42 protein-coding genes, 2 tRNA genes and 1 pseudogene (1 of these 45 running past the window's edge) are annotated in these 57,671 nt (G+C 69.3%); 31 read left to right on the top strand and 14 right to left on the bottom strand.

Features of this window, described 5'->3' with window-relative positions; genetic code table 11:
• The 11 genes from KBY81_RS05520 to prfA all read left to right on the top strand — a co-directional run.
• On the top strand, nt 1–531 hold the 3' portion of the coding sequence (locus KBY81_RS05520; RefSeq protein ID WP_106221663.1) for an adenylate kinase. It extends 21 nt beyond the left edge of the window; only the last 531 of its 552 coding nucleotides appear in the window; its start codon lies off the left edge, out of view; it ends in the stop codon at nt 529–531.
• 43 nt (nt 532–574) lie between these two features.
• The gene (gene rpmJ, locus KBY81_RS05515) at nt 575–688 is read left to right on the top strand and encodes a 50S ribosomal protein L36 (protein ID WP_006173336.1); all 114 of its coding nucleotides are present in this window, start codon (nt 575–577) and stop codon (nt 686–688) included.
• A gap of 66 nt (nt 689–754) precedes the next feature.
• Entirely contained in the window at nt 755–1,120 is a 366-nt protein-coding gene (gene rpsM / locus KBY81_RS05510) for a 30S ribosomal protein S13 (protein WP_015109420.1), read from the top strand.
• A gap of 183 nt (nt 1,121–1,303) precedes the next feature.
• On the top strand, nt 1,304–1,696 hold the full coding sequence (rpsK, locus tag KBY81_RS05505; RefSeq protein ID WP_015109421.1) for a 30S ribosomal protein S11: 393 nt from the start codon (nt 1,304–1,306) through the stop codon (nt 1,694–1,696).
• 82 nt (nt 1,697–1,778) lie between these two features.
• Complete coding sequence (locus KBY81_RS05500; protein WP_094586008.1) at nt 1,779–2,717, top strand: DNA-directed RNA polymerase subunit alpha; 939 nt, start codon at nt 1,779–1,781, stop codon at nt 2,715–2,717.
• Between the two features lie 46 nt (nt 2,718–2,763).
• Nucleotides 2,764–3,114, top strand: coding sequence for a 50S ribosomal protein L17 (rplQ, locus tag KBY81_RS05495; RefSeq protein WP_015109423.1), 351 nt, complete (start codon nt 2,764–2,766; stop codon nt 3,112–3,114).
• A 10-nt stretch (nt 3,115–3,124) separates the two neighbouring features.
• A complete protein-coding gene (gene truA, locus KBY81_RS05490) occupies nt 3,125–3,970 on the top strand; it encodes a tRNA pseudouridine(38-40) synthase TruA (protein ID WP_254975884.1) in 846 nt (281 codons plus the stop codon).
• A gap of 146 nt (nt 3,971–4,116) precedes the next feature.
• Nucleotides 4,117–4,569, top strand: a complete 453-nt coding sequence (gene rplM, locus KBY81_RS05485; RefSeq protein WP_015109425.1) for a 50S ribosomal protein L13 — start codon at nt 4,117–4,119, stop codon at nt 4,567–4,569.
• A complete protein-coding gene (gene rpsI / locus KBY81_RS05480) occupies nt 4,566–4,973 on the top strand; it encodes a 30S ribosomal protein S9 (protein WP_015109426.1) in 408 nt (135 codons plus the stop codon). The genes rplM and rpsI overlap by 4 nt, the downstream gene beginning before the upstream one ends.
• An 8-nt stretch (nt 4,974–4,981) precedes the next feature.
• Nucleotides 4,982–5,278 (top strand): 50S ribosomal protein L31, encoded by a 297-nt coding sequence (gene rpmE, locus KBY81_RS05475; protein WP_254972478.1) that lies wholly within the window; start codon nt 4,982–4,984, stop codon nt 5,276–5,278.
• 111 nt (nt 5,279–5,389) lie between these two features.
• A complete protein-coding gene (gene prfA / locus KBY81_RS05470; RefSeq protein WP_106221659.1) occupies nt 5,390–6,505 on the top strand; it encodes a peptide chain release factor 1 in 1,116 nt (371 codons plus the stop codon).
• A 61-nt stretch (nt 6,506–6,566) separates the two neighbouring features.
• On the opposite strand, the gene KBY81_RS05465 is transcribed toward prfA, so the two are convergent.
• Nucleotides 6,567–7,067 (bottom strand): HNH endonuclease, encoded by a 501-nt coding sequence (locus KBY81_RS05465; protein ID WP_106221656.1) that lies wholly within the window; start codon nt 7,065–7,067, stop codon nt 6,567–6,569.
• A gap of 74 nt (nt 7,068–7,141) precedes the next feature.
• Here KBY81_RS05465 and alr point away from each other — a divergent pair, with 74 nt between their 5' ends.
• Both alr and KBY81_RS05455 read left to right on the top strand, forming a co-directional pair.
• Nucleotides 7,142–8,365 (top strand): alanine racemase, encoded by a 1,224-nt coding sequence (gene alr, locus KBY81_RS05460; protein WP_106221654.1) that lies wholly within the window; start codon nt 7,142–7,144, stop codon nt 8,363–8,365.
• Nucleotides 8,366–8,383: 18 nt separating this feature from the next.
• Nucleotides 8,384–8,472, top strand: a tRNA-Ser gene (locus tag KBY81_RS05455).
• 86 nt (nt 8,473–8,558) lie between these two features.
• On the opposite strand, the gene KBY81_RS05450 is transcribed toward KBY81_RS05455, so the two are convergent.
• Both KBY81_RS05450 and KBY81_RS05445 read right to left on the bottom strand, forming a co-directional pair.
• A complete protein-coding gene (locus KBY81_RS05450) occupies nt 8,559–9,209 on the bottom strand; it encodes a GAP family protein (RefSeq protein ID WP_254975880.1) in 651 nt (216 codons plus the stop codon).
• A gap of 5 nt (nt 9,210–9,214) precedes the next feature.
• Nucleotides 9,215–10,135, bottom strand: coding sequence for a serine hydrolase (locus KBY81_RS05445; RefSeq protein WP_254975879.1), 921 nt, complete (start codon nt 10,133–10,135; stop codon nt 9,215–9,217).
• 18 nt (nt 10,136–10,153) lie between these two features.
• On the opposite strand from KBY81_RS05445, the gene KBY81_RS05440 reads away from it, so the two are divergent.
• The 4 genes from KBY81_RS05440 (at nt 10,154) to KBY81_RS05425 (ending at nt 12,692) form a co-directional block, all read left to right on the top strand.
• Nucleotides 10,154–10,888 (top strand): C40 family peptidase, encoded by a 735-nt coding sequence (locus KBY81_RS05440; RefSeq protein WP_254975878.1) that lies wholly within the window; start codon nt 10,154–10,156, stop codon nt 10,886–10,888.
• A gap of 73 nt (nt 10,889–10,961) precedes the next feature.
• Nucleotides 10,962–11,930, top strand: a complete 969-nt coding sequence (locus tag KBY81_RS05435) for a glycosyltransferase family 2 protein (RefSeq protein ID WP_254975877.1) — start codon at nt 10,962–10,964, stop codon at nt 11,928–11,930.
• An 83-nt stretch (nt 11,931–12,013) separates the two neighbouring features.
• On the top strand, nt 12,014–12,130 hold the full coding sequence (locus KBY81_RS05430) for a photosystem I reaction center subunit VIII (protein WP_015109434.1): 117 nt from the start codon (nt 12,014–12,016) through the stop codon (nt 12,128–12,130).
• A gap of 70 nt (nt 12,131–12,200) precedes the next feature.
• Nucleotides 12,201–12,692, top strand: a complete 492-nt coding sequence (locus tag KBY81_RS05425) for a photosystem I reaction center subunit XI (protein WP_106221645.1) — start codon at nt 12,201–12,203, stop codon at nt 12,690–12,692.
• Nucleotides 12,693–12,835: 143 nt separating this feature from the next.
• Here KBY81_RS05425 and KBY81_RS05420 read toward each other — a convergent pair whose 3' ends face one another.
• The 6 genes from KBY81_RS05420 to psaA form a co-directional block, all read right to left on the bottom strand.
• Complete coding sequence (locus KBY81_RS05420) at nt 12,836–13,960, bottom strand: hypothetical protein (RefSeq protein ID WP_254975876.1); 1,125 nt, start codon at nt 13,958–13,960, stop codon at nt 12,836–12,838.
• 235 nt (nt 13,961–14,195) lie between these two features.
• A complete protein-coding gene (locus KBY81_RS05415; RefSeq protein WP_254975875.1) occupies nt 14,196–21,167 on the bottom strand; it encodes an ExeM/NucH family extracellular endonuclease in 6,972 nt (2,323 codons plus the stop codon).
• Between the two features lie 111 nt (nt 21,168–21,278).
• Nucleotides 21,279–24,668, bottom strand: coding sequence for an alkaline phosphatase (locus KBY81_RS05410; protein WP_254975874.1), 3,390 nt, complete (start codon nt 24,666–24,668; stop codon nt 21,279–21,281).
• A gap of 401 nt (nt 24,669–25,069) precedes the next feature.
• On the bottom strand, nt 25,070–31,183 hold the full coding sequence (locus KBY81_RS05405) for a choice-of-anchor I domain-containing protein (protein WP_254975873.1): 6,114 nt from the start codon (nt 31,181–31,183) through the stop codon (nt 25,070–25,072).
• A gap of 315 nt (nt 31,184–31,498) precedes the next feature.
• Entirely contained in the window at nt 31,499–33,721 is a 2,223-nt protein-coding gene (gene psaB, locus KBY81_RS05400) for a photosystem I core protein PsaB (RefSeq protein ID WP_106221634.1), read from the bottom strand.
• A 20-nt stretch (nt 33,722–33,741) separates the two neighbouring features.
• Entirely contained in the window at nt 33,742–36,045 is a 2,304-nt protein-coding gene (psaA, locus tag KBY81_RS05395) for a photosystem I core protein PsaA (protein WP_254975872.1), read from the bottom strand.
• 423 nt (nt 36,046–36,468) lie between these two features.
• On the opposite strand from psaA, the gene KBY81_RS05390 reads away from it, so the two are divergent.
• Together KBY81_RS05390 and cobJ are read left to right on the top strand one after the other, a co-directional pair.
• Nucleotides 36,469–37,788 (top strand): hypothetical protein, encoded by a 1,320-nt coding sequence (locus tag KBY81_RS05390; protein WP_254975871.1) that lies wholly within the window; start codon nt 36,469–36,471, stop codon nt 37,786–37,788.
• A gap of 56 nt (nt 37,789–37,844) precedes the next feature.
• Nucleotides 37,845–39,638: a precorrin-3B C(17)-methyltransferase gene (cobJ, locus tag KBY81_RS05385; protein ID WP_254975883.1), complete on the top strand. Its 1,794-nt coding sequence runs from the start codon at nt 37,845–37,847 to the stop codon at nt 39,636–39,638.
• A gap of 18 nt (nt 39,639–39,656) precedes the next feature.
• Here cobJ and KBY81_RS05380 read toward each other — a convergent pair.
• Nucleotides 39,657–39,730: transfer RNA gene (locus tag KBY81_RS05380), tRNA-Pro, on the bottom strand.
• 91 nt (nt 39,731–39,821) lie between these two features.
• Here KBY81_RS05380 and lipA point away from each other — a divergent pair.
• On the top strand, nt 39,822–40,718 hold the full coding sequence (gene lipA, locus KBY81_RS05375; RefSeq protein WP_315858478.1) for a lipoyl synthase: 897 nt from the start codon (nt 39,822–39,824) through the stop codon (nt 40,716–40,718).
• Between the two features lie 53 nt (nt 40,719–40,771).
• Entirely contained in the window at nt 40,772–41,113 is a 342-nt protein-coding gene (locus KBY81_RS05370) for a hypothetical protein (protein WP_106221626.1), read from the top strand.
• A gap of 27 nt (nt 41,114–41,140) precedes the next feature.
• Here KBY81_RS05370 and gltB read toward each other — a convergent pair whose 3' ends face one another.
• Entirely contained in the window at nt 41,141–45,745 is a 4,605-nt protein-coding gene (gene gltB / locus KBY81_RS05365; RefSeq protein ID WP_254975869.1) for a glutamate synthase large subunit, read from the bottom strand.
• A gap of 210 nt (nt 45,746–45,955) precedes the next feature.
• Between gltB and KBY81_RS05360 the strand changes: the two genes are divergently transcribed.
• The 9 genes from KBY81_RS05360 to KBY81_RS05320 all read left to right on the top strand — a co-directional run bounded on the left by KBY81_RS05360 (nt 45,956) and on the right by KBY81_RS05320 (nt 54,943).
• Complete coding sequence (locus tag KBY81_RS05360) at nt 45,956–47,809, top strand: phosphodiester glycosidase family protein (RefSeq protein WP_254975868.1); 1,854 nt, start codon at nt 45,956–45,958, stop codon at nt 47,807–47,809.
• A 53-nt stretch (nt 47,810–47,862) separates the two neighbouring features.
• Complete coding sequence (locus KBY81_RS05355; protein WP_106221620.1) at nt 47,863–48,198, top strand: AIR synthase; 336 nt, start codon at nt 47,863–47,865, stop codon at nt 48,196–48,198.
• Nucleotides 48,199–48,294: 96 nt separating this feature from the next.
• Nucleotides 48,295–48,669, top strand: coding sequence for a 30S ribosomal protein S12 (rpsL, locus tag KBY81_RS05350; protein ID WP_015109448.1), 375 nt, complete (start codon nt 48,295–48,297; stop codon nt 48,667–48,669).
• Nucleotides 48,670–48,733: 64 nt separating this feature from the next.
• Entirely contained in the window at nt 48,734–49,204 is a 471-nt protein-coding gene (gene rpsG / locus KBY81_RS05345; RefSeq protein ID WP_015109449.1) for a 30S ribosomal protein S7, read from the top strand.
• A 112-nt stretch (nt 49,205–49,316) separates the two neighbouring features.
• Nucleotides 49,317–51,392 carry an elongation factor G gene (gene fusA / locus KBY81_RS05340; RefSeq protein WP_015109450.1) on the top strand — a complete coding sequence of 692 codons (2,076 nt, stop codon included), beginning with the start codon at nt 49,317–49,319 and terminating at the stop codon, nt 51,390–51,392.
• A 42-nt stretch (nt 51,393–51,434) separates the two neighbouring features.
• Complete coding sequence (tuf, locus tag KBY81_RS05335) at nt 51,435–52,664, top strand: elongation factor Tu (RefSeq protein ID WP_106221619.1); 1,230 nt, start codon at nt 51,435–51,437, stop codon at nt 52,662–52,664.
• Between the two features lie 142 nt (nt 52,665–52,806).
• Entirely contained in the window at nt 52,807–53,127 is a 321-nt protein-coding gene (gene rpsJ / locus KBY81_RS05330; RefSeq protein ID WP_015109452.1) for a 30S ribosomal protein S10, read from the top strand.
• Nucleotides 53,128–53,266: 139 nt separating this feature from the next.
• Entirely contained in the window at nt 53,267–53,935 is a 669-nt protein-coding gene (locus KBY81_RS05325) for an LON peptidase substrate-binding domain-containing protein (RefSeq protein ID WP_015109453.1), read from the top strand.
• 3 nt (nt 53,936–53,938) lie between these two features.
• Nucleotides 53,939–54,943, top strand: a complete 1,005-nt coding sequence (locus tag KBY81_RS05320) for a methyltransferase domain-containing protein (RefSeq protein ID WP_254975867.1) — start codon at nt 53,939–53,941, stop codon at nt 54,941–54,943.
• Between the two features lies 1 nt (nt 54,944).
• On the opposite strand, the gene pheA is transcribed toward KBY81_RS05320, so the two are convergent.
• Nucleotides 54,945–55,790 carry a prephenate dehydratase gene (pheA, locus tag KBY81_RS05315; RefSeq protein ID WP_254972507.1) on the bottom strand — a complete coding sequence of 282 codons (846 nt, stop codon included), beginning with the start codon at nt 55,788–55,790 and terminating at the stop codon, nt 54,945–54,947.
• Nucleotides 55,791–55,846: 56 nt separating this feature from the next.
• Here pheA and KBY81_RS05310 point away from each other — a divergent pair, with 56 nt between their 5' ends.
• Nucleotides 55,847–56,359 carry a DUF1997 domain-containing protein gene (locus KBY81_RS05310; RefSeq protein WP_254975866.1) on the top strand — a complete coding sequence of 171 codons (513 nt, stop codon included), beginning with the start codon at nt 55,847–55,849 and terminating at the stop codon, nt 56,357–56,359.
• Here KBY81_RS05310 and KBY81_RS05305 read toward each other — a convergent pair.
• Both KBY81_RS05305 and KBY81_RS05300 read right to left on the bottom strand, forming a co-directional pair.
• Nucleotides 56,298–56,894, bottom strand: coding sequence for a ribonuclease HII (locus KBY81_RS05305; RefSeq protein WP_254975882.1), 597 nt, complete (start codon nt 56,892–56,894; stop codon nt 56,298–56,300). The genes KBY81_RS05310 and KBY81_RS05305 overlap by 62 nt on opposite strands.
• Before the next feature lie 100 nt (nt 56,895–56,994).
• Nucleotides 56,995–57,671: pseudogene (locus tag KBY81_RS05300) on the bottom strand (ribonuclease E); the annotation flags it as partial.

Below are 57,671 nucleotides of genomic sequence, written 5' to 3'. Positions count from 1 at the left end.
CTCGGTCCCCCCGGCGCCGGCAAGGGCACCCAGGCCGAACTCCTGGCCGAACGCCACCAGCTGCTGCATCTCTCCACCGGTGAACTGCTGCGGGCGGAAGTCAAGGCGGGCACGGCCCTGGGTCAGGAGGCGGAGGCGGTGATGGCCCGCGGCGAGCTGGTGAGCGATGCCCTGGTGCTGGCCATCGTGCGCAGCCGCCTGGAGGGGCACACGGGCGGCTGGCTGCTCGACGGCTTCCCGCGCAACCTCGCCCAGGCCGAGGCCCTCGACGGCCTGCTGGCGGAGCTCGACCAGCGCATCGAGCGGGTGCTGCTGCTGGAGCTGGAGGACGGCGTGCTGATCCAGCGCCTGCTCTCCCGGGGCAGGGCCGACGACAACGAAGCCGTGATCCGCAACCGCCTGGTGGTGTACCAGGAGCAGACCGCGCCCCTGATCGACCACTACCGCCAGCTCGGCCTGCTCTGCAGTGTCGAGGCCTCCGGCACGGTGGAGGAGATCGCGGGCAGGATCGTAGCCAGCTTGACGGACTGATGTGATAAGGTAGCTGTTTGCAAATTAGGAGAGCACAACGCCCATGAAGGTGCGTGCCTCAGTCAAGAAGATGTGCGACAAGTGCCGGGTGATCCGTCGCCACGGCCGGGTCATGGTGATCTGCACCAACCCGAAGCACAAGCAGCGTCAGGGTTGACCCCTCACGCCTTCACGGCGGCCGCCGTCGGCCGCCACCCCCTTTGCCCTCTGATCGTTTCCTGACGTGGCTCGGATCGCCGGTGTCGATATCCCTCGTGACAAGAGGGTTGAGATCTCACTCACTTATGTGTACGGGATCGGGCTCACCAGGGCCCGCAAGATTCTCGCCAAATCGGGGGTCAACCCCGACATCCGGGTGAAGGACCTCAGCGACGGCGACGTGCAGAAGCTGCGCGGCGCCGCCGACTCCTTCGTCCTCGAGGGCGACCTGCGGCGCGAAGAGGGCATGGCCCTCAAGCGCCTCCAGGACATCGGCTGCCTGCGGGGTCGCCGCCACCGCATGGGCCTGCCCGTGCGCGGCCAGCGCACCCGCACCAACGCCCGCACCCGTCGCGGCGCCCGCAAGACCGTCGCCGGCAAGAAGAAGTGAGCTCCGGGCCTGCGGGCCCGTCCTCCCTTCCCTGCCTGCACCGCCCTGCGGCCCAGGGCTTCCCGCGGCAGCCCACGCCCCCAGCCTCCCGGCCCCAGCCCCGCCGCCCTCCCCTTGCGGAGGTCGTCACCGGGGCTCCCCCCAGTCCTCCGATCACCTCCCCGCCACCGCGGGGTCACCGCCATGGCCAAGCCCACCAAGAAGACCGGCCCCAAGAAGGCCAAGCGCAACGTCCCCAACGGCGTGGCGCACATCCAGAGCACCTTCAACAACACGATCGTCTCGATCACCGACACCGCCGGTGAAGTGGTGAGCTGGTCGTCGGCGGGCGCCAGCGGCTTCAAGGGAGCCCGCAAGGGCACCCCCTTCGCCGCCCAGACCGCCGCCGAGGCCGCCGCCCGCCGTGCCCTCGAGCAGGGCATGCGTCAGATCGAAGTGCTGGTGCGCGGTCCCGGCTCCGGCCGGGAAACCGCCATCCGCGCCCTCCAGGTGGCCGGTCTCGAGATCACCCTGATCCGCGACGTCACCCCCCTGCCCCACAACGGCTGCCGCCGGGCCAAGCGCCGCCGGGTCTGAGCCCCCGGAGATCCTCCGGCCTCCGTCCCGCCTTCCCCGGGCCGCCATCGCGGCCACCGTTCCCTTTTCACCTCCTCAGACCGTGTTGCACTACCAGATCGATCGGGTCGAGCACCAGGTCGCCGACGACCGTTCCCAGACGGGCGTCTTCCTGATCGGCCCCCTGGACCGGGGTCAGGCGACCACCCTCGGCAACGCCCTGCGGCGCGTGCTGATCGGTGGTCTCGAGGGAAGCGCCATCACGGCGGTGCGTCTCTCCGGCGTGAACCACGAGTACGCCACGGTGCCCGGGGTGCGCGAGGACGTGCTCGACATCCTGCTGAACTGCAAGTCGGTGCCGGTCAACAGCCGCAGCCGCGACCTGGAGATCGGCCGTCTGATGGTCAACGGCCCGGCCAGGGTCACCGCCTCGGATCTGCAGTTCTCCCCCCAGGTGCAGGTGATCGACGGCGACCGGGAGATCGCCACCGTGGCCGAGGGCCACAGCCTGGAGATGGAGGTGCACGTCGAGCGCGGCGTCGGCTACCGGCCGGTGGATCGCCACAACGAGGACACCTCCGCCATCGATCTGCTGCAGATCGATGCGGTGTTCATGCCCGTCCGCCGGGTCAACTACACCGTCGATGAGACGGCGGTCGGCGAGGGCGGTTCGGCCCACGAGCGCCTGCGCATCGAGATCGAGACCAACGGCAGCGTCACCCCCGACGACGCCATGGCCCAGGCCGCCAACCAGCTGATCAGCCTGTTCCAGCCCCTGGCCACCCTCACCATGACCGAGGAGCCCGGCCTGGAGCCCGAGCCTTCGGCCGAGGCTCAGATTCCCCTGGAAGAGCTGAACCTCTCGGTGCGCGCCTACAACTGCCTCAAGCGCGCCCAGGTCAACTCCGTCTCCGACCTCATGGGCTTCAGCTACGAAGACCTGCTGGAGATCAAGAACTTCGGTTCCAAGTCCGCCGACGAGGTGATCGAGGCTCTCGAGAGGATCGGCATCTCCCTGCCCCAGAGCCGCACCAGCGGCTGATCGGCGGTTTTCCCTTCCCCGTTTCGCCACCCGCCCCGTCCCCACCATGCGACACCAGTGCCGAGTCCCCCTGCTGGGACGCCCCGCCGACCAACGCAAGGCCATGCTGCGTGGTCTCACCACCCAGCTCATCCGCGAAGGCCGCGTCACCACCACCAAGGCCCGTGCCAAGGCCCTGCGTGATGAAGCCGAGCGCATGATCACCCTGGCCAAGGACGGCACCCTCGCCGCCCGTCGCCGCGCCATCGGCTATATCTACGACAAGCAGCTGGTGCACGCCCTGTTCGACAAGGCCCAGGACCGCTACGGCGACCGCCAGGGTGGCTACACCCGCATCATCCGCACGGTGCGCCGCCGGGGCGACAACGCCGAGATGGCCATCATCGAGCTGGTCTGAGCGAGCGGGTCTGAAACGGATCGCCCTCTCGCTCCAGTACGACGGAGCCGCCTACCACGGCTGGCAACGGCAGGCCGATCACTGCAGCGTCCAGGAAACCCTGGAGGCCGCCATCGAGGCCCTCGACCCGCAGCGCCCCGTGCGGGCGGTGGCGGCGGGTCGCACTGACACCGGGGTCCATGCCGCCGCCCAGGTGGTGCACTTCGATGCCGCCGGCCCCATCCCCGTGACCCGCTGGGCCAAGGCCCTCAACGGCCGCCTGCCGCCGACGGTCCGGGTGCGGGCCGCCGCCGAGGTGCCGGGCGACTGGCATGCCTGCTTCAGCGCCACCTACCGGCGCTATCGCTACACGATCTTCAACGCCCGCACCCCCAACCTCTTCCTGGCCCCCTGGAGCTGGCACCGCTACCAGTGGCGCCTGGATGAGGCCCTGATGGCCCGTTGCCTGGCGGCCCTGCTGGGGGAGCATGATTTTTCCGCCTTCCAGCGGGCGGGCAGCCGCCGCGCCCACGCCCGTACCACCCTGCAGGAGGTGCGGGTGGAGCGTTGCGGCGATCTGCTGGTCACCGAGGTGCAGGCCAGCGGCTTCCTCTACGGCATGGTGCGCCTGCTGATGGGCCAGCTGGTGGCGGTGGGGGAAGGCCGCCTCGGGGCCGAAGAGTTCCTGCACCGCTGGCGCAGCGGCGCCCGCCACGCCGTGAAGGAGGCCGCCCCGCCCCAGGGCCTCTGCCTGCTGCGGGTGGGCTACCCGGAGCCGGTGTTCCCTGAGGCCGCCTGGTATGATTGTCAACCGCGGTTTCTGTTGGAATCGCGCGATCCTCCCGCCGATCCCTTCGGCGACGATCCGATCGGTTGAGTGCCCTGCAGGGAGCCCCGTCCGGTGGCCCCAGGCAGCTGGTGGCTCTCCGAATTCGCCGGATCCGGCGACACGGTAGGGTCGAATCTTCCTGTCCCGACCCATCCGGCTGCGATGGGCTCACCCCAAACCGGCCCGCCGGCGCGATGAACAAGACAACCCCACCCTCCATCGATTCGCTCGAGCGCCAGTGGTATCTGGTCGACGCAGCGGACCAGACCCTCGGCCGTCTCGCCAGTGAAGTGGCGCAGGTGCTGCGCGGCAAGAACAAGCCCACCTTCACGCCCCACCTCGACACGGGTGACTTCGTGGTGGTGATCAACGCCGACAAGGTGCGCGTCAGCGGCAACAAGGCCACCCAGAAGATCTACCGGCGCCACTCCGGCCGTCCCGGCGGCATGAAGACCGAAACCTTCGAGCACCTGCAGGCCCGCCTGCCGGAGCGCATCATCGAGAAGGCCATCAAGGGCATGCTCCCCCACAACGCCCTGGGCCGCCAGCTGTTCCGCAAGCTGAAGGTCTACAAGGGTGCCGAGCATCCCCATGCCGCCCAGCAGCCCCAGCCCCTCGCCCTCGATCCCGCCGCCGCCGCCCAATGACCAGCACCTCCAACCGCGTCGTCTACTGGGGCACCGGCCGTCGCAAGACTGCCGTCGCCCGTGTGCGGGTGGTCCCCGGCAGCGGCAGCGTCACCATCAACGGCCGCCCCGGTGACAACTACCTCAACTACAACCCCGTCTACCTGGCGGCGGTCAAGGCTCCCCTGCAGACCCTGGGTCTGGAAGCCCAGTACGACCTCCTGGTCAACGTTCGCGGCGGTGGCCTCACCGGCCAGGCCGATGCCATCAAGCAGGGTGCGGCCCGCGCCCTCTGCGATCTCTCCCCGGACAACCGCAAGCCCCTCAAGATCGAGGGCCACCTGAGCCGCGATCCCCGGGCCAAGGAGCGTCGCAAGTACGGCCTCAAGAAAGCCCGCAAGGCTCCCCAGTTCTCCAAGCGCTGATTTCCGTCATGCCGAAAGCCGACATCCATCCCACCTGGTATCCGGACGCCAAGGTGATCTGCAACGGAGAGGTGGTGATGACCACCGGCTCCACCCAGCCGGAGATCACGGTCGACGTGTGGAGCGGCAACCACCCCTTCTACACGGGCACCCAGAAGATCCTCGACACCGAGGGCCGGGTCGACCGCTTCATGCGCAAGTACGGCATGGGCAGCGCCGATTCCGCCTCCGGTGCCAAGAAGGCCGCCAAGGCCACCGAAGCCACCGCCACCCCGGTGGAAGAGCCGGCCGCCTCCGAAGCCTGACCCGTCTCTCCACCTGACGCGTCCTTCGGACCCCCGGATCGCGCGACGGTCCGGTTCTGCCTTGGCCGGGTGCCCGTCGCACCCGGCCCTTTTTGTTGCCGGTGCCGCCCCATGGATTCCGAGCTGCTGCAATCCCGGCTGGACACCGCCTGCCGCACCTTCCAGACCCTGGAGCGCCAGCTGGCCGATCCGGCGGTGGCCTCCGATCCGGCCCGGCTGCAGGCGATCGCCCGGGAACGGGCGCGCCTGGAGCCGCTGGTCAACGACTACCAGCGGCTGCGCAAGCTGGAGCAGGAACGGGAGGAGGCCCGCGCCCTGGTGCGGGCCCACCGCGACGACCCCGCCGCGGAGGAACTGGCGGCCCTGGCCAGCGAAGAGCTGGTCAGCCTCGAGGGTCTGATCGGCGCCCTCAACGACCGCCTCACCCTCAGCCTGCTGCCTTCCGATCCCCGCGACGAGCGCAGTGTGATGCTGGAGATCCGCGCCGGTGCCGGCGGCGATGAGGCCAGCCTCTGGGCAGGGGATCTGGCCCGCATGTACGAGCGCTACGCCCAGGGCCAGGGCTGGCAGGTGCAGCCGGTGAGCGCCTCGGAGGCCGATCTCGGCGGCTACAAGGAGCTGATCCTCGCCATCCGTGGCGACGGGGTCTACAGCCGCCTGAAATTCGAGGCGGGCGTGCATCGCGTCCAGCGGGTCCCGGCCACCGAATCCCAGGGGCGGGTCCACACCTCCACCGCCACCGTGGCGGTGATGCCCGAGGCCGATCCGGTGGAGGTGCAGATCGACCCGGGGGATCTGGAGATCAGCACGGCCCGCTCGGGCGGCGCCGGGGGCCAGAACGTCAACAAGGTGGAGACGGCCGTCGACCTGCTGCACAAGCCGACGGGCATCCGGGTGTTCTGCACCCAGGAACGCTCCCAGCTGCAGAACCGGGAGCGGGCCATGGAGATCCTGCGGGCCAAGCTCTACGAGCGCCAGCTGGCGGAAGCGAACGCCGCCGAGCGTTCCGTGCGCCGCGCCCAGGTGGGCAGCGGCGACCGCAGCGAGAAGATCCGCACCTACAACGCCAAGGACAACCGGGTGACCGACCACCGGCTGGGGCGGAACTTCTCCCTCGAGCCCGTGCTGGCCGGCCAGATCGAGGACCTGATCGGGGCCTGCATCGCCGAGGAGCAGCGCCAGGGTCTGGAGGCCCTTGCCCTCGAAGCCACCGGGACCGGCAGCTGAGGGGCCGGAGAAGGAGATGGGGCCGATGGGGGAAATGGGGCCGGCGACGAGGCGGGGCGGATCAGGCGCCGATGACGTATTTGGCCCACTCCTGGTGCTGGCCGGAGCGGATGCGGCGGTTGGCCTCGAAGCTCAGGCTGCCCAGGGGCCGGCGGGGCTCCCGGGCCAGGGGCATGCCCGCCTCCCGCGGGGTGCGGTTGCCCTTGCGCACGTTGCAGGGCAGGCAGGCGGTGGTGACGTTCTCCCAGACATCGGTGCCGCCCCGGCTGCGGGGCACCACATGGTCGATGGAGAGCTGCTCACCGCTGTAGCCGCAGTACTGGCAGGCGTGGCCATCGCGGTGGAAGACGTTGCGGCGGGTGAGGGGGAGCGGCTTGTAGGGCACCCGCACAAACTGACGCAGCCGGATCACCGTGGGCAGGAAATGGTCCGGACGGATCGCGCGTTCGGGGTCGTGCTCGAGCCCCTCGGCCTTCCCCTTGAGCAGCATCACCATGGCTCGCCGCCAGGTGGTGATGTTCAGCGGTTCGTAGGACGCATTCAGAACGAGTACGTGGCCCATTCCCGTCCGCTGGATACGCGGCATGCTAACGGGATTCCCATGAATTCCATGGTTCACCTTCTCCCGCGGCGCCCATGACCAGCTCTTCGCTCGCCACCGCCAGTGCGACGGAGGAGACCCAGCCCTCGCGGCAGCGGGCCTGGGTGGAGGTGAACACCGCGGCCATCCAGGCCAACGTGCGGGCCCTGCGGCGCCACATCGGTCCGTCCACCCAGCTGATGGCGGTGGTCAAGGCCGACGCCTACGGCCACGGCGCCCTGGCGGTGGCCCGTGCCTCCCTGGAGGCGGGGGCGGCCTGCTTCGGGGTCGCCACCCTGGGCGAAGGGGTGCAGCTGCGCCGTGCCGGCATCTCCGCCCCGGTGCTGGTGCTCGGCAACCTCACCCAGCCCGAGGAACTGCGCAGCTGCCTGCGCTGGCAGCTGATGCCGACCCTCAGCAGCATGCGGGAAGCCCTGCTCTGCCAGAACCTGGCCAGCGGCAGCGGCCGCCCCATGACCGTGCAGCTGAAGCTGGACACCGGCATGGCCCGCCTCGGCGCCGACTGGCGCGAGGGACCGCGGCTGGTGGCGGCCCTGCAGGGCATGGAGGCGATCGAGCTGGCGGGGGTCTACTCCCATCTGGCCTGCGCCGATGCCGCCCCCGGAGAGGACGACGGCCTCAACGCGCTCCAGCAGCAGCGCTTCGAGACGGTCCTCACCAGCCTGGCCGAACAGGGCCTGGCGGCCGGTTGCCGCCACCTGGCCAATTCGGCGGCCACCCTGCGGGGGCACGCTCAGCACTACGACCTGGTCCGGGTGGGGCTGGCCCTCTACGGCCAGTCGCCGGCGGCCCACCTGGCCGGGGTGGTGCCGCTGCGGCCGGCCCTGCAGATCCACGCCCGCGTCACCCTGCTGCGCCAGGTGGGGGCGGGGGTCGGCGTCAGCTACGGCCACCGCTTCCGCACCAGCCGGCCCAGCCGGCTGGCGGTGGTGTCGATCGGCTACGCCGACGGGGTGCCCCGCCAGCTCTCCAACCGCATGGACGTCCTCTTCGACGGCCGGCGCCTGCCCCAGGTGGGCGCCATCACCATGGACCAGCTGGTGATCGACGCCACCGACGCCCCCGGCATCGAGGTGGGCAGCATGGTCACCCTGCTGGGGGAGCAGGAGGGGGAGACGATCAGCCCCCTCGACTGGAGCGAGCGCTGCGGCACCATCCCCTGGGAGATCCTCTGCGGCTTCAAGCACCGCCTGCCGCGCCTGGCCGTGCCCCCGGACCCGGGGGCGCCCCTGCCGCCGGGGCCCGAGTCCGAGCCCTGATAAGCTCGCTGGGCCACTGGAGAGGTGGCTGAGTGGTTGAAAGCGGCTCCCTGCTAAGGAGTTACAGGAGGCAACTTCTGTCGAGGGTTCGAATCCCTCCCTCTCCGTTCCAGGCCCTGCCATGGGCCGACCCCAAGGCCCATCCATGGGCCCGACCCCCAGGCCCTTCCCGGGCCCCCGTCGTCAGGTCCGCTCAGAGCCTGGCGACACCGCTCCAGCCGAGATAGGCCGCGAACAGACAGCACAGGCCCCCGTTGATCCGGCCCTGGTGGGCCAGGGTCCAGTGGCAGAGCTGCTCGAGGCGGGACCGCCCCCAGGCCCCCGTGAGCCCCAGGAGCACCGGCGGCAGCAGCGACGGTGCCAGGGTGACCAGGCTCACCAGCAGCACCAGGGCGACCAGGGGACCCGCCGCCAGACCGGAACGGGCCAGGTCCTGCAGCGCCGGAAGGTAGAGCACCAGGGAGGTGAGGTTGCCGGCCATCAGGGCGATCCCCAGCCCGAAGGATCGGGCCAGGGAGTGGCCCCCTGGGGCTGGGGACGCCGCTCCGCCCTCACGCTGCAGGGCCCGGGCGCCGATGGCGAGCAGCACGGCGGCCAGCACCAGGCGAAGGCCGGCGGACACCGGATCGGCGCCGGCGGCGGAGCGGGCCGGCAGGGATCCCCCCGAGCCCAGCCCCACCAGCGCCCAGCCGGCCACCACCACAGCGTTGCCGGCGACGTAGGCCCAGCTCTGGCGCAGGCCCGACCCCGGAGCGGTGAGGGTGCGCATCTGCCCCACCAGCAGCATCGGGCTCACCGCCGCCCCCAGGGCGAGGGGAACCACATCGAGGGGCGGGGACGTCACTGGGGTCAGGCGTCCAGCAGGGCGGCAGCGATGGCCGGCAGCAGGGTCTCATCAGCCGCCCGGACCCGGCCCTCGCTGAACACCACCAGCAGCATCGGCGCCCTGCCCTCCACCTCCACATAGGCGGCGTCATGGCGCGCCTGGCTCATCCAGCCGGCCTTGCTCCACAGCCGGGCCCCCTCGGGCAGGCCGGCCCCAAGGAAGCCATCCACCTGGTTCTCTGGATCGGCCGCCCGGGCCTGGGGATCGAGGGAGCGGCGCAGCAGCGCCGTCATGCGCCGACAGGCCGGCGGGGAGACCGCCGCACCGGCCATCACGGCGTGCAGCAGGCGGGCTGTGACATCGGTGCTGAGGCGGTTGCGGTTCTCCAGCTGGGCGCCGTAGAAGTCCCGCTCACGGCCGTAGGGCCCCTCCGCCCAGGTCTTCTGGCAGGCGTTCACCCCCGCCACCTCGCTCCAGCCGAGGCGGGCCAGCCAGCCATTGACCAGCTGGCGCTGGCGGCACCAGGCGGCATGGCGCTCCGGCGGCAGCGATGGACCGCTGGTGGTGCCGCTGAGCAGATCCACCACCAGGCTGGTGGCATCGTTGCCCGAATCGCGCACCATGTCGGCCAGGGCGCGACGCAGCTCGGGGCCGTCCTCGATCAGCTGGCGCTGCAGCCAGGCTTCAGCCGCCACCAGATACACCAGCTTCACGACGCTGGCGGGATAGCGGAGCGTCGGGCCGGCCCAGGAAGCGCCGCTCACCATCCGGCCCCAGAACTCCTCCTGACCCAGGCCCTCGGCCGCCCCCACCAGGGAGTCGCCGTAGCGGAGCCAGGTGACGGAGAGCTGCTCCCCCAGGCCCGGGCGTCCGTCCGCCTCCAGTCGGCCGATCAGCTGGCGGAGGGCCTCGCCCATGGCCGGATCCGGGCTGTAGAACGCCATCAGCGGCGGCACCTTGCGATGGCGACCTTAGGCACCCTGCCGGCGCCAGGCCGTCTCTGGACCCTGACCCGGCCGCTGCCGGCCTACAGCCGTCCGCAGGGGCCGGGGCTGGCCACCGAGATCCACGCGGGCCGGTGCCTGAGGGTCCTGGGGGCAGCCGGGGCCAGCGGCACCGAGACCCGCCTGCGGGTCCGCCTGCACGGGGACGGCTACCCCTGCTGGGTGGACGCCGCGGCCCTGGAACACCACGGGCAGCCCGTACCGTCGCCGCCGCCCCTGCCCCGCCTCGATCGCGACCGGATCGCCGCCCGCCTGGAGGCGGTGCTGGCCTTCGCCGAGGCCGCCCGCCAGCGCCCCAACCGCTACCTCTGGGGGGGCACCCTGGGGCCCGATTTCGACTGCTCGGGACTCGTGCAGACCGCCTTTGCCCAGGCCGGCATCTGGCTACCCCGGGATGCCTACCTGCAGGAGCGCTTCTGCCGCCCGGTGGCCGTGGCCAGCGGTGTCACCAGCCTGCTGCTGCCGGGCGACCTGATCTTCTTCGGCAGCCCGCGGCGCTGCACCCACGTGGCCCTGCACCTGGGCGGCGGCCGCTACCTGCACAGCTCCGGGCGCCAGCACGGCCGTGACGGCATCGGCATCGACGACCTGAACCCCCGCAACCGGGATCCGGTGGCCTGCCATTACCGGACCGAACTGCGGGGCGCGGGGCGGGTGATGCACAGCCACGACGGCAGCCCCCTTCCCCCCTGAGGTAAGTTCAGGCCACGACTTTCGGGCAACGGTCATGGCGCGGGCAGCCCTGGCCCACGGTTCCGAACCCCCGTTGGTCGGACGCAACCCCGAACTCTCCGTGGTCGTCCCCCTCTACAACGAGGAGGAAAGCCTTCCCCATCTGGTGGAGAAACTGCTGGCGGCCCTGCGGCCGCTGGGCCGCAGCTTCGAGCTGGTCCTGGTGGATGACGGGTCGAAGGACGGGACCGCGGCCGTGCTCCGGGATCTGGCCGGCCGGGTGCCCGAGCTGGTGGCCGTGCTGCTGCGGCGCAACTACGGGCAGACGGCCGCCATGGCCGCCGGCTTCGACGCCAGCGGCGGCGGGGTGATCGTCACCCTGGACGGGGACCTCCAGAACGATCCCGCCGACATCCCGATGCTGCTGGCCCGGCTGGAGCAGGACGAGCTGGACCTGGTGAGCGGCTGGCGGCACCAGCGCCAGGACGGGGCCCTGGACCGGCTGCTGCCCTCCCTGCTGGCCAACCGCCTGATCGCCCGGGTCACCGGGGTGCGGCTGCACGACTACGGCTGCTCCCTCAAGGCCTACCGGCGCGAGGTGGTCAGCGACATGAACCTCTACGGAGAACTGCACCGCTTTCTGCCGGCCCTGGCCTTCATCGAAGGGGCCCGGATCGGTGAGGTGAGGGTGTCCCACCAGGCCCGCCGCTACGGCCGCAGCAAGTACGGCATCGACCGCACCTTCCGGGTGCTGATGGACCTGCTGACAGTCTGGTTCATGAAGCGGTTCCTGACCCGGCCGATGCATGTGTTCGGCTTCGCTGGACTGCTGGCCCTGCTGGTGGGGCTGGCCATCGCCGCCTGGCTGGTGGGCGAGAAACTGCTGCTGGGGGCCGACATCGGCAACCGCCCCCTGCTGCTGATGGCGGTGCTGGCGATTCTCACCGGCGTGCAGCTGTTCAGTTTCGGGCTGCTGGCGGAGCTGCAGATGCGCACATATCACGAAAGCCAGGGCCGGCCGATCTACCGGGTGCGCGCCACCGTGCGCGGCGAGCCTGGCTGAACTTTTATGTCGCCCCCCGGGTCCCCGAGAAGCCGGACAGGGCCTGGTCCTTACAGTACCGGCGGTTCCTATTGGCCCAAGCCATGACTGGTGAATTTGCCGTTGCCTGGATGCCGTCCGTGATGGTTCCCCTGGTGGGAATCCTCGGCGCGGCGGTGGCCATGGCCCTGCTGTTCAACGTGATCGAGGCGACCGACTGACGACGGCCCCAGGCCCCAGCGTCCTTCGCCACCTCCACCCCCGATCCGCCGACCCCCCGATCCGCTTCCCATGACCGTGACCCCCGTGGCCGACCCGACCGTCGGCAATCTGGCCACCCCCGTCAACAGCAGCTATTTCACCAAGGCGTTCCTGAACGCCCTGCCGGCCTACCGGCCCTCCCTCTCGCCCAACCGTCGCGGTCTCGAGGTGGGCATGGCCCACGGCTACCTGCTCTACGGCCCGTTCGCCTACACCGGCCCCCTGCGCGCCACCGAGTTCGCCAGCACCGCCGGCCTGTTGGCCGCCATCGGCCTGGTGTCGATCCTCACCATCTGCCTGTCGATCTACGGCACCGCCGGCAGCGGCCCCAACGTCCAGCCCCCCGACGCCACCATCGACAATCCCCCGGCCGACCTGTTCACCAAAGCCGGCTGGGCGGAATTCGCCAGCGGTTTCTGGCTGGGCGGCTGCGGCGGCGCCGCCTTCGCCTGGTTCCTGTGCAGCACCGCCATCCAGTCCCCGCTGGCCAACATCGCCGGTGGCGTCTGGAGCGCCGGCTGAGTTCAGCGATGGCCAGCCATCCCCGGGTCCCGAACCCTGGGATGGTCGTCCAACCCTTTCCTGCAAGCCCTGCCTCGGCAGGGTTTTTTTCATGGTCCTGCTCCGGCCCTCGATCGCCCAGGCTGGAGCCCGGTGCCGATCCCTCAACCGAAGGGCATCAGCGGTGATCGAACGAGGCGCTCGCTGAACACGGCCAGATTCAGGGCAAGGGTCAGCAGGGAACAGATCAGGAACGTGATCTTCAGGGACCGTGGCGCCTCGGAGGATCCGGCGGCAGCGGCGGACAGAACCACCAGCGGAATGAAGACCACGGCGAGATAACGGGGACTGATGAATCTCAGCAGCAGCGGCGGCACCAGGGAAAAGAAGGCCGCCGCCGCGAGAAACCTCAGACTCAGCTGGGTGACAACAGGGAAGGCCCCGAGGCGCAAGGCCCGAAAAAAGGGAATCAGCATCAATCCCATCGTCTGCAACACGGAAAACACTCCGTAGGCGCCCGCCACCAGCAGATAGTCAAGGTACTTCTTCGGATACCGAAGGATCACATCGCTCACGGTGCGGGCTCCCGGGAACACCGATCGCATCACATCCTGCCAACTGTTGGAACTGCCAGCGAGCGTTTCCGGGCTGGGGGCAAACTGATGGGGGCTGAACATGAACACATAGGACGAGGCAAAGGTTCGCAGCCCCTTGACCGTCCTGACCATCTCAATGCCATAGAGCTTGAAGCCGGGAGCCATCAGCAGCACCAGCCAGAAGGCCATCCCCACGGGGATCTGCCAGCGCATCCGGTTCTCCCGCACATCCCACCAGTACCAGACGGCACCCACCCCCAGGGAGCAGACGAGTAACTGGATCTTGGACACGCCGAAAAGAATCAGCAGGCCGGAGGAGATCAGCCGCGGCCACCCCAGTCGCACGGACAGCATGAACAGGGCGAAGAACGCCGCCGCGATGATGTCACTGGAAGGTTCAGCAAACTGAAGGGCGGAACTGGCGATGACGGAGAAGGCCAGCGCCTGGAAGATCCAGTGGCGGATGAACAGCCGACAAAGGGAATACGCCGATCCCAGAAAGAGCAGGGTGGTGATGCACTTGGCATGCCAGTTCAGAGTCTCCGGAGCAGGAGAAACCACCAACTTATAGAGACCGATCAGCAGGCTGGCCGCTACGCCACCGGACCAGTTGAAGCGGGGATACTGAAAGACCCAGCCCGTCGGCAGTCGATACAGGCGAAGATCAGCCCGCGTCACAAAGGACTGGTCCATGGGCCATTCGGACACCTGCCCGCTCTGACTCAGGATGCCGGCAAACGAGACGACAAGGGCAACAACGAGAAGGATTGGCAGGCAACTCTTTCGGAGCAGATCTGGAAAGTCCTGGGACTTTCTATTCATTTCCAACCGGCAACCACCCGAGCGTAGCAGGCAAAAATGCAGCCATCCCAGCCCCGGACCGGGTGGCGGGGTTTGCCCGCACCCGGAGCTGATCACCCCGACGGAGTCAGACGATCTGGCTGAAGTTGAAGCCGATCACGTGGTCGTCAAAATCGCGGTCGCCGCCGCCGAATGTGTCTTCCAACCCGAACAGATTGGTGCCCAGGGTGCGGAAGTGGCTCAGGCCGTCGGCATTGGCCCCGGCATAGGCGAAGAAGGTGCGGCCCCTCACCTGGGCAAAGGGCGCCAGCAGCGTGGATTCCGAGATGGTGACGGCCGTGGCGCTGGATTGATTGTCACCGACCCGCAGGCCCTGCAGCTCCGTGACGAGGTTGTCGGCGCGCAGGGCGGCTTCGCGGTAGCCGGCCTGCCCGGGGCGCACCAGGTTGCCGGCAGCGTCGCGCACGGTGCCCTGGGCATCGAGGGTGCGGTAGAAGCCGGTGATGGCATCGAAATCGGCCTCGCGGCTGAGCAGCAGCGTGCCCTGGACCGCCTGGTGGGCGGAGAAGGCGGTGAAGTCCAGGACCGGGGCCAGACCCTGCTCCTGGCCGATCAGCGCATCGAGTCCCTGATCGGTGTCGAGCAGATCGAGGGCGAGGCTCACGCCGCTGGCGGAGCCGAGGCCCACCGAACGTTCCGAGCCCGCAGGGGCATCGGGGCGGAAGAAGCGCAGACGTGCGTCGGCGGCACTGCCGAGATCCGCGAGGCCGGCGTCGACCACTTCGAAGAAGCGCACCGACTGGCCGTTGACCAGCAGGATCTCGCGGTCGAACGTGGTGCCCGCCGCCAGGGTGACGTCGCTGCTCTCCAGGGTGGAGAACAGGGTCTGGGCGCGGGAGCGGATGGCCGCCAGATCGGCCAGGAGCCCATCGGCGCCGGCCAATTCATCGGCCTCGAGCACCACATAACCGATCTGGTTGGAGCTGGCCGGCCGGCCGGTGAGGCTGGCCCGCAGCACCAGGCTGGCGGCGGCGCTGCCTTTGGAGGGATCCGCCACCGTGAGGGTGAGCGGGTCGACGCGACGGAAGACGGGCTGGAGATCCACCGTCCCGACGGTCAGCGACTGCAGGATCTCACCATCCGCCGCCGGGCCCTGGTCGCCGGGGCCGCCATCGCCCAGGGAGAGGTGCAGGAACTCGGCGGAACCATCGGCGTCCAGGTCATAGAAACGGGCACCGCCGCCCTGGCGCGGGTTGTAGGTCAGCGGTGTGGTCACGCCGGAGGCGGCGTCGGTGGAGACGGCGACCCAGCGGTTGGAGGGGGTGTCGGCGAAGGGGGCCCCGACCGTCAGGGCGGCGAGATCGAAGCTGACCGTGGCCCGCTCCAGCCCCGGGTCCAGGTCGATGCCGACCTCCACGGAGCTCTCACCGAGAACGACACCAGGGCCGGTGATCAACGCGGCATGGCTCGGATCCTGGGGATCGACCAGGGAGCTGGTTGGAACCACCTGGAAGGGCCGATCGACCTGGACGGTCCCGCCGGTGATGGTCACGGGGATGGGTGTCACTTCGCCCCCAGGCGTGATCACCACCACGACCGGGTTGCCCGGATCGGACGGGGGCACCGCACCGATCGTCAGCGCCGGCGAGAAGGACGTGATCGCCGTTCCATCGAAGAAGCCCAGCCGCAGGTTGAGGCTGGCCAGGTCGGCGGGGCCGAAGCCGGCGGGGGCCGTGAGGCTGAGGGTCGTGCGGTCGGCGTGGATCCAGTCGGGGCCTTCGAGGACCACCAGCTGGAGGTTGTCCCCATCGGCATCGAGGCCGAGGGGGCCGAGGTTCTGCAGCACCTGGACACCGGGGATCAGGGTGAGGCCCGGAGGGGTCGAGGGCGTGGCCAGGTCCGGCGCCGCATTGGCCTGGATGCCGGCCGCGGCCAGGGCCTGCCTGATCTGGGCCCAGCTGCCCTGGAGCTGCTGGCCATCGAGGAAGGCCGTGTCCCTGCCCACTTCGAAGTCGTTGATCCGCAGGGGCGGGGCCGTCGCCACGGCGGCGGAGCTGTCGATCAGGAACTGATCGGCCTCCCGGTCCGCCAGGGCCGTGGCGGGGGCCAGCCCAGGGGTGGCGGCAGGGTCGATCAGGCGGCCGCCGATGACCACATCCCTGGCCTGGCCCAGGAAGAACTGGTCGGAGCCCGCCCCGCCCACCAGGACGTTGCCGCCCAGGCTTTCGGTGTTGAAGAACTGGTCGCTGCCGCCGCGGCCCTCGATGCGGGAGCCCACACCCACGTAGACGGTGTCAGGCGCCTCCGAACCGATCACCGTCACGTTGGCGAGCTGGATGCCCCGCTCGGGCACGGCCCCGTAGGCGGCCGGATCGAGCAGCAGGACGTTGTCGCTGCTGTCCACCGCGGCGCCGAACACCAGATCGAGTTCCTTCCAGCCGGCCTGCCAGAGGATCGGGCCGCCCCGTTCGGGCGCCAGCGCCAGGCTGAGATCGGCCGAACCGGTCACCGTCTCGATGGCCCAGGCCGGCTGGTTGGTGATCGGGTCGGTGCCGGAGAGCAGGTGGAAGGCACCGTCGACCTTGTCAGTGGTGACAGTGAGGTCGAGGAAGCCGCGCCGGTTCACATCGGCGTAGGCCAGCCCGTTGATGTAGCCCATGAACAGACCGTCGAGACCATCGACGGCGGGGTAGTTCGCCCGGATGTAGGCATCGGCGCCTGGGAGATACTTCTCCAGCCCGGGCGAAGTGACGCCGGGGGTGGCGAATTCCAGGCCCGCCAGGCTGCCGGCCGGCCGGGTGCCCGCCGTCATCGTGTCGAGCACGCCGGCCCAGGCGTTGTGGGTGTCACCGGCCAGGCTGATCAGCCGCTTGCCCAGGGCCAGGGCGCTCTGCAGGATCGTTTCCCGCTCCACCCCGTAGCCGTCCCAGGCATCGAGGTTGTAGGGGATCTTGCCGGCCTCGGCGAACAGGGCCTGCTCCGCAGGGGAGAGCTCGCCGAAGGGGGTCCCCGTGGCGAGCTTCTGCAGGGGGGCGGCGTACCTGTCGAGCAGGGCCGGGTTGCCGGCATCCAGCAGCAGCTCGGCCGGCACCGCCATGGACTGCATCAGCACCTGCTGGCCGAGCACCTGCCAGGCGGCGGAAGAGCCCGCCATCCGTTGCTGCAGCCAGGCCATCTGGCTGTCGCCGAGCAGATCACGGCCGGGATCGCCCCAGGCCTGCTGCACGGTGGCCAGCACCAGTTCCTGGGTGACCCGGGGAGCCAGGGCAGCCGCAAAACCCGGTACCGCCGCGGGGGAGGCCGGCGGGGTGAGCCCCAGCTGGCTTGCATAGGCCGCCACCAGGGCCGGGTCGGCCAGGATCGCGCCGATGCGGGTCTGCACAGCGGCGGCATCGGGGTACTCCAGCTGCTCATCGCGGGCGGTGAGACGGGTTTCGAGGATGTGCAGCGCCAGCACGTCGCCGAAATCGAACGAGCGGTACCCCTGGGTGAGGGGGGTGAGGGCATTGGCGCCGTCCTCGCTCCGGCGCAGGCCCGGTTCCCGGATCGGCAGCCACTCGTGGTACGCCTTCAGGGCGGCGTCGCGCCGGGTGATCCAGTCGCCCTCGGTGGCGCTCTGGTGGTTCTGGGCGCCCCCGGCCCAGCTGTCGTTAGCGGTCTCGTGGTCGTCCCAGATGGCGATCAGCGGCGCTGCGGCCCGCAGCGCCTGGAGATTGACATCGGTGTGGTATTGGGCATAGCGGAGCCGGTAGTCATCGAGGCTGACGATCTCGCGGTTGGGCAGGAAGCCACGGTCGCCGGCGGCATCTTCCGCCTCACCGAAGCCACCGGGGCCGTACTCGTAGATGTAATCGCCCACATGCACCAGGGCGTCGTAGGGGTTCACCGCATGGACGGCGGCGGCCCGGCCATAGGCGAGGAATTCCTCGGCGGCGGTGAAGTTGGCGCAGGAGAACACGGCCAGCCGCACCGGGCCGCTGCCCACCGGCAGGGTCTTGGTCTGCCCCACCATCGACTGCGCCGCACCGGCACGGAAGCGGTAGTGGTAGACGGTGTCGGCACTGAGGCCGTCGGCCTCCACCTTCACGGTCCAGTCGCGGGCGACGCTGGTGGTGAACACACCGCTGTCAACGATCGAGCCGGCCTCGAAGCCGGCGCTGCGGGACACCTCCCACTGCACGTCCACCAGACCGGCGAAACCGGCGGGCGGTGTGATCCGGGTCCAGAGGATCACCGAATCGGCATAGGGGTCGCCGGAGGCGACGCCGTGGGAGAAGGCGAGTCCGGCGGGCAGGGCGCGGCCCAGATCCAGGTCCAGCAGCAGGGGGTCGTGGTCGGAGGTGCGGTACGGATCCGGCGCGAAGAAATCGCGGGACGCCGCGTTGCCGTTGCTGTTGGTGTCGAGGTTGTAGTCGCGGAAGGCGCCCTCGGCGGCGTTGATGCTCCAGTCGGTCGCGGCCACCGCCTGGCTCACCAGCGAGGGGGAGATCAGCATGTGATCGAGGGCCCCGCTCATGTCGACCGGGTTGAAGAAGGCGTAGCTGGAGGGGGGCTCGGCGGTGAAGGTGGGCAGGGCGTTGCGGAAGCCCGCCGCCTCCAGCACCCGGATCGGGTCCTCCTTGGCGTAGGCATTGATGTCGCCCAGCACCACCCAGTCGCCGTCGCCGGTGCCGGTGGGGTCGGTGCCGATCCAGCGCACCAGTTCGCTGGCGGCGGCGGTGCGGGTGGCGTTGAAGGCCGACTGGCCATCCCGCTGATCGAGATCCAGACCGGTGGCCCCGCCGCTGCCCTTGGATTTGAGATGGTTGACGGCCACATTCAGCACCTCGCCGCTGGCCAGTTCCCGGAAGCCCTGGGCCAGGGCCGGGCGGTTGAGCGGGCTGCCGGTGGCGAGGGGGTCGGTGAAGCCGGCGTTGTCCAGCACCCGGGCCAGACCGGTGGGCTCCACCGCCCGGCTGTCGTAGATCAGCCCCACCTTGATGGCGTCGCTGCCGATCAGGCCCGTGGGCACGAAGCTGTAGAGGCGCCCCGAACCGCTGGGCTGGGCGGCATTGAGCCGCTCCACGATCGCGGCCAGGGTGGCGTCATCGGCATCGTTCTCCAGCTCCATCAGCCCGATCACATCGGCCTGCAGGCCGAGCAGGGCGGCGGTGAGCTTGGTGAGCTGGCGCTCGAGCTCCTCGGAGGTGTTGGCCCCGCGGGGGGCCAGTCCGGTGTCCGTGAGGGCGCCGCCGGCGTTGAGGGTGGTGAAGGTGTTCAGCACGTTGAAGCTGGCCAGCCGCAGATGGCCGGCCCCGGCCGGCGCCGGTGCCGCGGGGCGGGGGTTGCCGCTCTCGAAGCTGAGCGGCGCCGTGGGCTGGAGCCGGTACTTGCCGAAATCGAACCCGAGCACCCCTTCGGTGGCGGTGATGGTGTCGCCGCGGCGCAGCAGCTGGTCGCGCACCGGCGCTGCGGGTGTGGCCGCCGCCGCGGGCCGGTAGGCGCTGTTGCTGCCGTCGTCGAGCACCAGCTCACGGAGGGCCGTGGCCTGCTCGGCGGCGAAGGCCGCCGCCCCCGGCTCCATCACGTTGGTGGGCTGCAGCGGCAGGCCGCCGGCGCTGAGCTCCACCTCCCCGAAGCGGAACTGGCCGAACAGGCCGTTGACGCTGAGGGTTTCCGGGAAGCGCACCCACATGCCCTCGAAGGGCTCCAGATCAAGGGGGCTGCTGCGCTGGGCCAGCAGGTCGGGAATGTCGACCCGTTGGGTGTCGCCCAGGCGGCCCTGCCCCTCCACCGTCAGGGCACTGACAGCCGTGATCGCCGTCTGCCCGAAGCGCTCGGCCACCGTCCCGGTGAGCCGCACCCGGTCGCCGATCACCACATCAACGTTGGAACCCGAGAGGGGGTAGGCCACATAGAGCCCCTCCGACGTCAGGGCGCTGCTGTCCCAGTCGGCGGTCTCCTCCTGCAGGTAGAAGCCGCCCAGTTCGCCGCTGGCCTGGAAATCGCCCACCACCAAGGCGCGCAGGGTCACGCTCTGGGCCACCAGGGGGCTGGTGCTGCCGTCGCCCTGCACCGCCGAGATCCGGCTGATGCGGTCGTTGTCGGCGATGGTGATGGTGGCGCTGCCCGCCCCAGCGGCAACCGTGTGGCCGGCCGGTGCGGCCAGCTCGATGCGCAGGGTCTCGGGGCCTTCCTCGAGGGCGTCATCAAGCACCGCGATTGCCAGATCGACGCTGCTGGCCCCGGCGGGGATCAGCACCGAGGCCGGCAGGGGGCTGATGAGATCACCGGCCTCGGCCAGCCCGGCCCCCGCAGCCAGGCTGATCGGCACCGCCAGGGCCGCCAGGGTGGAGCCGCTGCGGCTGATGCGCAGGCTGGCACCATCGCCGGATTCGCTCGCCACCGCGTCGATGGCCTGGATCGCGACCTCGGGCAGCGCCGGTGGCGCCGCCGCCGACAGACTCAGGTCGTCGATGGCCAGGCCGTGGTCATTGCCGGGATCGTTGATCTCCGCCCAGCGCAGCCAGAGGGTGGCCCCAGCCGCCCAGGGGCTGGCCGAAAGGTCGAGGTTGCCGCCCACGCCAGCCACCCGGCCGGCGCTGTTGCCATCGACGGCACCGGCCGTGCTGCCGGTCACCGGCGAGCTCCAGTTGAACGGGCCGCCCGGCGTGGTCCAGAGGCCCACCTGCTCGAAGCTGGGGCCCACACCCCACTGCAATTCCATCGTGTGGGCACTGGTGTTGCCGCCGTTGCGCCACTGCTCACCGTTGAAGGCGAGGTCGAGGCTGGCGATCGCCGCCCCGGTGGTGTTGCTGAGGGCCAGGGCGAACCAGCCGGCCACCGACCCGCTGGCGGGCGAGCCGAAGACGGCACCGCCCGAACCGAGGCCCCCCAGGGCGCGGTCGCTGCTGCCCGTCGCCCCGTAGCTCACGACGGCGCCGGCATTGGCGGTGCCACTGTCGGCGTTGTAGGTGGCCAGGGCGACGGGGGCGGCCGCCGGCTGGCGGAACAGGTGCCACCCCGGCAGCGTCACGTCGTTCGCCCAGGCGATCCCGGATCCGGAGGCGGCCAGGGCATCGAAGCTCTGGCTGTACAGGCCTGTGAAGAGGGCTGGCATGGTCCGGGTGGTGGGCGAGGGAGGACGACGAAGACGCGAGGGATCCCGGGGAAACCCCAGGGGCTGGTGGAGGCCCATCCCCGGGAAGGGGAATGGGCCTCCAGGACGTGCTCAGACCAGGGCGAAGTTGGCCTGGTTGTTGAGCGCGGAGGCGCTGATGTTCGTGAAATGGCCCACGGCCACCCCCGACACACGCAGCAGGGTGTCGGCGCCCACCTGGGAGAAGCCGAGGTCGGCGAAGGCCACGCCCCGCAGGCCCACCGTGTCCACACCGGCGGTGAAGTCCATCACGTACTGCTTGGCCGCGGGCCGGTCCCCCGGCTCGCTCACCAGCCAGAACTGGTCGGCACCGGCGCCACCGTTGAGATGGTTGGTGCCGGCCCCAGCGAGGATGGTGAAGACGTCGTTGCCCTCACCGCCCAGGGCCCGGTTGCCGCTGCTGCCGATGATGAATTCGTCGTCGCCGGCCATGCCGCTGAGGCGGTTCTGCCCGCCGTCGATCGCCCAGATCTCGTCGCTGCCGCTGCCGCCGGTGATCACATCGCGGCTGCCGGCGTACACCACATCGGCCCCGGATCCGGTGAAGATCCGGTTGTCGAAGCCGCCCGCGATCGCCACATCCACCTCGTCGTTACCGGCGCCGGTGAACACGGTGCTGACCCGGCCATCGAAGCCGGGAACCGTGGACTGACCCGGCAGGGTGGTGTCGTTGCCCTCGGTGCCCACCAGCACCTCACCGCGCTGGGCCAGGACCTGGGGATCGATGCCGAACAGGGTGGTGTACATCAGGCCGTAGATGCCCGTGTTGTCGACCGTGGAGGGCAGCAGATCGGCGTTCATGCCGTAGGTCTTGGTGACGATGCTGCCGGGGAAGTCCGGCGTCCCGGCCCAGGCGATCCCGAAGTTGCCCATGGGGCCATCGACGCTGTTCTCCGACCCGAAGGCGGTCCAGGGCTGGCCCGGGGTGGCGGTGCTTCCCTCCGGGCCATCGAGAAAGGCCCTGGAGGTGTTGGTGGTGGTGCGGTTCACGTTGATGAACGGCACCTCGGGCTGGGTGTCGGCGAGGTTGGGGTTGGAGGCATCGACGTTGCCCGTCGGCCGGGTGTACGGCGCGAACTGGAACACCTGCATGCCGCCGGCATCGCTGTCCGCAGCGGTGATCACCAGGGTGTTGGGATCCTTCTGATCGACATAGTTCATGGCCACGCCGATGGCCGCGTCCGCCCGTCGGGTCGCCTCGATCGTGCCGATGGCGTTGTTGTTGTTGGCGAAGTTGTCGGTCCCCTCCTCCTCCACCACCACGAAGAAGCCGTCGTCGCTCTTGCCGACGATCTCCAGGGTGGCTGCCAGCATCTCGGCAACGGTTGGAGCCGTGGACACATACAGGGGGAGGGGAGTGTCCGTGTTCAGGCCAAGGCTCTCTTCGCGGCGATCGTCAAAGGTGTGGTTGGCGGCAAAGATGCCGAGCAACTTGGTCGCGGATGTGGCGTTCTGGGCCGCCTCGACCAGTTGATCCTTGGTGTAGACCACCTGGTACCCGAGCGACTGGGCCAGTTCGATCAGGTTCCGGGTCGGGCGGTCTTCGGCGTCCGCGAACTGGGCGTCGATCTCGGCGGTGACGTGGAAGCCGAGCGTCCCCTTCGGCAGCAGGTAGACCTCCCCACCGGCCAGGATCACCTGGGTTCCCGAGCGGATCACCTGCTCGGCAATCTCCGCGGTCTTGTCGCGGGCACGAATGGCATTGCCATCCCGGTTGGTGGTGGCGGCGGCAAAGGCTGCCGTGCCCGGCTCGCCGATATGGCCCGACTGAATCAGGGCCGTGGCCTTCCCTGCTTCAATGGCCTCTTCGAGGATGGTGTAGCCCAGCTTGCCGGAAGCCGAGCGGATCGGGGTGTTGTCTTCCTCGAGGCCGAAGGATTCATTGAACACCTTGGTCCCCGTGGCATGGGTGACGGCGCCGGCGTTGGAGGTGCCGGTCAGCTGGTTCTCCATGTGGCCGAGGTAGACACCGGCCCGGGTCATCCGGTCCCAGTTCAGGCGACCATCCGGGCCCTTGTCGATGTTCCGCAGGGCCATGAAGCTCGAGGGTGTCGAGCCATCGGGATGGATGAAGATCACATTGCCCGTGTTCTGAGTCGCCGCCGGAGCCGTCTTGACCTGATCCGGGAGGCGCGACGCGATCTCTGTGTCAAACAGAGTCTCATACATCAATTCGTAGATCTTCGTGTTGTCCAAGGTGGCAGGCAGCCGCTCGGCATTGAGGCCGTGGGCCTTGGAGACGATCGAACCACTGAAATCGGGCAGGCCCGCCCAGGCGATGCTCAGGCTGAATTGATCGCCGTTCTGATCAGGAGCCGACAGGAACGGCAGGCTGCCGACGCCCGTGACGCCGTCGGTCGGCAGATTGCGTCCCGACGTGCCGTCGATCGGGTTGTTGGTGATGGTGCCCACCGGCCGATCAGCGGCCAGAGGATCACGCACCTGCAGGCCGCCGGCATCGCTGTCAGCCGCCGTGATCACCAGGGTGTTGGAATGGCGTTCAACGAAATCGAGGGCGACACCAATGGCCGCATCGGCGCGCCGCAGGGCCTCGAGGGTGCCGGCCGCGTTGTTGTTGTTGCCGAAGTTATCGGTGCCTTCTTCTTCCACGATCGCGATCGACCCCTTGTCAAAGTTGGGGTGGGCCTCCATGAGGCGCTGCGCCGCCGCCAGCATGTCGGCAATGGCCGGTGCTGTGGGGGAATAGAACGGCAGACCCGCGGCCGCCAGCTGCTCTTCGGCGCGATCGTTGAACGTATGGACGGGAGCAAAGACGCCAAGAACCTTCTGGGGCAGAACGGCGCCATTGATGAGGCTGTTCAGCTGGTCCCTGGTGTAGACAATGGTGTAGCCAAGGCTCTGGGCCAGCTCGATCAGGTTCTGGCTCGGCCGGACGCTCGAGCTGGTGCTCAGGGCGTCGTACTGGGCGGCCGTGCCATGGAATCCGGCAGCACCGACCGGCAGCAGATTGAGCTCACCGCCGCCAAAGATGAAGTTGACGCCCGACTCGATGACCTGCCGGGCGATCTCGGCCGCCTGGGCTCTGGGAACGACACGCGATCCATCGGGGTTGACGATTTCCTCGGTCTTGGCGACAAAAGCGGCCGTTCCAGGCTCGAAGATCGCTCCGGACTGCACCAGTGCCGTCACCTTGCCAGCCTGGATGGCCGCCTCAACGATCGTGTTGGTGCTGCCGTCCAGCGAGGTGATCGGCAGATTCCCCTGCTCGTAACCGAAGGACTCGGCATAAACCTTGGCGCCCGTTGCATGGGTGACGGCACCGCCATTGGAGGTGCCGCCCAGCTGATCCTCCATGTGTCCGAGATAGACACCTGCGGCCTCCATCCTGTCCCAGTTCAGACGACCATCGGGACCATGGTCGATGAAGCGGGCAAATCCGAAGTGCGATGGACTTGCACCATCCGGATGGATGAAGATGACGTGATTTCCAGAGGTCGTCATGGCTCAAAGCAAGAGGGGACAGGAGGCTGTGAACCCAACCCCGGGGAGGATGTCGGGTTGACTCAGACGGGATGAATCCGACGAAGACTGATCTGACTTGGAAGGCTCTGACCGGCCATGCGCTCAGCCGGACTCCCGTATTCTCAAACCACCCGAAGGCCCCTGGAGTGATGCTGCTGACACGGACTCTGTAGCCTGGACTGCCCTCTGAAAAGACGTCCTTAACCAGGGCAATGTTGACCTGATTGATGAATCCCGGTCCCCTGATCTGGTGGCACTGACCGACGGCCACGCCCCGCAGAACCACCGTGTCCAGGGGGGGCGGTGAAGTCCGTCAGATCCCACCGGGCAGCGGCACGGCTGCCCGTGCCGCCGATGCAGAAGACGTCACGACCGTGGTGTCAGGCCAGCAGCTGGATGTCGCCGGCTCCGCCCACGCTCAGCCCCCTCACCCCCTCCAGCAGCACACCCTGACCGGCCTTCCCGGCGAGGCTCAGGAAGGTGCCGTTCTGGTACTCCGTCACCTGGGCCAGCCCCAGGCCACCGAGCACCTGGAGGCGGTCAAGTCCCGCCTCGAAGCCCACGACGCGATCGACACCGCCGCCCTCGAGCCCGTAGATCACGGTGTCGGCCGCCCCATCGCCGCCGCCGCCGGGGGCACGCAGGTCGATCAGGTCACCGCCGCTGACCACCACCCGGCGGGCCGAGCCCCGGCCCGTGAAGCGGAAGCCGCCGGCGTCGCCGCCGCCGATCAGGGTGTCCTCGCCCAGGCCACCGATCAGGGTGTCGTTGCGCAGCGCACCGATCAGGGTGTCGCGCCCCTCGCCGCCATCGGCCTGCAGCCGCACGCTGCCCTGGGTCTCGATCCGGTCGTCGCCGTCTCCGCCGGAGGCAATGGCCGTGCTGAAGCGGCCGTCGTAGCTGGGGTTCCACTGGGACCCGTTACCGGCCCGGGCGTTGTCCGCCAGCAGCAGGTCGTCGATCCCGGAGCTGCCCACGCTGGAGAAGGTCAAGGTGTCGTTGCCCTCGCCGCCCGACACCGTGGCCGTGTTGCTGCGGGCGGCCCCATCGCTGTGGAACAGCCAGCTGAGGGTGTCATCGCCGCCGCCGAAATCGATCGCCCCACGCTTGGCACCCACCACCTGCAGATCGAAGTCCAGGGGCGGTGCCGTGGAGAGATCCCAGCGCACATCGACGAAGTTGGCCACCAGCAGGTTGCTGCCCAGCGAGGGGTTCCAGTAGTCGGCGTCGAGGCTGAGGGTCTTGAGCCCGTTCCAGCGGTCGGTGTTCTCGATCCGGGCCCGGGGGTCGCTCTCCCCAGGCAGGGTGATCGGGCTGGTCTGCACCGCCCCCAGGGAGCCGGTGGCCAGGGGACGACCCGAGGGGGCCGATCCGGGGGGGTTGCCCCCCACCCCCTGGGTGATAGCGAAACCGGGGCCATTGATCACACCCGGCTGCACGGCGGCGCCTTCCGCCAGATCGCCCACCGTGATGGTGAAGGGCCGCTCGTAGCTGATGCCGTCACCGCCGGTGACGCGCAGGGTGAGGCTGCGCGTGGCTCCCGCCTCGAAGTCCAGCGCCGCGGTGGTGAGCAGGCGGTCGCCGTCGAGGCGGAACAGCCCATCCGGGTTGCCGTTCGGCGCGAAGGAGAACACGAACGTGTCGTTCCCATCCGGGTCGGTGCCCGACAGCTGGCCCACGAGCGTGTCGGCGGGCAGGTTCTCCAGCACGGTCCCGCCGGTGAGCGTGAGGACCGGGTCGATCACCGAGTCGCCCCGCACCGCCAGGTTCTGCAGACGGGTGTCCTGGGCCGCCGGGGTGTCGGCCCCCCTGAAGGGGTTGGCGGGCGAGTGGTTGGCCACCAGGAACTCGGCCAGGGCATCCTGTTCGGAGCCATCGGCGGCGAAGGTGGCGACGCCGGTGCGGGGGGCGCCGCCCGACTGGGTGATGTTCAGCCGGTTGGGGTTGGTGAGGCCGGCGAAGGGGTAGCCGTCGCCGCCGCTGGCGAGGAAGTCGAGGGTCACCATGCGGAGGCTGCGGGCCGGATCCCCCACCACGGCGCCATTGCGCACCACGACGTCGAGGTCGTTGCCGGCCTCGTCCTGGATCGCCAGGTTCACCACCCGGGAGCCGGCCGGGCGGCTGAGGTCATAGCTGAAGGCCATGCCGCCCACCTGGGGGAAGCGGCCCTGGTTGACGCCGGCGGCGATGCCGTGCTCGATCAGCGCCTTGAGTTCGCCGGGGGTGACACTGACGATGGAGAGCCCGTTGTTGAAGCTGAGGGCGTTGGCGATGTCGTTGCGGGAGATGCCGCCTTCCGGCTTGACCACATTGCCCTGGGCATCCAGCACCGCCGCGGTGGGCAGCAGCTCCGGGACACCGCTCACCGAGCCGGTGGGAATGACCGACTGGCCGATCGAGTTACGGATGCCGCCGCCGTTCTTGAGCGAGATCACCACGCTGGGATCGATCTGGCGGGCGTAGGCCAGGTTGGCGTCGGCCGTGAGGTTGCCGAGATTGGTCTCCTCGCTGCGTACGCCCGGATTGCGATTGCCGTTGAGGAACACCTCGCTGATGCCGAACCATTCCGATTCCTGGGCAATGATCACTTCCCGCAGGTTGTCGACCACCTGCTGCACCCGGGCGTCGATGAAGGCTTCGGCGTTGAGGGCCGCCACCCCCGCCGCATCGGTGCGGAACGCGCCGCTGATGGTGGGGTCATAGCTCTCGGGGATGATCACACCCTGGCTGTCGAAGTCGAGCACCAGACGGCCGAGGTACTTGTAGTTGCCATCGGTGTTCACCACCGCCACCGGCCGGCCATCGGCATCGGTCTTGACGATCGGGTAGGGGCCCTGGACGCTGTCGCCGGGGCGGGTCAGATCATCGCTGTCGAAGAGGCGGGTGTTGGAGCCGCCGGCCACGATGATGTCCACGTGGCGCAGGCGCTCGGCCAGGGCCTGCTCGATGCTGATCTGCTGCATGTGGGCCAGCAGGATGACCTTGTTGAGGCCAGGGTTGGCCGCCAGCAGGGCATCCACGTCGCTCTGGATCTCCGCGGCCAGGGCATCGAGCTCAGCGGCCGTGGGGGTGCCGCCGAAGGGAACGGGGGACACGCCCACGGCGCCAGGGCTGGAGATGGTGCGCAGGGTTGGGGTGGTGGCGCCGACCACACCCACCTTCTGGCCGTTCACATCGAAGACGACGCTGGCGGTGATGCTGTTGGGGCGGGGCGCCTGGCCGGCGGGCACCACCAGGCCCGCCAGGTTGGCGTCGGTGGCGAAGTTGAGGTTGCCGCTCAGGTAGGGGAAGGCGGTGCCGGGGTAAGCGGCGGCCGCATTGGCCTGGATCAGGTCCCGCACCACGGCGGTGCCCTGGTCGAACTCGTGGTTGCCGAAGGCGACCGCCTGCACCCCCAGGGCGTTCTGGATCAGCACATCACCGCGACCCACGGCGCCGTAGGCCTGGGCGGAGGCCCCGTAGAAGAGGCCAGGAATCCAGGCGTCGCCGCTGGAGAGGGTGAGGGTGTTGACGAAGCCGGGGATGCCGTCGAGATCAATGTCCTGGGCCCGCAGCGCATTGAGCACTCCCGACAGGCGGGGGGCGTCATCGAGGGCCGCGATGCCCCCCTCCTGGTCAGCCAGGTGGAAGAGCTGCAGGCGGAAGGCCGTGCCGGACGGCAGGGGCGCGGCGCCGGTGACGCTGACCCTGTCGTTGCCCTCGCTGCTGGCGACCAGGCCGGCCGGCTCGCCCGCGGGGCTGCGCAGGAAGGTGATCCCCTCGACCCGCTCGGTGCCGGGGAACACCACCGGATCCACCGCCGCCACGTTGTAGGGGTCGGTGACGTCGAACACGGCTGCCACGCTGGTGGTGGTGCGCTCCAGGGCCACGAAGGCGTAGGTGCGGCCGGCCACGGTGGCGATCTCCACCATCTCGGGCTCGGTGCCCTTGTCGTCATCACGGCCACTGGCCATCAGGCCGAGACTGTTGGCCAGCTCCTCCAGGGCGTTGCTGGAATCGAACACCACGTTGCCCTGCACGTCGTAGATGCGCAGCGAGCGGGAGCCGATGCTGAAGGGCTTGTCGATCAGGCCATCGCCGCTGATGTCGCCGTAGTCGTTGAGCAGGTTGAGGCGGGTGCGGCTGATGCCGGTGGCGGCGGCGAAGGCGGCGTTCAGCGATGCCACACCGGGATGGTCCCGGAAGGGGGTGCCACTCACCAGGGCAGCATCGCTGGCCCGCGTGAGATCGACGAACGTGGTGCCCTGGTCCGGCGGGTATTCCCGGGAGTCACCTTCACCCACCGCCAGGAGGAAGCTGCGGCCCTGGGCATCGGTGAAGGCGGCGATGCCATCGGGCATGGTCAGGCCGAAGAGCGGCAGGCCGGAGATCGGCCGGTACAGATTGCTGTTCGAAGGGCCGTCCCGGTCGGAGCTGTCGAAGCCGGCGCCATCGAAGCTGACCACGGTGAAGGCATTGCCACGGGCGCCCTCGGTGCCGAAGTCGTTGTCGTAGTTGATCACCAGCGCGCCGTCATCGCGGATGGTGAGGCCTTCCGGCTTGTCGTAGGCCAGGGTGCCGCCGATCGACGGCAGATTGAACAGCTCGATCTTGTGGGCCAGGCGGATGCCGGCGGCCGCCAGGGCATCGGCACTGGAGGTGCTGAAGATCGTCGGGGTGGCGGGGTTGCTGTCGTGGTCGACGAGGCTGCGGCGGTTGTCGAGCAGCTCGGGGCTGGCCACACCAATCGCGCCCAGCCAGCCGCCCGTGGCCTGGTCGGCGGCGGTGGTGAGCGGCAGGGTGTCAGTGGCGCCGCGCAGATCCACCTCGTAGACATGCTTGAAGCCGGTGAGGCTGCGGCTGCTGTCGCGCTCCATCACCAGGAACACGCCACGGGCGGGGTCAAAGGCAACATCGCCGATCTTGTCCTGGCCGGCACGGCCGCTGAGCAGGTAGAGGTGCTCCTTCACCGGGGCGCCGGTGGCCGGATCGATCGCCAGGATGCGGGTGAGTTCGGAGCGGCTCCGGCCCTCGGTGACGCCGTCGCCGTTGGCGTCCACATCCAGGGGGCTCTGCAGGAAGGCGTACAGCAGGCCGTCGGTGGGGTTGAAGGCCATGCCCTCGATGCCGCGGTTGCTCCAGCGATTGCCGTAGATGGCCGGCAGGCTGTCGATCGTTTCCGCCCCGATCGGCGTGGCACCGCCGACGTTGTGCTGGGCCGCGAGCTGGGCCTTCTGGCCGGCGGGGATGTAGCGCTGGATCAGGTTGCCGCTGACCGCATCGAAGATCGAGATCTGGCCGCGGTATTCATCGCCGACGGCGAACACCTGGCGCGTGCTGCCACCGATGGTGAGGCTGAACAGGGAGATCGTTTCCGAATCGATGCCGAAGGGGTCGTAGGCCAGCGGGGCATTGGCGGCATCAATCGGCACGTCATCCTTGATCGCCAGCTGGGGCAGGCCCGTGAGGGGGGTGCCATCGGGGCGATTGAGCCCGATCCGGCCAAGCTCGGTGACCGCGCCGGTGGCGCGATTCATCCCCAGTTTGTAGATGCTGGGCTGGAAGTCTGGGTCGAGAAACTGACGCTGACCCGCGATCAGATCACCATTGGGGCCGCGATCGGTGATGGAGTAGTAGACATCCAGCTCCGCGCCGTTCAGCGTCTCCTTACCGGCGAAGAATAGACCGGAAAGACCGCCGGCCAGCACACCAGCGGGCTGGTTGGCGGTACCAGCGGCATACTCCAGCTCGTAGGTGAAGTTCTCTGCGCTGGCGACGCCGCGGGACCAGTCCTTGATGCCAGCGGAGAAGATGGTGCTGATCACCGGCGCCGCACCGCTGAGGTCCAGCACGGCGATGGCGTTATTCTCCTGCAGGGAGATCCAGGCGGTCCTGCCGTCGGCACTGATGGCGATGGCCTCCGGCTCGATGTCCTGGGCCACGGTGGTGGTGACACCCAGTCGGCTGCCGATCCGGACGCCGCGGTTGATCAGTTCGGCACGGCGGTTCTCCCAGGCCTCAAAGCCGACACTCCGCACATCGAGGGCCGAGGGGGGCACCGGAACGGTCGCCAGGTAGCCACTGGTATCGATCAGAGAGATCGAACCGACGGGATCAATGGTGTAAGGAGAATTCGGCTCCCCTTCGTTGGTCACCAGCAGCTTGGTGCCATCACCGCTGAACTTCACCATGTCGGGCAGGGCACCCACGGTCACGGTGCTGATGTGGACCGGCAGGGCCGGGTCACTGAGGTCGTAGAACTGAACGAAGCCAGGATCCGTCTTGACGGCGTTCTGCACGGCAATGGCCAGCAGCTGGCCGAAGACCGCTGCGCTCTGGAGGGTTTCCCCATTGCCGGTGGACGTGGCCCGGGCAACGGCGAGCGGGTTGGCGGGATCCCGCAGGTCGGAAACAACAATGGCTCCGGATCCGCCGCCTACGGTATACAGATAACCGCTGGCTGGGTTGTAGGCAGAGATTTCAGCATTGGCCCCAAGATCTGCCAGAGAGATCACTCCGCTCGTCGCCTGGATGAAAGGATCCAGGGCAGAAAAGGTGAGAGCCATTCAAATCAACTGCAGTCAAGTTCAACTTGACAGCAGCACGTTCATGCCAGGTTAAGCCCAGACAAATGTGTGTTGAAGAGATGGGGCAGGGTCCCGCTGGTCACACCCGCACGTGTCCTGGCCCACGGCTGGTCACGCCGGCTCCGCGTCCCAGTCGAGACCCGCGGGCCATGGGCATGAAAAAACCCCCGGTGTAACCGGGGGTTCAGAGGTCCCTCGAGATTCGAGAAGGGGAGGCGTTGCAGGGGTTCGGGAGCCGGAGGCTCAGCCGAACTTGCCTGAGGTGGACGCGATCAGGAACGCGGCGTACGTGAGGATGTAGCCGATCGTGAAGTGAGCGAGACCCACCACACGGGCCTGAACGATCGAGAGAGCGACGGGCTTGTCGCGCCAGCCCACCAGGTTGGCGAGGGGCGTGCGCTGGTGTGCCCAGACGATGGTTTCGATCAGCTCCTGCCAGTAACCCCGCCAGGAGATCAGGAACATGAAGCCGGTGGCCCACACCAGGTGACCGAAGAGGAACATCCAGGCCCAGACGGCCAGGTTGTTGGACCCCATCGGGTTGTACCCGTTGATCAGCTGGGAGCTGTTGAGCCACAGGTAATCGCGGAACCAGCCCATGAGATAGGTGCTGGATTCGTTGAACTGGGCCACGTTGCCCTGCCAGATGGCGAGGTGCTTCCAGTGCCAGTAGAAGGTGACCCAACCCACGGTGTTCAGGGCCCAGAAGACCGCCAGGTAGAAGGCGTCCCAGGCCGAGATGTCGCAGGTGCCGCCACGGCCGGGGCCGTCGCAGGGGAAGGAATAGCCGAAGTCCTTCTTGTCGGGCATCAGCTTGGAACCCCGGGCATCCAGGGCACCCTTCACCAGGATCAGGGTGGTGGTGTGCAGACCCAGTGCGATCGCGTGGTGCACCAGGAAGTCACCAGGGCCGATCTGCAGGAACAGGGAGTTGTTCCCGGCGTTCACGGCATCCAGCCAGCCCGGCAGCCAGACGGCACCGTTGTTGGGCCACGCCGTGGTGGCGATGCTGTCGGCGTTGGCGAGCAGCACATCCATGCCATAGAGGACTTTGCCACTGGAGGCCTGGACGAACTGGGCGAACACCGGCTCGATGAGGATCTGCTTCTCGGGGGTACCGAAGGCGACCACCACGTCGTTGTGGACGTAGAGACCCAGGGTGTGGAAGCCGAGGAACAGGGAGACCCAGCTCAGGTGGCTGATCAGGGCTTCCTTGTGCTCGAGCATCCTGGCCAGGACGTTGTCCTTGTTGGCTTCCGGGTCGTAGTCACGGATGAAGAAGATCGCACCGTGGGCGAAGGCACCGCACATCAGGAAGATGGCGATGTACTGGTGGTGCGTGTAGAGCGCCGCCTGGGTGGTGTAGTCCTTGGCGATGAACGCATAGGACGGCAGCGCGTACATGTGCTGCGCCACCAGGCTGGTCACGACTCCCAGGGCAGCCAGGGCAAGGCCCAGCTGGAAGTGGAGGGAGTTGTTGACGGTGTCGTAAAGGCCCTTGTGGCCGGCGCCCAGGTCACCGGGGGTGCCCTTGGGAGGGTTGTGGGCGTCGAGGATCTCGCGGATCGAGTGGCCGATACCGAAGTTGGTCCGGTACATGTGGCCGGCGATCACGAAGATGCAGCCGATGGCCAGGTGGTGGTGGGCGATGTCCGTGAGCCACAGCGCTTCGGTCTGGGGGTGGAAGCCACCCAGGAAGGTGAGGATCGCGGTGCCGGCTCCCTCGGAGGTACCGAACACCTGGTTGGCGGTGTCGGGGTTCTGGGCATAGACGCCCCAGTTGCCGGTGAAGAACGGCGCCAGACCGGCAGGGTGGGGCGAGACCGAGAGGAAGTTGTCCCAGCCGACGTGCTGACCCCGGGATTCGGGGATGGCGACGTGGACCAGGTGACCGGTCCAGGCGATGGAACTGAAGCCGAACAGCACAGCCAGGTGATGGTTGAGCCGGGATTCAGCGTTCTTGAACCAGGCCAGGGACGGCAGGAACTTGGGCTGGAGATGGAGCCAGCCGGCGAACAGGGCCCATGCCGAGAGGATCAGCATGAAGATGGAACCCTGGTAGAGCTCCATGTTGGTCGTCATGCCGATCGTGTACCACCAGTGGTACAGACCGGAATAGGCGATGTTCACCGGAGAGGAGGCGCCCGCCTGGGTGAAGGCGTCGATGGCGCCTTGCCCGAAGTGGGGATCCCAGATCGCGTGAGCGATGGGACGGACGTGCAGCGGATCGGCGACCCACTGCTCGAAGTTGCCCTGCCAGGCGATATGGAACAGGTTGCCCGAAACCCAGAGGCCGATGATCGCCAGGTGACCGAAGTGGGTGGAGAACAGCTTTTGGTAAAGCCGCTCCTCCGTCATTCCGTCATGGCTCTCGAAGTCGTGAGCCGTGGCGATGCCGTACCAGATACGGCGGGTTGTCGGGTCCTGTGCCAGACCCTGGCTGAACGAAGGAAATTTCGTTGCCATTGGGAAAGGTCAGGTGGAGGTCAGCCGACCGCGATGAGTCGGGACAGGAAGAAGGCCCAGGTGGTCGCGATACCGCCCAGCAGGTAATGGGCGACACCGACGGCACGGCCTTGGGTGATGGAGAGCGCCCGCGGTTGGATGGCGGGAGCCACCTTCAGCTTGTTGTGAGCCCAGACGATGGACTCGATCAGTTCCTGCCAGTAGCCGCGGCCACTGAAGAGGAACATGAGGCTGAAGGCCCAGACGAAGTGGGCACCCAGGAACATCAGACCGTAGGCACTGGAGGACGAGCCGTAGCTGTTCAGCACCTGGGCGGCCTGGGCCCACAGGAAGTCCCGGAGCCAGCCATTGATGGTGATGGCACCCTGGGCGAAGTTGCCGTTGGTGATGTGCTGGACGGTGCCGTCAGCATTGACGGTGCCCCACACGTCGCTCTGCATCTTCCAGCTGAAGTGGAAAATGACGATCGACAGGGAGTTGTACATCCAGAACAGGCCGAGGAACACGTGGTCCCAGGCCGACACCTGACAGGTACCGCCACGGCCGGGGCCGTCGCAGGGGAAGCGGAAGCCCAGGTTCGCCTTGTCGGGGACGAGGCGGGAGCTGCGCGCGTAGAGCACACCCTTCAGCAGGATCAGCACGGTGACGTGGATCGTGAAGGCGTGGATGTGGTGGACCATGAAGTCGGCCGTTCCCAGGGGGATCGGCGCAGCGGCCACCTTGCCGCCGACGGCGACGACAGCGCCATTGAACACTTCGCTCACACCGGCCAGCGCATTGGGAGCGGTGGTGCCGGCGGCAGCGGCGTGCAGGCCCTGGATCCATTGCGCGAAGACGGGCTTCAGCTGGATCGCGGTGTCGCTGAACATGTCCTGGGGACGTCCCAGGGCACTCATGGTGTCGTTGTGGATGTAGAGGCCGAAGCTGTGGAAGCCCAGGAAAATGCACACCCAGTTCAGGTGGCTGATCAGGGCGTCACGGGCTTTCAGCACCCGATCCAGCACGTTGTCGATGTTCTTGGCCGGGTCGTAGTCGCGGATGAGTGCGATGGCCGCATGGGCACCGGCTCCGACGATCAGGAAGCCGCCGATCCACATGTGGTGGGTGAACAGCGACAGCTGGGTCGGGTAGTCGATACCGATGTAGGGATACGGAGGCATCGCATACATGTGGTGCGCCACGATGATCGTGAGCGAACCGAACAGCGCCAGGTTGAGACCCAGCTGGGCGTGCCAGGAGGTGGTCAGGAACTCATAGAGCCCATCGTGACCTTTGGGCGCCGGGAACAGCAGGGGATCACCCTTCTGGCCCTCGAGAATCTCCTTGATGCTGTGACCGATGCCCCAGTTGGTGCGGTACATGTGGCCAGCCACGATGAACAGCACGGCAATCGCCAGATGGTGATGGGCGATGTCGGTCATCCAGAGGCTGCCGGTCACAGGATTCAGACCACCTTTGAAGGTGAGGAAATCGCTGTAGGCGGCCCAGTTGCCGGTGAAGAAGGCGGAGATACCCGCACCGAAACCAGGGAAGAGCTGGGCCAGCACGTCCTGGTTGATGAACTCGTGGGGGAGCGGGATGTCGGCCACCGAAGCGATGGTCTTGCCGTTGAGCACCAGCGGGTTGCCGGCGTCGATGGCATCCATCAACTGGGTGGTGGGCAGGGACACGTGCAGCAGGTGACCTGTCCAGGACAGGGACCCGAGCCCGAGCAGGCCGGCGAGGTGGTGGTTGAGCATGGACTCAACGTTCTGGAACCACTCCAGCTTCGGCGCTGCCTTGTGGTAGTGGAAGACACCGGCGTTGAGCATCAGGCCGGCCATCACCAGGGCACCGATGGCGGTGCAGAGGAGCTGGAACTCGTTGGTGAATCCCCAGGCTCTCCACACATGGAAGAGGCCGGAGGTGATCTGGATGCCGTGGAAGCCGGCACCCACATCGCCATTGAGAATTTCCTGACCGAAGATCGGCCAGACCACCTGGGCACTGGGTTTGACGTGCAGGGGGTCGGCCAGCCAGCCGGTGTAGTTGGAGAAGCGGGCTCCGTGATAGAAGGCGCCGCTCAGCCAGATGAAGATGACGGCCAGATGGCCGAAGTGAGCGCTGAAGATCTTCCGGGAGACCTCTTCAAGATCGCTCGTGTGGCTGTCGAAATCGTGAGCGTTGGCGTGGAGGTTCCAAATCCAGGTGGTGGTTTTGGGACCTTTGGCGAGGGTGCGATCGAAGTGCCCGGGCTTGCCGAGAACATCGAAGTCGACGGGAACGGGGTTCCGGTCAACCATGTCCTTCGCCGTTTTCCCACGCTCTGGTGGGCTGATGGTCATCGAGACGTTCCTCGAGGGACGGGGTCGAGGTGGAGGTCCACCCCTTCGACGGACGCCGGGGACAGGTCATGCGACCGTCCCGGCCCCATCGGTGGGCCCCATGGCCGGGAAGCCCCGACCATGGGCACCAGTCGCGGTGGGGGAGAAATCCCTTGCAGCGACTGGGGCTTTGGGCCCCGAAAGGGGACCGCTGGCGGAAGTATAGGGGTCGAAAACAAGGCGATTCGGTCGCCAGTTACAAAGGTTTAATCCCAGCGGTTCCAAGGCTGCGACTGAGGTCTGGCGACATGTTGTCAACAACGTAACAATCGAGAAAACGACGGGGTTTCTATAACCCCTTGCTGCATTTTGCAGCGATTTCAACAGTCGATCAGCCCGCCCCGGCCCCCGACGCAGAATGGCGCCACGAACGACGGAGAGCGCGTGGGCGACAGGGAAGTGGGGCGTGGCGCCGCGGAACGGGCGGTCCGTAGGTACTTCTGCCGAGCCGGCCTGATCGCGGCCGCCCTGCTGCTGGTGCTCGCCCTGGCGCCGCCCGCCGCCCTCGCCTTCTCCCTGCCGGGCCGACGGTCACCCGCCGCGGCCCCGGCCAGCCCGGCCATGGGACGCTCCAGCCAGCAGGAGGTGGCCCCACCCCTGGCGGTGCAGCAGCTGCAGGAGGCCCTCGAGGCGCGGCGCCCCCGGGTGGAGATCGTCTCCCCCGCCGACGGCGCCCTGCTGCCGGCGGGTCCCTGGACCCTGCAGCTGCGGGTGGAGGACTGGCCCCTGGTGGATGCGGGCCCCCTCGGTCTCGGCCCCCACCTGGTGGCGCAGCTGGATGGGGATGCCCCCCTGCCGCTGACGGCCACCACCACCACGATGCGGCCCCTGGAACCCGGCAGCCATCGCTTGACCGTCTATGCCGCCAGGCCCTGGGGTGAGGCGGTGAAGAGCCCCGGGGCCCAGCGCCAGATCCGACTGCACAGGGTGGCGGCCAATCCCCTCGGCCAGCCCGCCCCGGGCAGCCCCCAGCTGATCGCCGTCAGTCCCCGGGGAACGGCGGCCAGCACCCCGCTGCTGCTCGACTGGCTGCTGCTGGAGGCCCCCCTGCAGAACCTGCGCAGCGGCGATGCCAGCTGGCGGCTGCGGGTCGGCATCAACGGCGACAGCTTCCTGGTGGATCGCCAGACGCCCCTCTGGCTGGAGGGCTGGCGCACCGGCAGCAATGCGGTCCAGCTCGACCTGCTCGACGGCCTGGGCGAGCCCCTCAACCCTCCCTTCAACAGCCTGGTGGGTGAGGTGGTCCTGGAGCCGGGCGGCGAAACGCCCCGCTGGCAGAAGGGGCGGCTGACCCCCTCGGAGCTGGCGATCCTGCTGGGTGAGGCCCCGCCGCCGCCGGCTCCGGAGCCCGAGCCTGCGGGGGAGTCAGAGCTGGCGGCGGAATCCGACGCGCCCCCCGCGCCGGAGACCGCGGCCATGGCGGAGCCAACACCACCGCAGGAGACGGAGGAGCCGCAGATGGCGGAGCCCCAGGTGGTGCAGCCCGAGCCGGCGCCGGCGCCGGCCGGGGCGGCGGACGCCGCAGGACCGGAGAGCGACCCGGACATCCCCGACCGGACAGAGGAGCCGGCCCCGCAGGGGAGCCCGGTGGCGGCCGGCGATGCAGCCGATGGCATCCCGGTGGATGGCGACGCGGACCCCGGCCCCCAGGACCCCGCAGGCAGCCAGGGGCAGGCCCCCCTCGACGGGGAGGTGGCCCCTTGAGCGACCCGACACGGCGGCGACACATCGGTCTCGGCTTCAGTCCCACGGCCACCCCGATGCTGCAGCGGCTGCGCCAGGCCGGCCTGCTCCACGTGGTGCGGGAGGCGGAGGAGGAGGAGGCCTCCGGCCCGTGGCTGGCGCGGCACTGGGGGACGGCCGACGCGGTGGTGGCCGTTGGGGCCTGTGGGCTGGTGACCCGGCTGATCGCCCCCCTGATCGGCGACAAACAGAGCGATCCCGCCGTGCTGGTGGTGGACCCGCGGGGTCGCTTCGTGGTGCCCCTGCTGGGGGGCCACGGCGCCGGGGGCGAGCGGCTCGCCGAGGAGATCGCCGCCCTGGTGGGTGGCCAGGCCGTGCTCACCGGTGCCGGCGCGGCCCTGGGTCGACTGCCCCTGGATGCCTTCGGCCAGGCCTGGGGCTGGCGCCGCGGCGCCGGGGACTGGAGGGGGCTGATGGTGCAGGCGGCCGGCGGTGGCCGCCCCGTGCTGCGCCAGGAGGCGGGCACGACGCTGTGGCAGGGGCTGGAGGCCGCCGGTGCCGGCAAGAACAAGAGCGGTGAGGGCGACAGCCGCCACGGGGACCGCAGCCAGACCGACGCCGAGGCGGCCCTGGTGATCGGGCCCCGCAACGGCGCGGGCTGCCGCTGGCATCCCCCCTGCCTCTGGCTGGGCATCGGCTGCGAGCGGGACACGAGCCTGCCGGTGCTGGAGCGGCTGGTGGCGGAAGGCCTGGCGCAGCAGGGACTGGCCCCGGAGGCCGTGGCCGGCCTGGCCAGCATCGATCGCAAGGGGGATGAACCCGCCCTGCTGGCCCTGGCGGAGCAGCACGGCTGGCCCCTGCGCCTCTACGACGCCCCCACCCTGGCGGCGGTCGCCGTGCCCCATCCCTCGGAGGCCGTGGCCCGGGAGATGGGCACGTCCAGCGTGGCCGAAGCCGCCGCCCTGCAGGCGGCATCGGAGGCGGACCTGCCGCTGAGCGACCTGGCGGGGACGGCGCCCCGCCTGCTGCTGGAGAAGCGGATCGGCCGCGCCGCCCGTGGAGAGCGGGGGGCCGCCACCCTGGCGGTGGCCCTGGCGACCCGCCAGTGGGCCCCGCAGCGGGGCAGCCTGCATCTGGTGGGCAGCGGTCCGGGCCCGATCAACCTGCTCAGCGGCGATGCCCGCCGGGCCCTGGCCGCAACAACGGTGTGGGTGGGCTACGGGCTCTACCTCGACCTGCTGGAACCCCTGCGGCGCCCCGACCAGCTGCGCCGCGAGGGCCGGCTGACGGAGGAGCGGGCCCGCTGCGCCGAGGCCCTCGACCTGGCCCGCCAGGGCCTCGACGTGGCCCTGATCTCCTCCGGGGACAGCGGCATCTACGGCATGGCGGGGCTGGCACTGGAGCTCTGGCTGCAGCTGCCGGTCCTCGACCGTCCGGCCTTCACGGTGCACCCGGGGCTCTCGGCCCTGCAACTGGCCGCCGCCCGGGCCGGAGCCCCGCTCATGCACGACTTCTGCACCATCAGTCTCAGCGACCGCCTCACCCCCTGGGAGGTGATCGAACGGCGGCTGAAGGGTGCCGCGAGCGGCGATTTCGTCGTGGCCCTCTACAACCCCCGCTCCCTCGGCAGGCCGTGGCAGCTGAGCCGGGCCATCGAACTGCTGGGCGAAGGCCGGCCGGCCACAACGCCGGTGCTGCTGGCCCGCCAGCTGGGGCGCGCCGAAGAGGCGCTCAGCCTCCACACCCTGGGCACCTTGCCCGAGGACCGGGTGGACATGCTGACCCTGGTGCTGGTGGGGAACCGTTCCACCCGGGTCCAGGACGGCCGCATGGTCACCCCGCGGGGCTATCCGGGGGCAGCCCTGGCCTGAGGACCGGGAAAAAAAGAATCGGGATGACAGGATTCGAACCTGCGGCCCCTTCGTCCCGAACGAAGTGCGCTACCAAGCTGCGCCACATCCCGATGGCCAGACTTTAGGGGATGGGCTGCAGCCGGCCGGTGCCCCGGGCGTCCGGAGTGTCCTGCCTACAGTCCGCACAGCCCCGCGATGCCCGTGACCGTCAGCGACCCCCGGCCCGCCCCCGCCAAGCCCCCCTGGCTGCGGGTCAAGGCACCGCAGCGGGAGCGGATCGGCGCGGTGGCTGATCTGCTGGTCGACCTCAGGCTCAACACGGTCTGCCAGGAGGCCAGCTGCCCGAACATCGGCGAGTGTTTCGCCGGCGGCACCGCCACCTTCCTGATCATGGGGCCGGGCTGCACCCGGGCCTGCCCCTACTGCGACATCGACTTCGACCGCAGCGTGCGGGCCCTGGACCCCACCGAACCCGAGCGCCTCGGGGAGGCGGTGCGGCGCATGGGCCTGAGCCATGTGGTGATCACCTCGGTCAACCGGGACGACCTGGCCGACGGCGGCGCCAGCCAGTTCGTGGCCTGCATCGAGGCGGTGCGGCGCACGTCCCCCCTCACCACGATCGAGATCCTGCTGCCCGATCTGTGCGGTACCTGGGAGGCCCTGGCGGCGGTGATGGCGGCGGCACCGGAGGTGCTCAACCACAACATCGAGACCGTGCCCCGGCTCTACCGGCAGGTGCGGCCCCAGGGGGTGTACGGACGCTCGCTGGAGCTGCTGCGCCGGGTCCGTGAGGGCTGGCCGCGCACTTACACCAAGTCAGGGCTGATGGTGGGCCTGGGCGAAAGCGACGACGAGGTCCGCGCCGTGATGGCCGATCTGCGCGCCCACGCCGTCGACATCGTCACCATCGGCCAGTACCTCTCCCCCGGCCCGAAACATCTGCCGGTCCAGCGCTTCGCGTCGCCGGAGGTGTTCGAAAGCTTCCGCCGTCACGGGGAAGGCGAGCTGGGCTTCCTCCAGGTGGTGAGCAGTCCGCTCACCCGCAGCAGCTACCACGCCGGCGAGGTCCGTCGCCTGATGCAGGAGCACCCCCGCTGAGACCAAGGGGATCCCGATGCAGGATTGGGATTCCGCCGCCCCGTGGTCCGGTCATGAGCAAACTCGCCTCCGTCGGCCTCCTGCTGGCCCTGCTCGCACCGGCGGAGCCGGCCCTTGCCGTGCCCCACGTGTACACGGATGTGGTGCTGGGGGTGGACAACCTGATGGCCTGCGTGGAGAACGCCAAGACCGTGGCCAGCAAGAACGGCTTCACCGACGACGTGCAGGTGACCGGCACCGGCAAGAGCCGCTCTCTCTACGCCGACCACGCCAGCCTGCCCATGGCCCTCTCGATCAGCTGCAGCAGCCAGCTGGGTGCCGTGTCGATCGCCGTGGCCGGCATGAACAACGACGACACCTTCGCCGCCTTCCAGAAGGTCTACGACGACTTCTGAGCCTGGCCCGCTGAACCGCAGACCTGCTCAGGCCGCCACGACTTCCCGTTCCGCCAGACCCACCGTGGCCTTCTCGCTGGGGGGGACCAGCACCCGGAAGCGGGCCTTCCAGGTGGGCCAGTCAGCCAGGATCGCCGCCGCCCTGGCGCTGCCGGTGGCCTGCAGATGGGCCTCCAGCAGGGGCAGCAGCAGCCCCTCCTGTTCGGGGGTGGTGAGGGGCACCAGCGCCACCGACTCGGGGTTGAGGCGGGCCGCCAGACCTCCGGTCTCGTCGAGCAGGAAGGCCACACCGCCGGTCATGCCGGCAGCCACGTTGCGGCCGGTGCTGCCCAGCACCACCACCACGCCGCCGGTCATGTACTCGCAGCAGTGGTCACCGACGCCCTCCACCACGGTGCGGGCGCCGCTGTTGCGCACGGCGAAGCGCTCGCCGGCCCGGCCGAGGGCGAACAGCTCTCCGCCCGTGGCGCCGTAGAGGCAGGTGTTGCCGAGGATCACCTGGGCGCCGGGGTCACGGACGGCGGCCGGCGGCACCACGGTGATGCGGCCGCCGTTGAGCCCCTTGCCCACGTAGTCGTTGGCCTCGCCCACCAGGCGCAGGTCCATGCCCTGGAGCACGAAGGCGCCGAAGCTCTGGCCCGCGGCACCCTGGAACGTGAGGGAGAGGCCCCCCTGGAAGCCGGTGTTGCCATGCAGGGCGGCGATTTCGCCGGACAGCCGGGCCCCCACGCTGCGGTCGGTGTTGACGATCGTCAGCTGGCGCACGACATGGCCGTGGGCGTCGATCGCGCCACGCACCTCCGGGTCGGCGAGCAGGGCGTCCTCCAGCACGGGTCCGTTGCCGTGGGCCTCGTCGTCGTGCCGCAGCCAGCCGCGGTCAGCGGCGGCGGGGATGGGATCGAGCAGGCAGGAGAGATCGAGGGCGCTGGTCTTGGTGAGGCGGATGGCACGGGGCGCCAGCAGATCGGTGCGGCCGATCAGGTCCTCGAGCCGGGCCACCCCCAGCACGCTCAGGAGCTGGCGCACCTCCTCGGCCACGAAGACGAAGAAATTGACCACGTGCTCGGGCAGTCCGGTGAAGCGCTTGCGCAGGGCCTCCTTCTGGGTGGCGACCCCCACCGGGCAGTTGTTGGTGTGGCAGACGCGGGCCATGATGCAGCCCTCGGCGATCATGGCCACCGAGCCGAAGCCGAACTCCTCGGCCCCCAGCAGGGCGGCGATCAGCACGTCCCAGCCGCTCTTGAGGCCGCCGTCGGCCCGCAGCAGCACCCGGTCCCTCAGACCGTTCTCCAGCAGGCTCCGGTGCACCTCGGTGAGCCCCAGCTCCCAGGGGCTGCCGGCGTGCTTGATCGAGCTCAGCGGCGAGGCGCCGGTGCCGCCGTCGTGGCCGGAGATCTGGATCACATCGGCGTTGGCCTTGGCCACACCGGCGGCGATGGTGCCGATGCCGATCTCGGCCACCAGCTTCACCGAGACCCGGGCGGCGGGGTTCACCTGGTGCAGGTCGTGGATCAGCTGGGCCAGATCCTCGATCGAATAGATGTCGTGGTGGGGCGGCGGTGAGATCAGCGGCACGCCCGCCTTGCTGTTGCGCAGCCAGGCGATGTAGGCGTCCACCTTGGGGCCGGGCAGCTGGCCGCCCTCGCCGGGCTTGGCGCCCTGGGCCACCTTGATCTCCAGCTGGCGGCCGCTGCGCAGGTAGGCCGGGGTGACGCCGAAGCGGCCCGAGGCGATCTGCTTGATGGCGGAACAGGCGCTGTCGCCGTTGCGGAGTCCGCGCAGGGTGGGAAGCGTGGGGGAATGGCCCTCGCCGTCGACGTCGTGGAGGGGGTGGTACCGGGCGGGATCCTCACCGCCCTCGCCGCAGTTGCTCTTGCCTCCGATGCGGTTCATCGCCACCGCCAGCACCTCGTGGGCCTCCCGGGAGAGGGCCCCCAGGCTCATGCCGCCGGTGCAGAAGCGGCTGCAGATGCTCTCCACGCTCTCCACCTGCTCGATCGGCAGGGGGACCGGGGCCGGGCGCAGTTCGAGCAGATCCCGCAGCGCCGTCACCGGACGGTTCTCCAGCAGGGTGCGGTAGGTGGAGAAATGGTCGTAGCCGGGGCCCGCCGCCACGGCGGCGTGCAGGGCCTTGGACATCTCCGGGTTGTTGAGGTGGAACTCCCCGCCGGTGCGGTACTGCACGAAGCCCATGAACTCCAGCTTGGTGCGGTTGAGCTCCGGGTAGGCCTTGGCGTGGAACGCCAGGGTTTCGCTGGCCAGATCCTGCAGGCTGAGGCCGGCCACCCGGCTGGTGGTGCCGGTGAAGGCCCGATCGATCAGATCGGCGCCGATGCCGATGGCTTCGAAGATCTGGGCGCCGTGGTAGCTGGCGAGCAGGGAGATGCCGATCTTGGAGAGGATCTTGCGCAGCCCCTCCTCCAGGGCCTTGCGCACGTTGGCCTGGGCCGTGTCGGCGTCGAGGCGGGGGAGCTTGCCCCGCTCGATCATCGACTGGGTGCGGGGATGGACCAGCCAGTGGCGGGTGGTCTCCCAGGTGAGCCATGGGCAGACCGCGCTGGCGCCGTAGCCGATCAGGCAGGCGAGGTGGTGGGTGCTCCAGCACTGGGCGGTGTCGACCACCAGGGAGCACTGCAGACGCAGGCCGAGCCGCAGCAGGTGGTGATGCACGGCCCCCACCCCCAGCAGGGGGGGGATGGCCATGGTGCCGGCACTGATGCCGCCGCCGGTGCGGTCGGAGAGGACCAGGATCTGGGAGCCGCTGCGCACGGCCGCCTCCGCCTCGAAGCAAAGCCGATGCAGGGCCTGCTCCAGCCCCTCGGGCCCGCTGGCCACGGTCAGAAGCGTGGAGAGGGTGGTGACGCCGAGACCGTGGGAGCCGAGATCCTCCAGTTCGGCCTCGTTGAGCACCGGGGTGGTGAGGTGCAGCACGGCGGCACCGGAGGCATCGGGCCGCAGGGCCGAACCGCGCCGGCCCAGGTGCATCTCCAGGCTCATGACCAGCTTTTCGCGCAGCGGGTCGATCGGGGGGTTGGTGACCTGGGCGAAGCGCTGCTTGAAGTAGTCGTAGAGGAGGTGGGGCTTGGAGGAGAGCACCGCCAGGGGGATGTCGTCCCCCATGCAGTAGGTGGGCTCCTTGCCCTGGCCGGCCATGTCCTCGATCACCAGATCGAGGTCCTCGGCGGTGAAGCCGAAGGCGGTCTGCTGCTGGAGGAGTTCCAGTTCGCCGAGGGTGCGCTCCTGCTCCCAGACGCCGGGGGACAGGCTGCGGCGATGGTCGAGCAACCAGCCGGCATAGGGGAGACGGGCCGCCGTCTCCTCCTTCACATCCCAGTTGCGCAGCAGCCGGTGCTGCTCCAGGTCGACGGCCAGCATCTGGCCGGGGCCGAGGCGCCCCTTCTCGATGATCCGGGACTCCTCCAGTTCCACCACGCCCGTTTCCGAGCCCATCACCACGTAGCCGTCGCTGGTGATGCAGTAGCGGGCCGGCCGCAGGCCGTTGCGGTCGAGGGTGGCCCCCACCATGCGGCCATCGCTGAAGACCAGCAGGGCGGGGCCGTCCCAGGGCTCCTGCAGGCAGGCGCTGTATTCGTAGAAGGCCTTGATGGCGGGCCGTTCGTCCAGCTCGGGCTGGTCGCGGAAGGCTTCCGGCACCAGGGTGAGCAGGCTGTCGGTGATCGGCCGGCCGCTGCGGACCATCAGCTCGAGGGTGGCGTCGAGGTTCGCCGAATCGCTGAAGGCGGCGTTGACCAGGGGCCGCAGGTCGCGGGCGGCATCCCCCCAGACAGCCTCAAGATGGGATTCGGCGGCCCGGGCCCAGTTGATGTTGCCGAGCAGGGTGTTGATCTCGCCGTTGTGGCCCAGCAGGCGCATCGGCTGGGCCAGGGGCCAGCGGGGCAGGGTGTTGGTGCTGAAGCGGCGGTGGTACACCGCGAAGGCGACGCTGAAGCGCTCGTCCCGGAGGTCGGCGTAGAAGGCATCGAGCACCTCCGAGCGCACCATGCCCTTGTAGACGACGGTGCGGGCGCTGATCGAAGCGAAGTAGAGATCGGTGGTGTCGGCCCCCCAGACCTCCCGCACCCGGTCGACGGCGCGGCGCCGCAGGCGGAACAGCAGGGATTCGAGGGCGTCGACGTCGGCCATGACGCCGGGCACCGCATCGGGGGCGGCCAGCAGCCACTGCTCAATGGCCGGGGCGTTCTCCCGCGCCAGGGGACCGAGCACCTCGGGAACCACCGGCACCTCCCGCCAACCCAGGCTGAGCAGCCCGAGGCGCTCGGCCTCCTCATCGCAGATCCGCCGGGCCTGGTCGCGGCGGGACGGGTCCGCCGGCAGGAACAACATCCCCAGCCCCCGCACGACCGCCGTGGAGGCCGCAGCCGCCGGCCAGACAGCCTCCAGGTAGGTCCAGGGGATCGCGGTCAGCAGGCCAGCCCCGTCGCCGGAGTCGCCGTCACCGCCGCAGCCGCCCCGGTGCTCCATGCAGCGGAGTCCCCGGAGGGCCTGCTGGAGCACCCAGTGGCTGGGGACCCCTTCGAGGTGGGCCAGGAAACCCACCCCACAGGCGTCCGTCTCGCCAGGGCCTGGGGTGGGGCTGTCGCGGTGGGGCCAGACGGGGACGGAGGAGGACATAGGCCAGGTTGGGGCTGCTGAGACGGAGCTGGAACGGGCTTGGAGGGATCAAGCCTAAGGACGCCGGCAGGCGGGGCCTGCCGAGGAGCTGCCGTGTCACCCGTGCAGCAGCCGTGTCCGCAACGACAGGGCGAGCCATCGATCCTAGGCAGCCGCCCCCACCCGGGAGCGGTGGGACTAACTTTTTGCCTCAGGAGCAGGACGTCATCGATGGCCAGGACTCTGCCGATCACCCTGGCCCTGCTGGCCCTGATCGGAGCTCCCCCGGTCACCAGGGCAGCCCCGCCGCCGATCCCCCCGGCCCTGCCGGAGCTGCCGGCGCCACGCGCCAGCCGGCCCGGGAGCCTGCGGGGGGCCCCCGCTGCGGAGGTCGGCGGCACCGGGCTGACGCTCAACGGCCGCAGCCAGCAGGCCGCCTGGCGCTGGAGCGGCGAGGACCCACGCCGGCCGGAGGCCCTGTGGCTGCCGCTGGAGGTGCTCGAAGGCCAGCTGGGCTTCAGCGGCCGCTCCAGGCCCGATGGCGCCCTGGCCCTGGAGTGGTTCGGCCGGGAACTGCTGGTGCCACCGGCGCAGCAGCGGTCCCTGGCGGATGAGGTGGCCGTCGACGTGGCGGGCCTCCTTCTGGACATGGGCGTGACGGTGGAGCGCCGCGGCGAGCGGCTGGAGCTGCGCCTGCCGGCGCCGCGGCTGCTCCAGGTGCGCAGTTCGGAGCAGGCCGGCGTCCGCCGGGTGGTGCTGGACCTCGACGGACCCACCCTGGTGCGCAGCAGCGAGGGGAGCCTGCAGCTGGCCCTGCTCAGCCGGCCCGACCAGCTGGCCCAGCTCACCGCGCGGGGCCTGCGCAGCGGCGCCGTCGGGGCGGACCTGACCCTGGCGGTGCCGGGCGGCGGCGCCCCGCTGCGCACCTTCACCCTGGGGGGTCCGGCCCGGGTGGTGATCGACCTGCCCCAGGGCGCCGGCAGCGTCGGCACGGCGCCGGAGGCGCCGGCCCCGATCGATCCGCGGCTGCTGGCGATGCTGGGCTCCCAGCTGCGCTGGGACCAGCAGGTGCGCAGCGTGGGCGGCACCCGGGTCCTGGTCAACGCCGTCCGCATCGATCCGCGCAGCGGTCCCCTGGAACTGCGCACCCTCAGCCGCCCCGACGGCATGGCGGGGCTCAGCTCCCTGACGGCCCTGGCCCAGCGCCAGGACGCCCTGGTGGCGATCAACGGCGGCTTCTTCAACCGGGTGCGCCGGCTTCCCCTCGGCGCTCTGCGGGACCAGGGTCGCTGGCTGTCCGGGCCGATCCTCAACCGCGGCGTGGTGGGCTGGGAGCCCCGCAGCCTGCCGCGCTTCGGCCGCCTGCGCCTGGAGGAATGGATCAGCGACGACCGGGGCCAGCGTCTGCCGCTCCTGACCGTGAACAGCGGCCTGGCCCAGCGGGGCCTGAGCCGCTACACGGCCGAGTGGGGTCGGCTGTACCAGGCCCTGACCGGCTCCGAAACGGGTCTGCTGCTGAGCGGCGGCCAGGTGCAGCGCCGGATCGGCAGCGCCGAACTGGCGGCGGGGCTGCCGCTGCGGCCGGAGGAGACCCTGGTGGTCGCCCGGGGCGGGGCCGACCTGCCCTGGAGCGAGGGGGACCGGCTGCGGATCGAGAGCCGGCCCAGCGATCCGGTGGGCAACGCCTCCTCCGTGATGGGGGGCGGACCGCTGCTGCTCCAGAACGGCCGGATCGTGCTCAACGGCGCCGCCGAAGGCTTCGGGGCCGCCTTCCTGGGCCAGGGGGCCCCCCGCACCGTGGTGGGCAGCGACGGCACCCTGCTGTGGCTGGTGACCCTGGAGGGAGCCGGGGGGGGCGCCGGGCCCACCCTCTCCGAGACCGCCTGGCTGATGCAGCAGATGGGGCTGGTGGACGCCCTCAACCTCGACGGGGGCAGTTCCACGGGCCTGGTGATGGGCGGCAGCCACCGGGTCAAGGGGCGCGGCGTGGCCGGCTCGGTCCACAACGGCCTGGGCCTGGTGCCCATCGGGGGAGGCGAAGCCGCCACCCGCCTGGGGCCGGCCGGCAGGCCGCCGGGCGACTGATTCCTGGGACGGAACGGAACCACTGGCAGAGTGGCCTGAGTCGTTTCGTCGCCGTGCCCAGGGGCCACAGCCTCCGTCTCACCGCCGCCGCCGCCGCCGAGCTCTGCCGGCAGGCGGCCGTGGCGGGCACCCCCGGGCTGATGCACCTGGAGCTGCTCGAGGGTGCCTGTGAGGCCTGGGCCATCCGCCTGCGCCCGGGCCACCTCTCCGGCACCCCCGTGGCCCGGGCCGACGGCATCACCCTCTATTCCCCCGGAGACCAGCTGCCCCTGCTTCAGGGACTGCAGCTCGATTACCGCGGCGACCTCAGCGGCGGGGGTTTCCTGGTGCGCTCCGGCCCGGGGGTGCGCACCTGTGCCTGCGGGGCCGCCTTCAGTCGCGAGACATGAGCGGGACGACGACGAAGTAAGGTGTCGGATTGTCGATACGGTCGGACGTCCGACCTGTCCACCCAGAAGTCCCCACCGAGCAGCACCCGGCCCTCGATGCCCACTATTCAGCAGCTGATCCGCACCGAGCGGCAGCGTCTCACCCGCAAGACGAAGTCGCCCGCCCTGCGCGCCTGCCCCGAACGGCGTGGCGTCTGCACCCGGGTGTACACCTCCACCCCGAAGAAGCCCAACTCGGCGCTGAGGAAGGTGGCCCGTGTGCGCCTCACCTCCGGCTTCGAGGTGACGGCCTACATCCCGGGCATCGGCCACAACCTTCAGGAGCACTCGGTGGTTCTGATCCGCGGCGGCCGCGTCAAGGATCTGCCCGGTGTCCGTTATCACATCATCCGCGGCACCCTCGACACCTCCGGGGTCAAGGACCGGCGCCAGTCCCGCTCCAAGTACGGCGCCAAGACACCGAAGGCCTGAGCCTTCGCGCCCCCGGCTCTCCGCGGCCGACCTCCTCCTCCCCCGCCTTTTCTCCCTCCGTTCCATGTCCCGCCGCAACGCCGCCGAGAAGCGCCCGGTCCTGCCGGATCCCCAGTTCAACAGCCGCCTGGCCTCGATGATCGTGGCCCGGCTGATGAAGCACGGCAAGAAGTCCACGGCCCAGCGCATCCTGTCCGATGCCTTCACCCTGATCAACGAGCGCACCGGCGCCGACCCCCTCGACCTGTTCGAGACGGCGGTCCGCAATGCCACCCCCCTGGTGGAAGTGCGGGCCCGTCGGGTCGGCGGTGCCACCTATCAGGTGCCGATGGAAGTGCGTCAGGAGCGGGGCACCGCCATGGCGCTGCGCTGGCTGGTCAACTTCTCCCGCGCCCGCAACGGCCGCAGCATGGCCCAGAAACTGGCCGGCGAGCTGATGGACGCGGCCAACGAGGCCGGCAGTGCCGTCCGCAAGCGGGAGGAAACCCACAAGATGGCCGAAGCGAACAAGGCTTTCGCCCACTACCGCTACTGAGCGGCCCCGGGGGCCGGATCCCTGGGCTGATCCGGTTCCCCCAGACCTGAGCGATCACCGGTCTGTAGAGTTACGCCCGTTTTTTGTCGACCCACCCCCGGAGAACTTTCCCGTGGCCCGCGCCTACCCCCTGGAACGCGTCAGAAATATCGGAATCGCCGCTCACATCGACGCGGGCAAGACCACCACGACCGAACGGATTCTGTTCTATTCCGGCGTGGTCCACAAGATGGGCGAGGTGCACGATGGCGCCGCCGTCACCGACTGGATGGAGCAGGAACGCGAGCGTGGCATCACCATCACCGCGGCCGCCATCTCCACCAGCTGGAAGGACAACCGGATCAACATCATCGACACCCCCGGCCACGTCGATTTCACGATCGAAGTGGAGCGCTCCATGCGCGTGCTCGATGGTGTGGTCGCCGTGTTCTGTGCCGTGGGCGGCGTCCAGCCCCAGTCGGAGACCGTCTGGCGCCAGGCCGACCGCTACAACGTGCCCCGGATCGTGTTCGTCAACAAGATGGACCGCACCGGTGCAAACTTCCTGAAGGTCTACGAGCAGATCAAGGATCGCCTCAAGGCCAACGCCGTGCCGATCCAGCTGCCGATCGGTGCCGAGGGCGATCTCAAGGGCATCATCGACCTGGTGCGCAACAAGGCGATCATCTACACCAATGATCTCGGCACCGACATCCTCGAAGAGGAGATCCCCGCCGACATGCAGGACGAGGCTGCGGAATGGCGCCAGAAGCTGATGGAGTCGGTGGCCGAAACCGACGAAGAGCTGATCGAGGCCTTCCTCGAGAACGGTGAGCTCACCCAGGAGCAGCTGATGCGCGGCATCCGCCTCGGGGTGCTGCAGCACGGCATGGTGCCGATCCTCTGCGGCTCCGCCTTCAAGAACAAGGGTGTCCAGCTGGTGCTCGACGCGGTGGTCGACTACCTGCCCGCCCCCGTCGACGTGCCTCCGATCCATGGCCTGCTGGCCGACGGCAGCGAAGCCACTCGCCCCTGCGACGACAACGCCCCCTTCAGCGCCCTGGCCTTCAAGGTCATGGCCGACCCCTACGGCAAGCTCACCTTCGTGCGCATGTACAGCGGGGTCCTCCAGAAGGGCAGCTACGTGCTCAACTCCACCAAGGACAAGAAGGAGCGCATCTCCCGCCTGATCCTGCTCAAGGCCGACGAACGCGAGGAGGTGGACGAACTGCGGGCCGGTGATCTCGGGGCCGTGCTCGGCCTCAAGGACACCACCACGGGCGACACCCTCTGCGTCGACTCCGACCCGATCATCCTGGAATCCCTGTTCATCCCCGAACCGGTGATCTCCGTGGCCGTGGAGCCCAAGACCAAGGGCGACATGGAGAAGCTCGGCAAGGCCCTGCAGTCCCTCTCCGAGGAGGACCCCACCTTCCGGGTCTCCACCGATCCGGAAACCAACCAGACGGTGATCGCCGGCATGGGCGAACTGCACCTGGAGATCCTGGTCGACCGCATGCTGCGGGAGTTCAAGGTGGAGGCCAACATCGGCGCCCCCCAGGTGTCCTACCGGGAAACCATCCGCGGCAGTGCCAAGGGTGAAGGCAAGTTCGCCCGCCAGACGGGCGGCAAGGGCCAGTACGGCCACGTGGTGATCGAAATGCAGCCCGGCGAGCCGGGTTCAGGGTTCGAGTTCGTCAACAAGATCGTTGGCGGCATCGTTCCCAAGGAGTACATCGGTCCGGCGGAAGCCGGCATGAAGGAAACCTGCCAGTCCGGCGTGATTGCCGGTTTCCCCATGATCGATGTCAAGGTCACCATGGTGGACGGCTCCTATCACGACGTCGACTCTTCGGAGATGGCGTTCAAGATCGCCGGTTCCATGGCCTTCAAGGACGGCGTCAAGAAGTGCAATCCCGTACTGCTTGAGCCGATGATGAAGGTTGAGGTCGAGGTCCCCGAGGATTTCCTCGGTTCGGTCATCGGCGACCTTTCCTCCCGCCGTGGTCAGGTCGAAGGACAGTCCGTCGACGACGGTCAGTCCAAAGTCCAGGCCAAGGTGCCGCTGGCCGAAATGTTCGGCTATGCCACCCAGCTCCGATCCATGACCCAGGGTCGGGGTATTTTCTCGATGGAGTTCAGCCATTACGAGGAAGTTCCTCGCAATGTGGCGGAAGCCATCATTTCCAAGAATCAGGGCAATTCCTGATCTTTCTTTCCATCCAACCCACCCCCCCGATTCTTTCCTTCCATGGCACGCGAGAAGTTCGAGAGGAACAAGCCTCACGTCAACATCGGCACCATCGGTCACGTTGACCACGGCAAGACCACCCTCACCGCCGCCATCACCAACGTGCTGGCGTCCCAGGGCATGGCCAAGGCCCAGGCCTACGACGAGATCGATGGCGCCCCTGAGGAGAAGGAGCGGGGGATCACGATCAACACGGCCCACGTCGAGTACGAGACCGGCAAGCGTCACTACGCCCACGTCGACTGCCCGGGTCACGCCGACTACGTCAAGAACATGATCACCGGTGCCGCCCAGATGGACGGCGCCATCCTGGTGGTGGCCGCCACCGACGGCCCCATGGCCCAGACCAAGGAGCACATCCTCCTGGCCAAGCAGGTGGGCGTGCCGGCGCTGGTCGTGTTCCTCAACAAGAAGGACATGGTCGACGACGAGGAGATCCTCGAGCTCGTCGAACTGGAGATGCGTGAGCTGCTGAGCAGCTACGACTTCCCCGGTGACGACATCCCCGTCATCGCCGGCTCCGCCCTCAAGGCCCTCGAGTACATCCAGGCCGGCAAGAAGGCAGTGCGCGGTGAGGACGAGTGGGTCGACAAGATCCTCGACCTCATGGATGCGGTCGACGAGGCCATCCCCGAGCCCGAGCGTGAGATCGACAAGCCCTTCCTGATGGCCGTCGAAGACGTGTTCTCGATCACCGGTCGGGGCACCGTCGCCACCGGTCGTATCGAGCGCGGCAAGGTGAAGGTGGGCGAGACCGTCCAGATCGTCGGCATCCGCGACACCCGGGAAACCACCGTCACCGGCGTCGAGATGTTCCGCAAGCTGCTCGACGAGGGCATGGCAGGCGACAACGTCGGCCTGCTGCTGCGCGGCATCCAGAAGGAAGACATCGAGCGCGGCATGGTGCTGGTGAAGCCCAACTCCATCAAGCCCCACACCAAGTTCGAGGGTGAGGTCTACGTGCTCAAGAAGGAGGAAGGCGGTCGCCACACCCCCTTCTTCGCCGGCTATCGCCCGCAGTTCTACATCCGCACCACGGACGTGACCGGCCAGATCACCGCCTTCACCGCCGATGACGGCTCCAACGTGGAGATGGTGATGCCCGGCGACCGCATCAAGATGAGCGCCGAGCTGATCTGCCCGGTCGCCATTGAGCAGGGCATGCGCTTCGCCATCCGTGAAGGCGGCCGCACCATCGGTGCCGGCGTGGTGTCCAAGATCGTTCTGTGAGGCTGATCTAGCCTGTTCAAGGGAGCTTCACCTCGGTGGGGCTCCCGCTTCCGGAACCGTCGGTTCCCTCTGCACCTCGACAACCCGTTGCCGCGGCACTCCCGCCGCCCATCTGCCGCCCTTCGCCCGCGTTTCCCTTCCGATGACCGCCTCCATCCCCCAGCAGAAGATCCGCATCCGCCTGAAGGCCTTCGATCGCCGCATGCTGGATCTGTCCTGCGAAAAGATCATCGAAACCGCCGATCACACCGCTGCCACGGCCATCGGCCCCATCCCCCTGCCCACCAAGCGCAAGATTTACTGCGTGCTGCGCTCGCCCCACGTCGACAAGGATTCCCGTGAGCACTTCGAGACGCGCACCCACCGCCGCATCATCGATATCTACAGCCCCAGCTCCAAGACCATCGACGCCCTCATGAAGCTCGACCTGCCCAGTGGTGTGGATATCGAAGTCAAGCTCTGATGCCGATGGGGCCACAGGGCTTCGCCGGGCTGGTCGCTCTCTCTAGGATCGCGATACACCCCGAGTTGCCCTGGTTGATCCTTCCGCCGCCGCCCTTCGATCGCCCCTTCCCCCCTGCCGCCAGCGGCATCCTGCTCGCGTGACTGACCTGGCCGTCAGGGAGTTGCCCCTGTTCCCCCTCCCCGATGTGGTGCTCTTCCCCCAGGAAGTGCTGCCGCTCCACATCTTCGAGCCGCGCTATCGCATGATGCTGCGCACGGCGATGTCGGAGGACAGGCGCTTCGGGGTGGTCCGCTGGGATCCCCAGAGCAAGAAGATGGCGGAAGTGGGCTGCTGCGCCGAGATCCTCCACTGCCAGGTGCAGGACGACGACCGCAGCAACATCGTCACCATGGGCCAGCAGCGCTTCCGGGTGCTCGACATCGTGCGCGACACCCCGTTCCGCGTCGGCATGGTCAGCTGGATCGAGGACACGGTGAGCGAAAGCCACGAAGAGCTCGAGACCCTCACCAGCGACGTGACCCGGGCCCTGCGCGACGTCGTCGATCTCACCGGCAAGCTGATCGGCAAGCCCTCCTCCCTGCCCGCCGATCTGCCCGACCTGCCGCGGGAGCTCTCCTTCTGGATCGGTGCCCACCTCGGCGGTCCGGTGGCGGACCACCAGCAGGCCCTGCTGGAGATCACCGACACCGGCGAGCGCCTGCGCCAGGAATTCGAACTGCTCGACCAGACCCGGCGCCAGCTGGCGGCCCGCACGGTCCTCAAGGACACCTTCTCCAGCCTCGGCGACGGCAGCAGCGAGACCTGAGCCATGCCGAGCCTCCTTCCGGGCGGCGCCCTGCTGCCCCTCCTCCTGACGGGGGGTGCCCTGGCCGCGGTGCTGGCCGCCCTGGTGTGGCAGCGCCGCTCGCGGGCCTACCTGTCCCCGGCCAGCGTCGCCGCCGCCTATGACCGCTGGACCGACGACCGGCTGCTGGAGCGGCTCTGGGGCGAGCATGTGCACCTGGGCCACTACGGTGCCCCCCCCGCCCCCCGCGACTTCCGCGCCGCCAAGGCCGCCTTCGTCCACGAACTGGTGCGCTGGAGCGGCCTCGACCGCCTGCCCCCCGGCAGCCGCGTGCTGGATGTGGGCTGCGGCATCGGCGGCAGCGCCCGCATCCTGGCCCGCGACTACGGCTTCGAGGTGCTGGGGATCAGCATCAGCCCGGCCCAGATTGCCCGGGCCCGGGAGCTCACCCCCGCCGATCTGCCGAACTGCCGGTTCGCCGTGATGGATGCCCTGGCCCTGGAACTGCCGGACGGGGGCCCTGGGGCGGGCTTCGATGCGGTCTGGAGTGTGGAGGCCGGCCCCCACATGCCCGACAAGCAGCGCTACGCCGATGAGATGCTGCGGGTGCTCCGGCCGGGGGGCTCTCTGGCGGTGGCCGACTGGAACCGCCGCGACCCGAGCGTCGCCCCCATGAATCGGCTGGAGCGCTGGGTGATGCGCCAGCTTCTCGACCAGTGGGCCCATCCGGAATTCGCCAGCATCCCCTCCCTGAAGCGGAATCTGGAGACCAGCCCCTGTAACCGGGGCCTGACGATCAGCACCGCCGACTGGACGGCGGCCACGCTCCCCTCCTGGGTGGATTCGATCCTTGAAGGCGTGCGCCGCCCCGGGGCGGTGCTGGGGCTGGGCCCCCGGGCCGTGCTCCAGGGACTGCGGGAGACGCCGACGCTGCTGCTGATGGACTGGGCCTTCCGCAACGGCCTGATGCAGTTCGGGGTCTTCCGCGGTGAGGCGCCTGGAGCCGGGGCCACGGCGGGGCGCGGCTGACTCAGTCGGCCCTCTCCTCGGCGGCGAGGTTGGTGAGGGGATAAGCCCCGAACAGGGCCAGGTGCTCGCAGAGGGGGCTGAGGTCGGCGATCGCCCCGTCCAGGGGCTCGGCGCCCTCGGGAAGCTCAAGATCGACGAAGAAGATGTACTCGCCCATCTCCCGCTTGGACGGACGCGATTCGATCCGGCTCATGTTGAGCCCCTGGCGCGCGAAGCAGCCCAGCGACTCCAGCAGGGCACCGGGCTGGTTGGAATGGAGCGAGAACGCCAGGCTGGCATGGGGGCCCCTGTGGGAGCGCTCGCCGCGGCGCAGCAGCAGGAAGCGGGTGCAGTTGCCGGGCACATCGTTGATCGGGTGGGCCAGCACCTCCAGGCCGTGCTCGGCCGCCGCCTCCAGGGAGGCGATGGCGCCCCGGAAGCGGCTGCCCCGCACCAGCCGGGCCGCCTCGGCCGTGGAGCTGGTGGGCAGCTGCAGGGCCTGGGGCAGGTGCTCCCCCAGCCACAGGCTGCACTGGGCCAGGGCCTGGGGGTGAGAGAGCACCTCACTGATGGCGTCGAGGGGGCCCGTGCCCACCAGGGCGTGGCGGATGGGCAGCACCAGGGCCCGGGCCACCGCCAGGTCAGGGTGCTCCCAGAGGGCATCGAGGCAGCTGGTGACGCCCCCTTCGACGGAGTTCTCCACCGGCACCACCGCCAGATCGCAGTCGCCGTCGGCCAGGGCCCGGATCACGGCGCGGATGCCCTGCTGGGGCACGAAGGCCACCGCCTCAAGGCCCTCGAGGGCCGCCAGTCGCTGCGCCGCCTGCTCACCGTAGGTGCCGACGGGACCGAGAAAGGCGAGGCGCATGGCGGTGGAACGCTCTGGGGTGATCGGTAGGATCATGGCCTGCCGGCCCGCAGGCCATGTCCCTGGCCTTCAGCGCCAGTCAGCAACTCGACCTCCCGGTGGCCAGCGAGGCGGATCGCCTGCCCGCCTACCTCGATGATGAGCAGCGGGTGGTGCAGGCCCTGCTCGACCCCACCCAGCTCGAACCCCTCGGCCCCGGCCGTTACCGCTACACCGTCAGCCAGGTGCGGGTGTTCCAGCTGAAGGTCCAGCCGGTGGTGGAGCTGCAGGTGGTGCGTCGCCATGGCCGACTGGAACTGGAGGCCCTCGACTGCCAGCTGGAGGGACTCGGGCTGGTGGAGGACTTCCGTCTCGGGCTCTGCTCCTGGCTCGCTGCCGCCGACGGCGGCCTGACCGGCGAAGCCAGCCTGTCGGTGACGGTGAGCCGTCCCACCCTGCTGCAGCTGATCCCCCCCAAGGTGCTGGAGGCCACGGGCCGCTCGGTGCTCGGCGGCATCCTGCTGGGCATCAGGACCCGGGTGAGTCAGCAGCTGCTGGGGGATTTCCAGCGCTGGTGCCGATCGACCTGAGGAAGCTGCGGCGGTGCAGGGGCGTGGGTCCCAGCCGCTGGATCGCCTCCCGGTGCTGGCGGGTGCCGTAGCCGGCGTGGCGCTCCAGGCCGTAGCCAGGGTGGCGCAGGGCCAGGCGCCGCAGGAGGGCATCCCGCTCCTGCTTGGCGAGCACGCTGGCGGCGGCGATCGCCGCGCAGCGGCCGTCTCCGCCCACCAGGGTGGTCTGGGGGCCGTCCCAGCCCCGCAGGGGCAGGACCCCATCCACCAGCAGCAGCCGGGGGGGGCGGGGCAGCCGTTGCAGGGCCCGCAGCATCGCCCATTCGGTGGCCCGTCGCACCCCCCAGCGATCGATCTCGCCAGCGCTGGCCTGCCCCAAGGCCCAGGCCAGGGCCTGGTGGCGCAGCAGGGGAACCAGGGCCTCGCGGCGCCGGGCGCTGAGCTTCTTGCTGTCGTTCAGGCCCGCTGCCGCCAGGGTGGCCAGGGCCGTTGCCGGCAGCACCACCGCCGCGGCGAACACAGGGCCGAACAGGCTGCCCCGGCCGACCTCATCCACCCCGGCACAGTCTGCGGGGTCGAGTCCGCCCCAGACCGATGCGTCGGGGTGACCGAGGGCCTCGGGGCCGGGACGCCGGAAGGCGTCGGGGCCTGGACGATCAGCCAGCGGCGGAGGAGCGGCGGCGGCGGCGGCGGGGCTCACCGGGGTCGGCGGCCGGAGAATCCGTGGCGGGCACAGCGGCGGCGGCGGCCACCGGGACCGGAGCCGCCACCACGACCGGTGTCGATCGGCCGGAGGAGCGGCGGCTGGGAACGGCCACGGTCACCAGCTCGGACGGGACCGCAGTGGGCAGGGGTTCGAACGGGGCCGGCGTGATCTCGAGAATGGGGATCGCCTCGTGCACCGGGGAGTCGAAGGCCCCGGCAGCAGCGGGGGATTCCACCGCCTCGGGCGCGTCGGCCATGCCGTTGGCGTCGGCCGTGCCGTTGCGGCCCTCGCCGTTACGGCCGCGCCGCCGGCGACGGGAGCCGCTGGCGGCCAGCTGCTGACGGGCTTCCTCGAGGACGGCCTCGGGGTCGGCGTCGGGGCGCACCACACGCACCATCAGGCTGTCGCCGCTGGGGACCGGATCAAGCAGCAAGGCCGGACTCAACCCCATCCAGCCGTAGACCAGCTCCTGTTCAGGATCCATCGGCACGGCCAGCACCTCGGGCTCCTGGCGGCGCTGCGGAGCGTCGCTGGCGACACTCTCCTGGGCCGCCGGCGGGACGACGGCGCTGCCGTTGGCACCGCCCTCGGCGTAGCCGCCCAGGGCCGGGGGCTCGGCCCCATCGG

Origin of the sequence: Cyanobium sp. Lug-B (assembly GCF_024345635.1) — a bacterium.
Classification (GTDB): Bacteria; Cyanobacteriota; Cyanobacteriia; order PCC-6307; family Cyanobiaceae; genus Cyanobium; species Cyanobium minutissimum.
The sequence above is the reverse complement of the archived record's forward strand: the minus strand, read 5'-3'. Positions and strand labels throughout refer to the sequence as shown.

What these genes read in the sequence shown, in the direction of transcription:
- KBY81_RS05420 (WP_254975876.1), bottom strand. Translation starts at nt 13,960, where the DNA reads ATGGACCAGTCCTTTGTGACGCGGGCTGATCTTCGCCTGTATCGACTG.
- rplQ (WP_015109423.1), top strand. Translation starts at nt 2,764, where the DNA reads ATGCGACACCAGTGCCGAGTCCCCCTGCTGGGACGCCCCGCCGACCAA.
- KBY81_RS05415 (WP_254975875.1), bottom strand. Translation starts at nt 21,167, where the DNA reads ATGCCAGCCCTCTTCACAGGCCTGTACAGCCAGAGCTTCGATGCCCTG.
- rpsL (WP_015109448.1), top strand. Translation starts at nt 48,295, where the DNA reads ATGCCCACTATTCAGCAGCTGATCCGCACCGAGCGGCAGCGTCTCACC.
- tuf (WP_106221619.1), top strand. Translation starts at nt 51,435, where the DNA reads ATGGCACGCGAGAAGTTCGAGAGGAACAAGCCTCACGTCAACATCGGC.
- psaB (WP_106221634.1), bottom strand. Translation starts at nt 33,721, where the DNA reads ATGGCAACGAAATTTCCTTCGTTCAGCCAGGGTCTGGCACAGGACCCG.
- rpsI (WP_015109426.1), top strand. Translation starts at nt 4,566, where the DNA reads ATGACCAGCACCTCCAACCGCGTCGTCTACTGGGGCACCGGCCGTCGC.
- rpmE (WP_254972478.1), top strand. Translation starts at nt 4,982, where the DNA reads ATGCCGAAAGCCGACATCCATCCCACCTGGTATCCGGACGCCAAGGTG.
- prfA (WP_106221659.1), top strand. Translation starts at nt 5,390, where the DNA reads ATGGATTCCGAGCTGCTGCAATCCCGGCTGGACACCGCCTGCCGCACC.
- KBY81_RS05465 (WP_106221656.1), bottom strand. Translation starts at nt 7,067, where the DNA reads ATGGGCCACGTACTCGTTCTGAATGCGTCCTACGAACCGCTGAACATC.
- alr (WP_106221654.1), top strand. Translation starts at nt 7,142, where the DNA reads ATGACCAGCTCTTCGCTCGCCACCGCCAGTGCGACGGAGGAGACCCAG.
- rpsJ (WP_015109452.1), top strand. Translation starts at nt 52,807, where the DNA reads ATGACCGCCTCCATCCCCCAGCAGAAGATCCGCATCCGCCTGAAGGCC.
- KBY81_RS05425 (WP_106221645.1), top strand. Translation starts at nt 12,201, where the DNA reads ATGACCGTGACCCCCGTGGCCGACCCGACCGTCGGCAATCTGGCCACC.
- rpsG (WP_015109449.1), top strand. Translation starts at nt 48,734, where the DNA reads ATGTCCCGCCGCAACGCCGCCGAGAAGCGCCCGGTCCTGCCGGATCCC.
- rpmJ (WP_006173336.1), top strand. Translation starts at nt 575, where the DNA reads ATGAAGGTGCGTGCCTCAGTCAAGAAGATGTGCGACAAGTGCCGGGTG.
- KBY81_RS05320 (WP_254975867.1), top strand. Translation starts at nt 53,939, where the DNA reads ATGCCGAGCCTCCTTCCGGGCGGCGCCCTGCTGCCCCTCCTCCTGACG.
- KBY81_RS05430 (WP_015109434.1), top strand. Translation starts at nt 12,014, where the DNA reads ATGACTGGTGAATTTGCCGTTGCCTGGATGCCGTCCGTGATGGTTCCC.
- KBY81_RS05360 (WP_254975868.1), top strand. Translation starts at nt 45,956, where the DNA reads ATGGCCAGGACTCTGCCGATCACCCTGGCCCTGCTGGCCCTGATCGGA.
- gltB (WP_254975869.1), bottom strand. Translation starts at nt 45,745, where the DNA reads ATGTCCTCCTCCGTCCCCGTCTGGCCCCACCGCGACAGCCCCACCCCA.
- cobJ (WP_254975883.1), top strand. Translation starts at nt 37,845, where the DNA reads ATGCTGCAGCGGCTGCGCCAGGCCGGCCTGCTCCACGTGGTGCGGGAG.
- KBY81_RS05310 (WP_254975866.1), top strand. Translation starts at nt 55,847, where the DNA reads ATGTCCCTGGCCTTCAGCGCCAGTCAGCAACTCGACCTCCCGGTGGCC.
- KBY81_RS05410 (WP_254975874.1), bottom strand. Translation starts at nt 24,668, where the DNA reads ATGACGACCTCTGGAAATCACGTCATCTTCATCCATCCGGATGGTGCA.
- pheA (WP_254972507.1), bottom strand. Translation starts at nt 55,790, where the DNA reads ATGCGCCTCGCCTTTCTCGGTCCCGTCGGCACCTACGGTGAGCAGGCG.
- psaA (WP_254975872.1), bottom strand. Translation starts at nt 36,045, where the DNA reads ATGACCATCAGCCCACCAGAGCGTGGGAAAACGGCGAAGGACATGGTT.
- KBY81_RS05445 (WP_254975879.1), bottom strand. Translation starts at nt 10,135, where the DNA reads ATGGCGTTCTACAGCCCGGATCCGGCCATGGGCGAGGCCCTCCGCCAG.
- rplM (WP_015109425.1), top strand. Translation starts at nt 4,117, where the DNA reads ATGAACAAGACAACCCCACCCTCCATCGATTCGCTCGAGCGCCAGTGG.
- KBY81_RS05370 (WP_106221626.1), top strand. Translation starts at nt 40,772, where the DNA reads ATGAGCAAACTCGCCTCCGTCGGCCTCCTGCTGGCCCTGCTCGCACCG.
- KBY81_RS05440 (WP_254975878.1), top strand. Translation starts at nt 10,154, where the DNA reads ATGGCGACCTTAGGCACCCTGCCGGCGCCAGGCCGTCTCTGGACCCTG.
- rpsK (WP_015109421.1), top strand. Translation starts at nt 1,304, where the DNA reads ATGGCCAAGCCCACCAAGAAGACCGGCCCCAAGAAGGCCAAGCGCAAC.